The organism is Micromonospora sp. NPDC004704, assembly GCF_053601675.1.
Genome location: NZ_JBSGCD010000010.1, coordinates 1 through 56,597 on the forward strand (window position 1 = coordinate 1; position 56,597 = coordinate 56,597).

The following is a 56,597-nucleotide window of genomic DNA, read 5'->3' on the forward strand; positions in this document are numbered from 1 at the left end:
GTCAGAAGGGTGTTGATGTCTGTCGTCACAAACGGATCATCGACACCCTTCGTCATTCCCGCGACTCAGGGATAGTTAGGACTTACTCGTCTAGGCGAGGCGGCAACCGGCGCCGGCCATGCCGGTGGTGCCGGCGCTCGGAGGTCGTCTACGTCCTCGACCATGGCGTCGAACCCTACGAACGTGACCCGGCGGTGTCTGAAGCCCTGATCCGGTGGGCCGCGATCAACCAGATGATCCGCCGACTCACCCGAGGAGACCCAGCCCGGCGACAGCAACGACGCACCCTCCATCAGCCCGACTGACAGGCCTCTCATCAGGCACTACGCTCGGTAGCTTCCAACAGGTCCAAGGGGACATCTGGGTCGGGAGTCGACCCAACTACTTGGCCTGTTCGGCGAGCCGATCGGGACGAATGACGATCGTGCTGATGGTCCCGTCTCCCCACACCGTTGTGTTGAGCATTGCCCGGTGATCCAGAGAGAGCATGGAGAATTCAGGTACGAACCGGTCAGTGAAGAGTCCCGCGAAACCGCTTCTCAGCGTGGTCGAGCCACTCCCTGCCAGGTCCCATGCATCGGACAGGCGGACCCTGACCCAGGCGTACTCGGGTTCGACCCCGTCAGGGTCGCTGTAGTTGACGGCGAGGAGAAGTTCTTGCCGGTGGTCGATGAGGCCGTATTCCGTGGCCATCCGCCACCAACCGGTGTTGACCCTCGCTGGCATCTCGGGATCGTCAACGTCGACCACCTCGTCCGGATGGGAGTCGAACCTCCCGTGCTCCGGCCCGCAATTTGCCGGTGAGTAATGAGGCGGTGGCGGCGGCAGCGGCAGGGTGACGTCTTCGCGTACGCGGCCCAGGAGCACGAGTCCAGCCGGGGCGAGGTCCGCTGCGACGGCAGCATCAGTGAGAGACACTGCGGGATGCTAACCGAAGGGCAGCAGGATTATCGGAGCGGTGGCGCTGAAGGTCACCGACGTCAGTTGAGGCCCGCGCCCATGGTGCTGCACGCCACCGGCATCCAGCGTTGCGCCCGTCTATACCCGGATCACCGAAGGACCCGCACTCACCGACGCCCCGCCCGACAGCCCTCTCCCACACGCATTGAGGGCCCGCGAGAAATTTCGTTGCGGCTCGGTCCTGCAAGGCGCTTCGGTGGCATCCGCGCATCGGCATTTTCAGCGTCGTTTCAAGTGCAAATACCGATACCTTTCCGGATTCGCCAAGACGGCTTCAGCGGGGTGGCAGTGGTGCGACCGGGCGAACCGAGGTGAAATCGGCGTGCTCGTACCGGGTGGCTGCGAGGAGCAGCAGCCACTCGTCGCAGCCCTGCCACGGGTAGAGGTCGGCGGCTCCGCCACGTACGGTCCGGGGCCCGTCGCCCGTCCGTGGGCGCGCGTCTACCGGCGCGCCCGCGAACCCGGGGATCCAGACGTCGGTGCAGAGCTCGTTCGCCGACCCCATCGCCGCCAGCCCGAACGCGTTCTCCCCGGCTGCTGTCCGTATCTCGTCCCCGAAGTCGTCGAGCAGATGCTCCTCGCCGGGCTTCCCGTCGCCGCGGAAGGTCAGCGTGGTGGTGCCAGCTCGGGCGGCGTATTCCCACTGCGCCTCGCTGGGCAGCCGGAACGGCAGCAGCTTGAGCAGGTCGTCCAAGTCGTCTTCGAGTCGGGCGGTGGCAGTGTCCGACTCGGTGTAGGAGTCCTCGTACTCGGGCAGCCAATGCCGGACCTGCGCCACCGTCAGCGGGTGCCGGGCGATCAGGAAGGGCTCGACCCGGACCTCGCGCACCGGCTGTGCGTCCCCGGCGCCGGCGAAGAACGGCTCCAGGGTGTCCTCGACCCCGCCGCTGTGCTCGATGACGCGTACCGCGTCCAGCTCCGCGTCGGACAAGCCCATCCGGAACGTGCCGCCCGGCACCTTCCGGAACACCACGCCCGACGGGGCGTGCCGCCACGCCGGGCGCCCGGCCACGATCTCCTCGGTCCACATGGCGGCGAACGCTAGCAGTCCGGTCGCCGGTCGCTCTTTCCCGACGGCCCCCGCAGCTCTCGCGTAGATCAACTGCTGGCGATGTTCCTTGATCAGACGCTACCGGTATCCGGACTCCTCGAGGGCTGGGTGCCGGGCGCTATGAGATTCGAGTGAGGGCGACGGTGGCGCGGGCTCGTACGGCGTGGTCCGGGTCCTGGGTGAGGGTGGTGATCAGTGGTCGTGCACCGGTCCAGGTGCAGCCTCCCAGCGCGGTTGCCAGGTCGGCGCGTACGGCGGCGGAGGTGTCCGAGGCCAAAATCCACAGTGTTCAGGTCAGGCTCGGGTCGGCGTTCTTGGCGAGGGCCACGGCGATGGCGGCGCGCACGTGCTGGTCGGGGTCGCCGGCGCGGTCTTGCAGAGCATCGACTGGTCCACCCAGGCTCCCGAGCCCACTGGCCGCGCCAGCGCGTACCTCGGGCTCGGCGTCTCCGAGCAGTAACAGGAGGGCGGCCGTCGCAGCTGGCCGATGGTCTGGGGCGATGGGCAGGTGGCCGATGGTCTCGCCCAGCGCGGCGCGGACGTGCGCGGCGGGATCGCGAGTCAGGGGTAGGAGATGATCGACGGCGTCCGGGTCAGCGAACCAGCGCAGATGCAAGACTGCGGATCGCCGGGTCCGGTCGTCCGGGTCGTGTAAGGCGGACAGCATCAACTCGTACGCGCGCCTGTCGCCCTTGAGGCTTGTCAGAGAACCCAGCACGGTCCGCCGGATCTGAGGGTCAGCGTCAGTCAGCGCCTGTTGCAGCACGTCGACGTCGCTGGGCCGGATGAGGTAGCCAAGGGCCCACAACCCGGCGCCTCGTAGGTCACGATGCTCGGCGGCGATGAACGACAGTGCGGTAGGCCGGCAGCCCGCCGGATCGGCTTTCATGATGTTAGCCAGCCAGGCGCAGAGGTCATCGCGGTCATCGCCGGGCAGGGGACGAGCGAACGCGCGTAGCAGCAGCGGGAACGCCGCGGTGCCGCGCAGCTCGGCCAGGATATAAACCATCAAGTCCCGGCCGTACCAGTTGTGCTCGTCGAGATAGCGCTCCAACGCGGCCTGCACGGGCGGCACTAACGAATGGTCGCCGCTTCCGGCCAACTCCTCGACCGCTGGCCATGGATCGCCGTCGAGCGTATCGACATGGCGCAACACCTCATCGAGCGTCACCTGAACCGCCTCCAGCGCCTGCCGGTGCCGGCTGCGGCTAGTGCGAAGGCTACTCCACGCGAGCACGACTTACGCCCGCCCCTCGCCGTACCCTGATGGGGACTGCACCGGGGCCGACCGACGCAGCGCGACCGGCACGCCTTGCCCGAGCGCGCGGTCTGCGGCAGATCCGGACGCTTGCCACGATGCGCCCGTCGCACGCAGGCAGGAGCGGCTGCCGCACTGCCGAGATCCATCGAGGATCTGCGGCGGGCGCGAGTACGACCACCTCCGGAGCACCGCCCTCGGCGATCCGGTGGCCCTGATCCGGGTCGATGACGCAAACGCCGCCAACGCCCCGGCGCGGCATGCCCCAGGAGAGGGTCCAGCGGCCGGCGTGCAAGGGCACTTGGGTCCAGCCTATGACGAAAGGTTGTTACACGGACGGGTCCCACGCGATGAGCTGGTCGAAGATGCGGCGGTCGCCTTTTAGCCTCAGGGAATCCAGCGGTATGCGGTTGTAGAAGACCAGGACCAGGTCACTGGCCGTGCCCTGGGCGGAGGCGTCGGGGGTGTCCGGGCCCTCGCCGGCATCGGGCCTGGGCAGGCGGGCGGCCCATGCGCCGTCCTGGGAAAGCCGAAGGCGCCAGGAGGGGCCCTCGGTGGCGTGGTATTCGACGACGGCGGGTTCGTGCGGCCAGGCGACCGTTGTTGAGCAGAGGGTGAACTGGCAGTCGTCGAAACCGTCGAGGGCGACCTCCTCCGGTAGCGGCTGCGGGACACCCACGGTGAGCTGGGCGTCGTACGTGTACACCGCGATCTCGTGAATTTGGCGCCGGGCCCAGGCGCCAGAGGTTTGCGGGGACTGCGAGTCACCCCACCACGTCCAACAATCGCGCTCCGGGCCGGCCTCGCGGAGCACGCTCGCCAGTTGCTCGATGGACTCGGTCCACCAGGCCAGCAGAGCGTCGCGTTCCCGAGGCGCACCCGCGCCGCCCTCCCAGACAGACTTCTCCGGGGGACCGTCTGCAGGCCCAGCGGCGACGACGGCGGCTGCTTTGCGGCGGCCCATACCGACGTGTTGCACGAGATCGAACAGCGTCCGCTCGGGATGGGTTGGCACCTGCATGTCGAGGCTGGGTGCCGCGGCGACCGCGGCGCGGAAGGCGGTCGACCGTTCGTCAATGAGCCGCAGCTGCTCAGAGAACGTCAAAGTCTTTTGCACTCCGGCTTTCTACCAGTGTGCTCCGACGGCCGGACAGCGATTTTCGCAGCCGACGCCGCCTGACCTGAGGGATACAGGTCAGGCGGCTTGATTGATGGGCGGCCAAAGCAGCCCGGCGACCTCGCCTACGGGAGCCCACGGAGGCTCGCCGGCCCGCGGCAGGGCGTGCTCGGCGGGTCAGAGCGATGCCGGAGAGTCGCGGCTCCGACGGGCACTGAGTATCAGTCGATTTCGGGCAGGATCAGCGCGGTGAAGGCGATGAGGGTCAGGCCGAGCCAGCCGAGCGAGACCCTGGGGGCCCGGACACCGATCGCTTCGAGCGCGAGGGCGATGGTGCCGAGGATGTAGAGGAATAGCGAAAGGGTCACGGCGGGCCTCCGGGCTTGGTGATGGACAGTGGTGAATCAGCGGACCACTACCCAGTGCGGAGCCTCGGCAACCTTCAAGATCTCAGCCAGCCAGTCCTCGACCGACGAGTCGAAGCTGTGGCTTCGCCGGTGGTGGACCGGACCCGGGAAGGACTTGGTCGGGCCGACCCTGCCGCCGGAGGTAGGTCCGGCAGGTGGGCTTCAAGCCGACGAGGGCCGAGGACGGCTCTGGCAGCCTGTTCTCGACCCTCGTGAGCCGATCCGGCGTACCGAAAGGGGACGTTGACCCTTGTTTTTACGTCGCCAACGGCTGTAATCCCGCGTCCGGCGAGGTTCCCTACGACCGGGGAAGTGGTCGGACGCCGTTCGAGAATGTTGTTGACGGCCGGCCGAACAGAACCGTTTTGGAGAGTCGGCGGACGTCGCGGGCGGCTATCCCTGGTTGACGACTTGACCGGAAGAGGCCGGTGACCGGCTCGGTGGTGTGGATGGCCTGCGTGTCACCGGGACGTTCGTCGAGTGGACAAAGTCTGCCAGGGGCGGTTATGGGGTGCTTGCCACTGAGGATCTCCGGGACCTCGACCGGGAGGGGACGGAATGGATCTTTCCGGTGTTGGCGCCGGAGATGCGGGCCGGCGATGCGTACCCTGGCTTCCCTGGGGACCCCCAGTGTTACATCTCTTGTCGCAACGCGGCGGAATTGAAGGGTTAACCAAATGGGGTACACCGGGCGGATCGTGGTCGCGCGTTCGGATCGGCCGCTGTCGGAGTTGACAGCGGTGCGGGGCGTGGACGCCCTGGAGGAGAGCGTCTTCGCAAACGGCTGGCGGTCGGCCACCCTGGACGGCGATGCCCGGGGTGCACTTCGGGGATTGGTGACCGAGACCGGGGCGCCTGTGCTGTCAGCCTATGTCATGGACAGCGACCTGGCGGATGTAGAGGCGCTCACGCCGGCCGGAGTCTCGTGGCACGCCTACCTCCACGAGCGGACGGCGATCGAATATGGTGCACCGCCGATAGAACAGCCGCTCGACGAGGTGGTCCGGAGGGCGCTTGCCTGGTCCGCCGAAGCGCACCTCACATCGTCCGAGAGTGCCATCGGCGCGGCGCTCGACGCACAGAACGTGTTCGTGGAGGACACCCTGGAAGAACTGCTCAACGCCCTGGGTATCACGCGGGCTCCATCCGGCGGATCGCAGGGAGGTCAACCAGCCGCAGCTCCCGCCCGGGTCGTTGACCGCCGTCCGGAGGTCACGGCGTAGGAAGGTGCCAGCCGTTGTCTGCCCGAAACAACCTGGGTCAAGTCTCCTGTATTCCGGCTGGGAAGACCATTGAACCGGCGCTGATCGCCGCCACGACCTGCGAAAGGCCGGCGCATAAGGTCGGCTCGACCTGGCGACCTTCGCGAGACTAGGACGGGGCAGGACATGGACCAGGGCACCCGCGACGAGATGCTCGGCCGCCTGGCTGAGGCAGTCCGGTCCGTCACGGTCGCACACCCGACGCGGGTGGCCGTCGACGGACCGCCCGCTGCCGGCAAGACCACGCTCGCCGACGAGCTGGCCGTCGTCCTGCGCGAACAGGGCCGCGACGTCATTCGCGCGACGATCGACGATTTTCTCTTCCCCCGGGCGCAGCGCTATCCGCGCGGAGAGTACTCGGCCGAAGGCTGCTACTTCGATGCCCACGACTACGACGCGTTGAACCGGGTTCTGCTCGATCCGCTCGGCCCGGGCGGAGATCGACGTTTCCAACACGCGGTTTACGACCGCACCGCGGATACTGCGCTGTCCCCGCCGGTCACGACTGCCACCGCCGACGCCGTGCTGGTCTTCGACGGCGTCTTCCTCATGCGCCCGGAATTGATTGTTCGATGGGATCTGGCCATCTTCGTGTCGACCGCGCTCGAAAAGACCGTGGATCGTGCCGTGATCCGAGAGCGCGGGGTGTCATCTCGCGCCGAAGTCGAACGGCGCTGGCGTGAACGTTACATACCCTCGCAAGAGTTCTACTTCGCCACGGTCCGCCCGACCCATCACGCCAACATCGTCGTGCACAACGACGAGCCCCATCAGCCGGTCTGGGAGACCCAAACACGTTGACCGCACCTAATTCGGTACATCCGGTCATCTCGGTGGTGTGTCGGCCGCCGCCCCGTGAAGCCGTCGGGGAGGCGAGAGCTACGGCCGAGTTGGTCCGGCGTCGACACCCGTGGCTACCACGCCGGGAAGGAAGTCATCGTCGCATCGTGACCGGCACCCCTACCCGCGATCGTTTCCCGTTCATCCAGAGACCCCCCGGCAGGCCTGATCTCCGCATAGGCTCAGGTCCTTAGTGGATCAACACGCAGCGGAGTTTGACACGCATGCTCAAAAGACTCTTTTCCGCCGGCCTCGTCGCCGTCGGTCTGATCCTCGTCGTCCCGGCCACACCGGCGTCGGCCGCGCAGATCTCCGGGCCGCTCGAGCCGCAGACCGGCACGGTCCGGGGCGTCTTCACCGACCGATCCGGCAACCCGATCGTCCACGCGTCGATTTCCACCAGCAGCCTGACCTACAACCACTGGCAGCGTTCGGCCTACACGGACGCGCAGGGGCGCTACGAGATGGATGACGTGCCGGCCGGCCCGGTCACGGTCCGATTCTCGGACGGCACCATCTCGCAGTACGCCCCCGGCAAGCCGAACGCGGACGACGCCCAGCGCTACACCGTGGTGCCGGGCCTGGCCACGGTGGTCGACGAGCGGCAGGTACCGACCGGCACGGTCCAGGGCCGGCTCACCGACCAGGCCGGCAACCCGGTGGCGCAGGCGTCGGTCTATCTCGACGCCAAGCCGTACTCGTATTTCGCGCCGGGCGCCACGACCGACGCCGACGGCCGCTACTCCATCACGCACGTGCCGGCCGGCGAGGTCACCCTGCAGTTCGTGAAGTTTCCGTTCCGCGTGTGGGCACACCAGGAGCACGGCCAGGCCGCCGCCAAGAGGTTCACCCTGCGCGGCAACCAGACGCTGACCGTGGATGAAAGCCTCCTGCCGACCGGCACCCTGACCGGGCTGATCACCGACGCGGAGGGCAACCCGGCCCAGACCAGCGTCGTGGCATACGAGGTCGACGGCGACGGCAACTACAACACCAGCACCGGGGCGGACGGTCGGTTCTCGCTCACCGTGCCCGCCGGACGCTGGCGGGTCTCGCTCAACGCCCGCCAATGGGTGCCCGGAAAGATCGACGAGGCGGCGGGCAAGATCTTCCGGGTCGCCGTGGGGCAGTCCGTCGAGGTGAACGACTCGCTCCGGCCGACCGGTGCGCTCCGTGTCGAGTTGCGGGACGGCAGCACCAGGGTCGACCAGTATTCGTTTGCCCTCTGGCATGGCGGCACGAAGGTCGCGTTCGCGAACGGCACCAACGTTGGCTCCCGTACCTTCGAGGACCTCCTGCCGGGCGACTACCTGTTCAGCTACGACGATTACTTCGCCCCCGGCACGCTCCGGATCGAGGACGCCGTCCCGGTCAAGGTCCGGGCCGGACGGACCAGGACGCTGGAGGTGACGCACCCGGCGCGGTCCACGCTCTCGGGCCGGGTGACCCTGCCCACCGGGGAGCCGGCGCCCGCGCTCTCCGTGCAGGCCGACGTGATCGCTGACGGCGTGCACCAGCGCCACACCGTCCAGACGGGTACGGACGGCGAGTGGCAGATGACCGGTGTGTTCCCGGAGTCGTACCGGATCACGCTCGCCAACTCGTCCCGTGAGCTCTCCCAGGACGGCGGCGAGGTAACCGTGGCAGCGGGGGGTTCTGCGTCGGTGAACTCGACGTGGCACACCGGTGGCTCGCTCGTCGTCAGCGCGGTGGACGCCACCACGGGCGCCCCGGTCGGCAACTACTGCGTCGCGGTGGTCGCGAAGTTCGACGACTTCTGCACCCAGGGCTCGACGGTGACCGTAGCGGGACTCGCCGCGGGCCCCACCCTGGTCACGCTGAACATGCTGGACGGCAGTGACTACCTCGGCAAGAAGGACGTGCCGGTCACCATCCCGGCCGACGGGCGGGCCACGCTGACCATCCCGGTCGAGATCGGCGGCCGGTTCAACGCGCGAGTGGTCGACCGTGCGACGGGGACGACGGCGGGTGAGAGCGTGTGCTTCTACGCCGTACTGCCGGGTGCGGGTGGCACCAGCGAGCGCGCATCCGCCTGCACCAACAAGCAGGGCATGGGCACCAGCGGCACTCTGGCGCCGGGCACCTACCAACTGTTCGTCAAGCCGCCGGACGGCAGCGCGTACGGGGCGCAGTGGTTCACCCCGGAGGGCGGCACCGGCGACCAGAGGCAGGCTGCCAAAATCAATATCAAGGCGGGCAAGACCACTCGGCTCGGCACGATCCAGTTGGACCCCGCAGGGTCGGTCACCGGCGTGGTGCGCGACCCGGACGGCCAGCCGGTGGAGCACGTCGAGGTCGGGGTCACGGCCTTCGAGATCCCCCGGTCGGAACTCTTCCCTGAGGGCACGGACAACGAGGGCAGATACACGGTCAGGAACCTCGGGCCGTACGCGTGGCCCCTGCTCTTCACACCGATCGCCGATCTGCCGCGGCAGTGGTCCGGTGCGACCGGCAACCGGTTCCAGGCCGAGGCGGTGCCGGTCACCAGTGGCGCGACCAGCACCTATGACGCCACGCTGTCGGCGGGTGCCAAGGTCACTGGCACGGTTACCATCGCACCCGGCGACACCGCCTGGAGCGGCGGCCGGCTGAAGGCACGCGGCGTGAACACCGGCGACCTACTCGCCGTCGGTGATGTGGCAGGTCAGGGCGGCACCTACGAATTCCGAGTGATCGGCGGTGGCCCGGTCAACCTGGAGTGGTACTTGGCCGACCCGGTGACCAAGTCGACCGGCTGGCACGACGGCAACCCGGTGCGGGTGCCCGCGAACGGCCGCGAGCAGCTCGACCTGACCATCGGCTGAGCCGTGGGGACGGGCCGGCGACCGCCGTCGCCGGCCCGCCTCCGCTCCGGACCAACGCCCGTCGGGGCGAACTCCGGGGGATTCGGCTACTTCTCGCCACGACCTGCTTCAGGGGTCGGTTCGACCGCAAACTGTTGTCCGGAGGCGGCCAGGGCTGCCATCAGGTCGGGAAACTCGTGTGGCGACTTGGAGAACAGCGCTTGGAAGACCGGGCGGCGGGAGACCGCGACGGCGATTCGCTGCCACCCTTGATCGTGATGCGGGTCCGGAAACCGCTTGGCCACCCGGTTTGCATGGTCAATCGCCCCGGCCATGATGTCGGCCACCAGCAGCGCTCGATCACGGTTAGGGTCGTCGTCGGCGAGGGGACGGCCTTCCAGCACGTACGACCGGAGTTAAGGATGCTCGAAGATCATCATCAGGGCCTGGTCGTACCGCTCGCTCGCGGAGTTCAGCGCCTCATACCGTCCCATCAGGTTGGTGATTTGCGTCTGCTCCCGCAACTTGCTGGTCTGCCGCGCGAGCAGGAGCAGGGAGACCACTACCGCAATCGCGCTTACCGACTCCGCAATGTCCCCGAGCATGGCTCTCCCCGCAGTCGTCGTCTCCCTTCAGGATAGGAATCGGCCTCAAGAACGTGGCGGTCGCCGGGCTCAGGCGAGGCCCCGGGTGGGCTGTGCCGGCAGCATCGGCGCCGGCACAGCCCACCGTGATTCGCGCCCAACGCGAACGGTTTCACGAACGAGATTTATGGCCGTGGGACGGATCTAGCGCTGCCGTGTGAGCAGTCCTGGCCGGTAGGGCAGGAGTCCGTAGTCGCCGCCGGAGCTGGGGGATCGGCCCTGGTAGAGCAACTGCAAGTTGCAGGGATTGATGGTCATGGTCTGATCGGCGTTGGTGCGGATCAGTTCGCCGTGGCTGATGTCGTTGGTCCAGGTGGCGCCGCTGTTGGCCTTGCCGGCGAAGGGATTGCTCTCGGTCGCGGCCTGCGGGGTCCACGAACCACCGAGACTGGTGGCGGTGAACGAGCGGAAGTAGTGACCCTGCGAGCCGATCGCCCCGACGATCATGAGGTATTGGTTCTGGCCCTGGATCTTGTAGACCTGAACGGCTTCGAACAGGTTGTTCGTCGTGTCGCTCATGATCACCGTCGAGGTGGAGCCGAAGCTGCCCGGGAAGTTCCCGATGGGCATGCTGGCGCGGTAGATCTTGCCGTTGTCCCCGGCGAAGAACAGGTACATGTTCGTGCTGTCACCGATGAGTGCCTGGTCGATGGGTCCCGTGCCGGAGCCGGAGATGCCGAACTGTGGCGACGCGCGGACGCCCGCGATCAACGTGCGACGAGCACGACTCGAGCCCGGTGTCCGACCGACGGAGCGGAATCTTCGACGTGTCCTACTCGTTTCGTCCCGGGTGTCGGTCGGGTAGGTGAGGGCATGGATCGCAACGTGGTCAAGGTGGTGCTCGCCGCTTGGGAACGACCCGACTTCCGGGCTGGCCTGCGGCACCTGATCGACCTTGACGAGGTGACGTCTCTGCTTGCCGCGCTGGCCGTCGACGATCACGACGACGAGGTGCGGCATCGGGCGATGGAGCTGCTGCGGTCGGCGCTGGAGACAGCGGAGATCCGTGGTGCGGTCCTGCTGCTGATAGAGACCGACGACATCCGGCGCAGCCTCGCGGACGCGATCTCGGACAACCTTACCGACCGCCCGGGTCTCGCGTCGTCGATCCGAGCGGCTCTGGACGATCCCGCTGTCCGCGCCGAGATCCGCGACGCCCTCGAGTCGCAGGGGTTGCGGACACTGGTGTGGAAGGTGGCGGAGGATGAGTTCCGCGGCCGTCGACTGACGCTGGTCGGGGAGGCGACGTTGCTGCTCCTCCGGCACCGGCCCGCCCGCCGGCTGGTTTGGGCGCTGAAGCGGCACGGCGTCATCCGAGAGTTGCGCCGCAGGCCCGCATCTGCCTGATCGGGCACGGCAACCGTCATCCGTGCACGCGGTGCTCTGGCTGCTGGTCGATGACGACCGTCGGCGTGTCGGCGGAGGGCATCACCATGATCGGTTCCTTGACCGCCGCAACGTAGCGGCAGGGCGGCCCCCTGATGGGTCGCTCCGACACGAACCAGTGCTGCGAAGCCGGTGCGGGTTCATGTTCGGCTGTGGTCAATTGTTCGGGTGACGGGGAGCGGAGGCGACGAGGCTCCGGCCGCGGAGCTGCTGCCGGCGTCCACCGCGTCGTGGGGGCCCGGCGTGGACAAACGGCCGAACAGCCTCATGCGCCTGGCCGACGGCGGATACGTCGGGTACGACGGCCTGATCGTCGCCACCGGGGTTCGTCCTCGTCGGCTGCCCGGTCGAGGCGGCCACGTGCTGCGGACCCTGCACGACGCCGTCGAGCTGCGCAAACGTCTCGGGCCGGGCCGGGCCGGGCCGGGCCGGCGCCTGGCCGTGGTCGGTGCGGGATTTCTGGCCGGGCACTACGCGACGCTGAGCCCCGAGCAGGAACGGGCACTGGCGCTCTGTGCGCGACGCCAGAGGACAATGGGCAGGACAGCGAAGAGAATGCTCGCGAGCCCGAGAAGGCTGATGGCCGCGGCGACGCCGGTCACATCGGCGATCAGCCCGGCGAGGGCGGCGCCGAGTCCGTGCGCGGTGAGGTTCGTGGACGCCGCGATGCCCATTCCACGGGCCCTTTGGTCGGCGGTGAGCAGTTCCGCGAACGTGGACACCGAGATGACGATGAGCACCGCCCACGCGGCGCCGCTGAGACCGAAGACCAGCATGATCAGGTACGGGTTGTCGAGCGTCACGACGGCCAGCAGCGGCAGACCGGGTGCGATGCACGCCACCGGGAACGCCTTCGGGTACTGGGCCGCGGTGACGTATGTGGCGAAGAGCCACAGGACCACCACGGCGAACAGCCCGGCCGAGGCCATGAACAGTCCGACCCACCGGGGGCTGAGGCCCACCTCGGCGGCGAGCGCCACGGCGAGCGCCTCCGGGGCGATGAGGAACAGGGCGGAGAAGGTCATCAGGAAGATCGCGCGCAGGGCCGGCGAGTGCCAGACCAGGCGGAACGTCGATGAGACGGCCGTCCGCTCGCCGGCCGCTGCGGCGGCCGGGCGGCGACGGACGAACAGTAGGACAATGATCGCCGACAAGGCGAAGGTGATGCCGTCGATGATCAGACAGGTGGTGGGGGCGAAGGCGGTGGCGAGGAAACCACCGGAGGCGAATCCGGCCAGCGTCGCGCCCTGGTTCAACGACTGCCGCAGTGCCATCCCGGCGCCGTACTGCTCCTGCGGCAGGATGTCGCGCAGCAGCGCGAGGCGAGCGGCCTGGTAGGGGCCGCTCAGCAACGCCGACGTCGCCACCAGCCCGCACAGCAGCGGCAGCGGGGCGCCGGGAACCGCCATGGCAAGTACGACCACCGCCCGGATCGCGTCGATCACCACCAGAACCTCACGGCGGGGCCGACGGTCGGCCACCGACGAGAGCAGGATCCCGCCCACGACGGTGGGCAGGTACGTCAGCGCGTAGGTCAGCCCGCTGAGCCCGGCGGATCCGGTACGTCCGAAGACCAGCAGGGCCAACGCCACCCGGGCGAGTTGGTCTCCGAGCACCGACAGCAGCTCGGTCACGGCGATGGCGCGGAACTCTCGATTGCGCAGCAGCGTTCTCATGGCGCGGCGTCCCTTCCGGTCCGGGTCCCGGTTCGACACGATGTCGCCCAGACACTGCCACCGCGCACTGAATCGCCTCTTCCTTCACGGAGGGCTCCGGGTTCAGTGCCTGTCAACTCGTCGATGGTTGGCTATGCCTCAGCACTGATGACCCTGAGGAGGTGGCCATGAAGAAGCTCACGCCGTACTGGTGATCCGAAGGTGCCAGCAGGCTGCCCGAGATGGCACGCCTACGTACTGGCAGCCCTGGTGACGGCCGGCGGAAGTCTCTTCGGGGGACACCGCCGGCCGCTCCCCCGGGGCGGACACCGATGGCCCTTCGGCCTTCCGTGTCGCCCGAAGGGGACGTCTCGGCGATGCCGTTATCAGGGCCAGGGGTTGAACGGTGGCGGTGGATCCTCACCGCTGCAGTCGACGGCCGGTAACCACAGCACGAAGGTGCTGCCTACCCCGAGACGCGAGAACGCCGCCACCTGACCGCCGTGCGACTCGACGATCTGCCGGACGATCGCCAGGCCAAGGCCGGTACGCCGTTCCCGCAGGACCGAGCCGTTGTTGCCGGGTACGCCCCGCCAGAAGCGGTCGAACACGCGGGACAGGTCCTCCGGGGCGATACCCGGCCCCTCATCGGCGACCGCGAGCCACAACCACGACCCGCGGCGACCGGTCGCAACGGTCACCGTCGAGGACGCAGGTGCCAGCCGTACGGCGTTGGACAGGAGGTTCCCCGCCGCCCTGCGTAGGGCGTCAGGATCACCGATGAGATGCAGTCCCTCGTCACCGACCTGACGCAGATGCAGATGCAGCAGACGATCGGTGACGAAGGACTCCTCGGCGGCCTCGCGAGCGAGGATCGCCAGGTCGATGTCTGTGTCGGCCAGCGCATCGGTGTCACGTCGCGCGGTGGCCAGGAGATCCTCGACGAGCAGCGACATCCGCGTCGTTGCCCGGTCGACGACCGCGATGGCCCGTTCGCGTTCCTCGGCCGAGGCACCGGGCAGGGTCAGGGAGGCATCGATATGGGTACGGATGATGGCCAGCGGGCTGCGCAGCTCGTGCGAGGTGTCGTCGATCAACTGCCGCTGCGCCTGAAACGCGTTGTCGACCCGATCCAGCATCGAGTCGATGGTGTCCGCGAGGTCGCGCAGTTCGTCACGCGGCCCGGCCAGCTGGATTCGCCGGGACAGGTCGGTCGCCTGGATCTCGCGCGCGGTCCTCGCGATCGCCCCGACCGGCCTCAGTGCCCGCCCGGACAGCACCCAGCCGATTCCGAGGCTGGCGACGAAGAGCCCGCCGACGGCGATCAGCGAATATTTCCGCAGCGTCTGCAGGGTGTTGAAGTTGACCGCAGCCTCGATCTCACTGACCTCGGCGACGGTCGTGGTACGGACGTACTGGCGGCTGTCGCTGTAGACCTTCGCCGTGCGCTGGGTGATCGGCTGCGGCGAGGTGGTCTGGGCCACCGCCACGTAGGTGATGGCCAGGGCACCACCGGCGAGAGCGAAGAGCAGTGTCGAATACGCCACGGTCAACCGGAACCGGATCGACCGGAACACCTCGGGGCCCTTCACCGCACCGCCTCGCGCAGCCGGTAACCACGGCCGACGACCGTCTCGATCGCGCCCTGCCCGAGCTTGCGGCGCAACGTGCCGACGGTGACCCGTACAGTCTGGGTGAACGGATCAGCGTTGGCGTCCCACACGTGCTCGAGCAACTCCTCGCTCGACACCACGTGGCCGGGACGGATCATCAGGTACTCCAGGACACCGAACTCCTTGCGGGTCAATCCCAACCGCTCGTCGCCCCGCGCCACCAGATGCCGGGCCGAGTCGAGGACGAGGTCCCCGACGACCAGTCGCGCCGACGTGCCGGCCGTGTCCCGGCGCAGCAGCGCCCGTACCCGGGCGAGCAGCTCTGCCAGGGCGAAGGGCTTCACCAGATAGTCGTCGGCGCCCTCGTCGAGACCGCGTACCCGATCGTCGAGACCACCCCGTGCCGTCAGCATCAGTACCCGCAGATCGCCCCTACCCGGAGTGCTGACCTCGCCCCGGCGTACCGAACGGCACAGGGTGAACCCGTCACCGTCGGGCAGGTTGACGTCGAGCAGCATCAGGTCGTACTCGTTGACGGTCAGCCGGTCGTACGCCTGGGCGGCGTCGCCGGCGACGTCGACCGCGTACCCGGTCCTGGTCAGTCCCAGCCGTAGACCCTCGGCCAGGTCTTCCTCGTCCTCCACCACCAGTAACCGCATGTGTAAACCGCATTTCTCCCGATTCAAGGGTTTTACGCGGAGAGACGTGCGGAACTCCTGATCCCACTCCGGCCGTCCACCATTCAAAGGTAGGCATGCCTTCCGGCGGCTGAGAGGTTCTGGCAGTACCCCGTTCGGCGAGGACTACCTTTTTGCGAGCTGCCCCGCGCGAGAGGTCCGGCGCCGGGCCGGGACCAGGACGATTGCCGTCACCGCGGCGGATGCCCCAGAGCCTGCGCGGTCGCGGCTTGCCCATCTCCTGGTCGGGACGCCTCATCCGGTCATCGGATCCTCGCCGGGCGCCCGCGGTTCCACCACAGGGACAGACCGGCGCCGGCGAACGCCAGCAGCGTTCCGGCGAGCACGAACCAGACCGTGGTCTCGGTCTCCTGCCGGTGCAGGCCGATCGCGCTGGGCAGGCCGGAGAGCACCTCGGCGAGCTGGTCGGCGTCCTCGGCCCGGAAGTACCTGCCGCCGGTGGTATCCGCGACCTCGGTCAGCGCCTCCTCGTCCATCTGCAGGAACTGGCGGAAACCGGAGGGGTCGCGGAAACCGCCGCGCCCGGAGAATCCCGGCTCCGGACCGCCGCGGTACAGGTCGCCGGTGATCTGGTCGGGTCGGCAGACCATGCGTGTCGGCTCGGTCGTGCCGAAGCCGATGGTGAAGACCCGCAGGTGGCGGGCGGCGGCCTGCTGGGCGGCGGTGACCGGGTCGACGCCGGTGGTGTTCGAACCGTCGGTGAGCACGACGATGGTGTCCGGTTGGAAGTCGGCCGGGGCGGCGGGGCCCAGGTCCACGCCGGTCTTCGCGACGTCCGGATTGTCCTCGGCGATCGCGTCGATCGAGGTGAGTATCGCCTGACCGATGGCCGTGCCACGAGAGGTACGGAAGCCGTCGATCGCGTTGGTCAGCCGCTGCTTCTCCGTGGTGGGCGCGACGATCAGGGCGGCGATGCCGGAGAACGCGACCAGCCCGATCCGGGTGTCGTCGTCGCTGTCCTCGATGAACGCGCGGGCGGCGTCGCTGGCGGCCGACAGCCGGTTGGGTGCGACGTCGGTGGCACACATCGACCCGGACACGTCGATTGCCAGCAGGATGGAGGAGTCGGCGCGGGGTACGGCAATCTCCGCGTGCGGGCGAGCCAGGCCCACGGCGAGGACGAGCAGGCCGGCGAGGAAGAGCGCGACGGGAATCCTGCGTCGCCATGCACTGCGGCCCGGAACGGCGGCGCGGATCAACGCGATGCTGGAGACGGTGACCGCGGTGCGCTTACGACGTCGGTTGAGCCACCAACGCGCCGCGAGGATCAACGGCACGGTCAGTAGCGCGAGCAGCGCCCACGGCCAGCTGAGGGACATCAGACGATCCTTCCGTGCCAGCGGGTGTTCAGGAGGCTGCCGATCGCCAGTAGCAGCAGCGCGGCCGCGGCGAACGGCGCGGTCAGCTCGATCGGTTCCGTCCTGGTGGTCAGCCGCAGGTCGATCGACCTGGTGGTGTCGACCAGCGCCTGCGTGTTGCCGGCCTTCTGGTACGTGCCGCCGGTGGTCTGCGCGACCATGGTCAGCAGCGATTCGTCCAGGGCGGTGCCGAGCTGATAGCCGTCCACCTCCACGGTCGCACCCTTGGCGGTGCCGACGCCGACCGTCTGCACGCGTACGCCGGCACCCGCCGCGAGTTCCGCGGCCTGCGTCACGTCGGGGCCGCCGGTCTCCTGCCCGTCGGAGAAGATCACGATGGTGGCGGACGGCCAGTAGCCGAGTTCGTTGGCCGGTGCGGCGGTGTCCGGGTCGGCGTCGCCGCCGGTGGGCAGGCTGACCGGCTTGCCGGTGACGGCACCCAGTCCGACCAGGATGGCCTGGCCGAGGGAGGTGCCCCCGCTCGTGGTGGCCCGGTCGATCGCGGCCTGTGTGGCGGGTCGGTCGTCGGTGGGAGCCTGGGTGAGCAGCGCCTGATCGCCGAAGAGGAGTACGCCGATGTCGACCGAATCGGGTTGCCCCTCCACGAACTGCTTTGCGGCGGTCTGCGCGGCGCCGAGCCGGCTGGGGGTGACGTCGGTGGCTTTCATGCTGTTGGACACGTCGAAGGCGAGAATGACGGTGCCGGAGACGTGCGGCACGGAGAGTTCGGCCGAGGGTCGGGCCAGGCCGGTGAGCAGGATCGGCAGCGCGGCGAGCAGCAGAACGTACGGGAGGTGGCGTCGGATGCCGCCGCCGGCGAGCCGGCCGAAACCCGCCGCGGCGAGGGCGGCCGTGCGCCGCCGCTGGAGCAGGACGTAGCCGGCGACCGCCGCCGCGGTGAACAGTACGGCCGGGATCAGCACGAGGGGATGGCCGAAGCTCACCGGGACCTCCTTCCGGATCGACGGACCAGGTCGAGCAGCGTCGCGGGCAGGTCCTGGTCGGTGGTGATCCGGTGGGCGTCGACGCCGGCCTGGCGCATCCGCTCGGCCAGCTCGGTTTCGCGCGCACCGACCTGCTCGTTGAGGCGGCCGCGCAGCAGTGGGTCGCTGGTGTCGACCAGGAGCTGCTCGCCGGTCTCGGCGTCCTCGACCAGTATCAGGCCCAGGTCGGGCAGGTCCAGCTCGGCGAGGTCGGCGATGCGGAGCACCACGACCTCATGCCGATGGGAGAGCATGCCCAGGGGGCGTTCCCACCCTGGATTGCCGAAAAAGTCGGAAATCACGAAAATCAGGCTGCGCCGCTTGGCGGTGGTGGCCGCGGCCAGCCGCAGCATCGCCGACAGGTCGGTGGTGGACCCGCCGCCGGCCTGCGGCGGCGGCTCCAACAGGTCGCGCGCGATGCGCAGCACCTGGTTTCTCCCGGTACGCGCGGGCACGACCCGGTGCACGTGGTTGTCGAACAGAATCGCGCCGATCCGGTTGCCACCCGTGGTGATCAGCCGGGCGAGACTGACCGCGAGTTCGGTGGCAGTGCCGGCCTTTCCGGTGTCGCGTCCGGTACGCATCGAGGCGGATCGGTCGACGACCAGCCAGGCGGTCATCTCCCGGTCCTCGGTGTACTGCCGGACGAAGGGCTCGTCGAGGCGCGCGGTGACGTTCCAGTCGATGTGCCGGACGTCGTCCTGCGGGGTGTACAGACGCAGGTCGGTGAAGTCGATCCCCGCACCGTGCCAAACCGTACGGTAATTACCCTGTAGCCGCCCGTCGAGACGACGGCTGAGCCGCCATTCCAGACGCCGCAGCAGGCGTTCGGGTGCCCCGGCCATGGGTCAGCGACCTCGACCGACCGGCTCGGGTACCGGCGTGTTCGCCAGGATCTTCGCCAGGATGTCGTCCGGAGTGAGGTCGTCGGACAGCGCCTCGTAGGACAGCACCAGCCGGTGCCGTAACACGTCCAGGGCGAGGTCGGTCAGGTCCTGCGGGACGGCGTACTCCCGGCCGCGGACGTACGCGAGCGCTCGTGCGGCGAGCACCAGGCTGATCGACGCGCGCGGGCTGGCACCGAACGTGATGTAGCGCGTCAGGTCGCTCAGGCCGACCCGGGCGGGATCACGGGTGGCGTGGGCCAGGCTCACCGCGAACTCGATCAGTGACGGATCCACGTACACCCGGTCCGCGGCCTGCTGAAGGCCGGACAGCGTCTCCGGGTCGATGATCCGCTGGAGCGCCGCGCCCGGGGCGAGTGCCCGCTCGACGACCACGAACTCCTCACTCGGCGTCGGGTAGCCGACCAGCACCTTCATCATGAACCGGTCGACCTGCGCCTCGGGCAGTGGGTAGACGCCTTCGTTCTCGATCGGGTTCTGGGTCGCCATGACCAGGAAGGGGTCGGGCACCCGGTGGGTCTCACGGCCGATGGTGACCTGGCGTTCCTGCATCACCTCCAGCAGGGCGCTCTGTACCTTGGCGGGTGCCCGGTTGATCTCGTCCGCGAGCAGCAGGTTGGTGAAGACCGGTCCGATCTGGACCTGGAACTCACCGGTCGGCTGGTGGTAGATCCGGGTGCCGACGATGTCCGCGGGCACGAGGTCGGGGGTGAACTGCACCCGATGGAACTGCCCGCCGATCGCCTCGGCGAGGGATTTCACCGCGAGCGTCTTGGCGAGGCCGGGTACGCCCTCGACCAGGATGTGCCCGCGCGCCAGCAGAGCCACGATCATCCGCTCGAGCAGCGGGTCCTGGCCCACGACGGTCTTCTTGACCTCGTACAGCACCTTCTCGATCGGGCCGGCCGAAGCAGGTAGGGCGTCATTGCCGTTCATACGAGCATCCTTCTCTACAACGGTGGGACGGCAGGGCCGTTGCCCTCTCGGCCGGCAGCGATTGCGGTGCCGATCGGAACGGCGAAGCCGATGCCGATGAACGTGCCGGCGTCGGTCGGGTTCGCCAGGGAGACGACGATGCCGACGACCTGACCCTGGTTGTTGATCAGCGGCCCGCCGGAACTGCCCGGGTTGACCGCCGCGTCGAACTGGATGAGGCCCGGTGTGCCGGCCACCTGCCGGTTCAGGCCGGAGACGACACCGGCGCTGGTGCTCATGGACAGCCCGAGCGGGTTGCCGATCGCGACCACCTCGTCACCGACAGCCGTTGCGCCACCGAGCACGGCGGGCACCAACGTCTCGGGAAGCTCCCGTGGCGTGAGCGTGGCAATGTCGGTCGCCTCGTCCGCGTCCGCCACCGTCGCGGTCGTCCGGCTGCCGTCGGCGTAGCTGATCTGGATGGTGGTGGCGGAGGCGACGACGTGCGCCGCAGTCAATATGGTCCCGTCCGAGTTGGCGATCACGCCGGTGCCGACGGCCGATTCCGTCATGCGTGACCCGCTGGACGCGCTCGGTCGGCGGGTGGTTTCTATCCGTACGACCGACGGCAGCAGCGTCTGGTAGATGTCGGCGTTGCTCAGCGGTGCGTCCGACATGGACGGGGAGGCCGAGGGCGCCGCGACGGGCGGCGGTGACACACCGACACCGCCACGCCACAGCACCGCGACGGTGATCGCCACCGCCCAGAGCACTCCGGCCGCGACGAACACGTGTCGCCGCGTACGTTCCCGTCGTTTGCGTGGCTGGTCGGTCGTGCTCCCTTCGCGGACCGGCTCTGCCGCCGCAGAGCCGCTCACCTCGAGGTCGATCATGCTTCCGACCCTACCGAAAGTACCGAGAAAGAAAACCGAAAGCGACGGCCGGAAACTCCGTCCTGGCGGGATCGGGGCCGGATTCGGCCCGCTGCCCATCCTGTGGGCGTACGTCCGCGGGATGCTGGCCGGTGGCGGATTCGATTCCCCGGATTGACGTGCCGCCATAGCACCTCATGCGACCGTTCCGGCATGACGTGGGAGCCGACTCCGGGTGAGTCGCTGCCGGACGTGGCGCACGGGTCGACCTTCATCATGGCCGTCGAGCTCACCGCGACCGGGCCGCGTACCCGTACGCTGCTCACGTACGGCCAGTCCAGCAACGTGGGCTCGCCGTACCGCACGGACCAGGCCCGCCGGTATGCGGCAAAGCGGTGGATCACCGAACGGTTCACCCTGGCCGAGATCACCAGCGACCCGGCGCTGAGGGTCCGTACGCTCCGCCGTTGACCGACCGCGCGGTCCACATCGGTGTCTGTCCGTTGCACGGGCAGACACCGCACCCAACGATGGCCCGGGCTGTTCGACGACCTAATGGTTCAGCGCCTTGGACTGACCGGTGCGGGCGACCAGCCGTTCCAGCACCACGACTCGGGCGCCGCCGAGGGCCAGTTCGCCGGCCAGCATCAGGCCGGTCAAGCGCGGGTCAGTCGGTGACCCAGTTCATGTGCTCGATCCAGTGGTCGAGTAGCGCCCGATCGCCCTGCAGCTCCAGGGTGGGAGCCGCATCCAGCGGGCGACGCCTGCTGAGCACGAGCAGTAGCTCGGCGGCTGAGCCGCGTACCGCGATGTCCGCCCTGGTGTGCGTGCGCTCCAGGACGACCATGTCCGGTTCCCGGCGCGCCAGCCACTCCCCGGGTGCATCGGTTGCGTGAAAGTGCAGGGTCTGTCCCTCGCCGCGCATCGCATCGGCGAAGTCCGGCCTGTTCTCCCAGTAGCCGCGGGACGTCATCGTGTCCAGCCAGTCCTCGATTGCCGCGACGGCGGGCTCCGGCGCCAGTTCGTACCGCATGCCGAGCGCCGCCGCCGCGTCGGCGCGATGCACGCAAGCCTCGCCGAGCAGTCGACGTGACCAGAACGGCACGCCCGCGCCGCCGCCTGACGGATCCCACACCGGTGTGTCGTCGGCGACCGATTCGAACGCCTGCTTCGCTTCGGCCGCGGCGTCGGTCAGCCAGACGCGCCACTGGGCCGAATCGGTCGGGGCTGGAACGTAGCCGGCGAAGGCCCTGCTCGGCTCGGTCAATCGCTCACCCACGAGCATTGTCACCATGTGCTGTGTCGCGCCGACATGGTCGACCAGATCGGCCAGGGTCCACTTCGGGCATGTCGGTACCGGGGTCGCCGCGTCCCTGCCGTGTACCCAGTCGGCGAACGTGCTCGTCTGTTCGACAACAGCATTCAAATAGGTGGACGTGTCGATCACCGCACCTCCAAGTGCTCCGTGGATACTTGCTGAAAATACGTCATGCGGCCGGACCGCGGGCGGTCGTCCGATACGAAAAGAGTTTCGGTACGAGCGAAGGTGAATAGCCCGCAGCTTCGCCGAAGGCCTACCCTGCCTGTATTTCTCGTCGCCGGGACCGCCACGTCATCGACTCCGGTCACCCCCGCCGATCATCTACCCGCGCCGGGACATCTCCGGTCCCGTGGCGCTCGACGTGAAACCGCGCCACCGCGTCCGGAGGGTGAGGACGCCCGTCAGAGGTCGCTGCCCGGACGGCATGTTCGCGCAGGTGATAAGGCGCTACGGGTACGCCGGAAAGGCTCTTCAGCTCGCCGTGGACGTTCTACGGCTTGCGCGCCACACCGCAGTACTGGTTCACGTCGATGTCGGGGGTGTCTGGTCCGGGACGCCATCGTGAGCAGGGCACAACGCCGGGTGGGAGCAGCTCGAGGCCGTCGAAGAAGCGTGCGATCCGGGTGGAGCTGCGGTAGCCGATCTTCGGTGTGCCGTGCTCGTTCCAGAACCCCACGATGTCGTCGGCCTCGGCCCGGTTGATGTCGTGACACCCGTGTGCGATGGCCAGGTAGCTGCCCGACGGCACCGCGTCGACGAGCCGCTGCACAACCTTCCGTGCCTCGTCGTCGTCGAGGATGAAGTGCAGGATCCCCAACAGGGTGATCGCTACCGGCTGGTCGAAGTCCAGGGTGCGACGGGCTTCGCGCAGGATCGTGTCCGGGTCGCGCAGGTCGGCCTCGACGTAGTCGGTGGCGCCCTCGTCAGAGCCGGTCAGCAGGGCACGAGCGTGCACGAGTACGAGTGGGTCGTTGTCGACGTAGACGATGCGGGATTCCGGGGCGATGGACTGAGCGACCTGGTGGGTGTTGTCCGCCGTGGGCAGGCCGGTGCCGATGTCCAGGATCTGGCGGACTCCCTGCTCCGCGACGAGGTGATGAACCATCCGGCGTAGGAAGGCGCGGTCTTCGACGGCCAGGTCGATGATCTGCGGTAGGCGCCTGGCGATCTCGTCACCGGCTGCTCGATCAGAGGCGAAATTGTCCTTGCCGCCGAGCCAGTAGTTCCACAACCGTGCCGAGTGCGGCACGGAAGTGTCCAGTTCCTGCTCTGCCCGACGATCTTCCACGGCTTGTTCCCCCGACCCGTTGAACGTCTATGGCGAGACATCCTCCCATAAGCAAGGTGATCCTCGATCGCCCTGAACCAGCTCACCGGCCATGAGGACGGCTTGAGCTGATGGGCTGCTCGGTCGGCGGCCCGAGGCTCTGTCGCGGCGGTCAGGTTGGCTGTCGCGAGCCGTGAATCTGGACGAGTCCGTCGACACCGCGGAGGAAGGTCTCGCAGATCAGGACCGAGTCGAACAGGCAGCCGGCCGCCATGGCGCCGTCCCGAAGCATGACGAAGTGCTGCGCGGCCCGCTCAGCCTCGGTCTCCTCGATGCTCGCCATCAGGGTGCTGATCGTCTCGAGGAACCATCGCCGATGGCCGAGTACGGCTTGATGCACGGGATGGGCGGGGTCGGGGTACTCGGCGACGGCGTTCAGGAAGGCGCATCCGCGGAAGCCGGGGGACTGGATGCCTGCGGCGATCGACGCCGCAACGGCCCGGACCGTGTCGCTCGCCGATGTGCCTGCGTCGATGGCCGTTTCCACCTGGCTACGGATGCCATGGTCGGCGGCCTGGAGGTAGGCGAGGACAAGGTCTTCCTTGCCGGGGAAGTGCCGATAGAAGGTGGCCCGGGTCACCTTCGCCTCGGCGATGACCCGGTCGACGCCGACCGAGTGGATCCCCTCCGCGTAGAAAATCCTGCTCGCCGTGGTCAGGAGCCGGAGCCGCGCCTCGGACGGCCGGGCTTCGGTCTCGGTACGCGCCATGGTGACGAGTGTAGCGACAGAACGTTCGGTCTTGCCGTTTGTTGCGTCACGTTCCTGATCCACAGGGTCAACGAGCATCGCCGTACAGGCCACGTGGGCTCGGACTGAATCCGACAACTCGACAGGAACGGCGATCTCTCGGGCACGCGGCCACGGAGTTGGCGCACATGGTCACCGTTCGGAGGGTTGCGGGCGCCGAACCGTCCGGAGTTTCGCGCTCCGTGTGAGGTGCGCCGTAGATAGAACGTTCCGTCTTGACATCTCGAAGCGGGGTTGTCATAGTCGGGATCAGGCAGAACGTTCGTTCTTCCTGAGTGATGTTCCGATCGCGGCACCCGCTGGACCCAGTCCCTCAGCAACCACCGAAAGGTTGACCATGACCACCCTTGCCGCTTCCGGCATCTCGACGACGGCGTCCGCCCTGCGGCGGCTGTACTTCGGTCGCTTCGCGTTCGCCATCGTCTGGGCCCTCGTGACGCTCCCGCTCGCCAAACACCTCAATCCGCTCACCGTCACGCTGCTCGTGATCTACCCGCTGTTCGACGTGGCTGCCGCCATCGTCGACGTCCGCGTGTCGCGAGCCACCGGATCACCCACCCTGCTGTACGTGAACGTTGCGGTCAGCCTGCTCGCCGCGGTCGGCCTGGCCATCGCAGGTGCCTCCGGCATCCCGGCGGTCCTGCGCGTGTGGGGCGCCTGGGCGGTCGTGGCCGGTTTGGTCCAGCTGATCGTGGGCGTCACCCGCCGCAAGATGGGCGGCCAGTGGCCGATGATCATCAGTGGTGGCATCTCCGTGCTTGCCGGTGGGTCGTTCTTGGCCGCTGCCTCCGCGGACAACCCGGTGTTGACCAACGCGATCGGCTACGCCATCCCCGGAGCCATCTTCTTCCTCATCGCGGCCATCCGACTCGGCCGCGCAGCGAGGGGGAACTGACATGGAAAACACCACGTACGACGCCATCGTCATCGGCGCGGGACGGTCGGGGAGAACGTCGCCGATCGAGTCGTGCACGGTGCTCCGACCGCCGCCGTAGTCGAGCGGGAACTGGTCGGTGGTGAGTGCTCCTACTGGTCATGCCGACCGAGGCGTTGATGCGCAGCGCGACCGTGCTCCGTGCGGCTCGTCAGCCGCCCGGTGCTCGCGAGGCGGTGATCGATGACCTGGACGCGGCGGCCGTGCTACGCCCCCAGGACATCTTCGCCGCGCACTGGAAGGATGACGACCGGGGTGCGTCCGTCCCGAACGTCGCTGGTCGCGCGAGGCGGCAGCGTTCGCCTGTGGTCGCGCTGCGCTCGCTCATCGTTCGCTTCCCGCGAGCGCCAACGGCAGGAGCCGCTCCCAGTAGAGGTCGGCGAGCCGTTTCCGGCTCGAAGGATCGGCGGCGTCCCCGCTCGGCGACACGACACGGTCGTCCTCCAGGTAGGAACCGGAGGGGACGTCGGCGACTGCGGCGTGGAGCACCCGGGCCGCGCCCCGGGTGGGGGGACCGCCGATCCGGCCCATCATCGCGGCGCTGAGCGGCGTGTCGTTGAGCCCGGGGCAGAGGGCGACGACACTGACCGGCATCGACCGGAGTTCTTCCGCGAGCAGAGACGACCACGTCACCATCGCGAGCTTCGCTCGTGCGTACGCGGCCACCGGCGAGTAACCGTGCGCCAGGTCGATGTCGTCGAAGTGGAACCGCTCGACGCGGTGCGCTGACGACCCCACGTTCACGATTCGTGCGCCCTCGGCCAGCGAAGGAACGAGCAGCCGCGTCAGCAGCGCGGGCGCGAGTGCGTTGACCTGCAGCGTCCGCTCGTATCCAGCCGTCGTGACGATGCGCTGCGGGGCGCCTGGGACCCCGGCATCGTTGATCAACAGGTTGATCGTCGACACGAGCGACCTGATCGAGCGGGCAGCCTCGACGACCTGGGAGAGGTCGGCGAAGTCGGCCTCGACGTAGTGGACCTCGGCAGGGCCGGACCTGCGGATCTGCGTGAGAACCTGTCGCACCCGTTCTTCCGGCTCGGGCCCGAGCACGATGAGCGTCTCGGAGCTTGCCGCGAGCCGGTGGGCTGCCGCTTCGCCGATGCCGCTCGTGGCGCCGGTGAGCACGACCGTGCCGAACCGCTCCCGGGGAGTCTTCACAGCGCGTATCCCCCTGAGACCTGGATGTCCTGCCCGGTGATCCACGCGGAGTCGTCCGAGGCGAGGAACGCGATGACCCTGCCGATGTCCTCGGGCTCGCCCACGCGGCCGAGTGCGGTCCTGGCGGCCATGCCCTCGATGATCTCGGGGTACTTCTCGAACGCGTCGTCGCCGATGCGGGTGCGAGTCGGTCCGGGGGCGATCGAGTTGACGCGGATGCCCCGGGGGCTCAGCTCTTTCGCGAGGAATCGGGTGGCGATCACCAGACCGCCCTTCATCGCCGCGTACCCCGAGTAGCCGGCCTCGGTGTCACCGGGACGTACCGAGCTGCTTGAGGTGTTGATGATCGAGCCCCCGTTGTGGATCAGCGGCAGGAGCGTCTGCGTGAGGAAGTACGGCCCGCGTAGGAGCACGCGGTAATACTGGTCGAACGCCTCCTCGCTCATGTCCTCGAATGCGCGACCGCCACCGAAACCGGCGTTGTTGACGAGCGCGTGGATCTTGTCGGTGCCCCATTCGTCACGGAGGACACGCGCGAGCTCGCTCCGGAACGCGGGAAAGGTTTCGCTCTGTCCGATGTCGAGAGGCAACGCGACTCCCCGGCCGCCGTTGTCTCGAATCCTGGAGACCGTTTCTGCTGCGCCATCGGGACGGGAGTTGTAGGTAACGACCACTCCCATACCGCGTGCCGCGATCTCGATCGCGGCACTGCGCCCGATGCCGGCGCTCGCCCCGGTCACCACGGTTACTGCTTGACTGGCTGTCGTTGTGTTCATGCTTATAGCAAAACGCGACAGCCCACCGATGTGTTAGGGGAATCCTCGCGACTCCTTGCCCAATCCTCGCTTCGTCGCCAGAATCCTGCTCCGACGCAGGGGCCGGAGAACGTCGTCGGGCCCCACCCGGGCCGGTCGCAACGCCCGCCCAACCGCGAGACGCCTCCGGCGCCGATGGCCGATCCAACCACGAGCCGGGTACGCCGAGGAGAGCTCCGCCGGGGCATGATCAGCGAATATGCGCGGGCAGCGTGTCCAGAACCGGGTTTGCGAACGGCACAGCGCGCAGTACGCCGCCGAGATCTGCTGATCCAGCGGGGCGCGGTCACGCCCCGCTGGCGCCGGTCAGCTCTGCGACGGCTTCGGGGTCGGGGTCTTACCCGAGGCGGTGGGTGTGGGGGTGGGCGTACGCGACGGCGAGGCGGAGGGCGACGAGGACCTGGACGGGCTGGTCGACGGGAACGGGTTGTCGGTCGGGTAGAAGGTCGGGTTCCCGCTCGGCGTGGGTTGGCCGGACGAGCAACTACCGGCGGGCGCCCACTTCTCGGGCGCGTAGGCCGGAGCGAGCCCGCCGGACGAAAGGTGCGAGACCTTCGCCCGGTAGATGTTTCCGCCGAATTGGACAAAGTTGTCAATGTAGTACCAGACGCTGCCGGTCCACTGTGGCAGGCTGCTGCAGTAGCTCGCCGGGCCGGCCTGCGCCTGGATTGTCGGCGTGAGGATCGGCACGGCCATCGCGGCCACCGTTGCGCCGATGACCAGGGTGATTGTCTGACGTCGAGACTTCATGAGATCCCCTGTACATCTAGTTGATCATGGTCAGGGGCGATGCTACCAACCGTCCATGATGGACGGAATACCTTTGACTGGACGACCCGTCAATGATGGGCCAGGCACCCGCCGTCCGCCAGTCGATCGCGGTTATGAGCTGGAGTCCTGTCGCGGCGAGGTCGAGGAGGGGATCCGGAAGAGGTGGCGCTCCACGGGGGTGGTGTTCGTGTCGACGCGGTGACTCGCACGCCTCGGGCTGACTGCGTGGTACGCGCGTCGAGCTGCCTCGGGGTCATCTCGGACCAGCGGTCGCCGTCCGGACGCGGCACTGCTGGACGTCCGTTGACACACGCGTTCGACACGCCGGTAACTGCGTGACTCGATCTGACTGCTGAACGTAGGCTTCCTGGCATGGCTCCCCTCGCTGAGGCCGGAGCCCCGCCCCTCCGCCAATGCCGGTTTTTTCCGGCGATGTGCCGGGTGATTCACGCTGCCCGAGGTTGTTGCCGCCCGTGCTGCCCCCGAGTCCCGCTGCTGCTCAAGGAGGTCGTGTGGAGACTGTGATCCGCCCTCATCAGTCCTCGGACCAGGACGGGAGGACCAGCGATACCGACGAGTTGGTGTTGCCCGAACTGGAGGATCCCGACTGGATGCATCACGCCCGTGAGGTCGCCCATACGAGCTTCTGGGCGGTGGCCCGCCGCCTGCCCCACCTGGTCCGGGAGGCGATCGGGGTGGCGTGGGCGACCAGCCGTCGGGACACGATCGCCTCGATCGGGCTGAATATCGCCGCCGGGGTGATGACCACCTTCGGGCTGCTGGCCACGACGAGCGTGCTGACCCAACTGTTCGCCGCCGGCCCCACCCCCGACCGGGTACGCGCCGCCCTTCCGGCGCTCCTGGTCGCCGCGGCGGCGGTGATGGCGAAGGGTGGTCTGACGATCGCCGCAGGGTGGGCTCAGGCCCGGCTGATGCCGCAGATCAACTACCGGGTGGAGCTGCGGATGTTCGAGGCGACCACGGCGGTTGACCTGGCCGCGTTCGACGATGCCGGTTTCGCCGAGGAGATGGACCGGGCACGGGACCGGGGTATGCGTGAGGCCGCTTCGATCGTCGACAACACCGTCAACCTCATCACCGGTGTGGTCGGTGTGCTCGCGACCGCCGTCGCGGTCGCCGTCATCCAACCGATTCTGCTGCCCTGCCTCCTGCTCGCGGCCGTGCCAGAGGCGGTCACCGCGGTGCGGATCGCCCGCCGCCAGTACCTGAACCTGCTGGCCCGGATCACCCGACGCCGGCGGATGTGGATGCTCGCCACCCTGATGGCCAACCGGCACACCGCCGCCGAGATTCGCTCGTACCAGATGCGGGAGTTCCTTCTCGGCGAGTACCGACGGATGATGAACGCCGAAACCCGCGCCGATCTCGACCTGGTCCGTTCCCAGACCACCACCCGCCTTTTCGGAGCCTCCGTCGCGGGACTGGCCAGCTTCGCGGTGTACGGCGTCCTCGGTGGGCTGCTTCTCGTCGGCTGGGTCGCCCTCGCCGCCGCCGCGACCGCGCTGCTGGCGTTGCAGACCGCCCACTCCAGTCTGGGCATCGCGGTGTTCGCGACGAACTCGCTGTACGAGGACGCCCTCTACTACCAGGACTACCGCGATTTTCTCGCCCGCGCCCACGGCCGCACCCGGCCATCAGACGGCCAGCCCGTCGACGGGTTCGACACCATCGAACTCGACCGGGTCAGCCTGAGCTATCCGGACACCGACACCCCGGCCGTGGACGAGGTCAGCCTGACTGTCCGGCGCGGCCAGGTGGTCGCCCTGGTCGGCGAGAACGGCTCCGGCAAGACCACCCTGGCCAAGCTCATCGCCGGTCTGTACCACCCCAGTTCCGGCGTGATCCGCTGGGACGGCACCGACACCACAGATCTCGACCACCACAGCCTCGCCTCACACGTCGCGGTGATGACCCAGGACTGGTGGAAGTTTCCCTTCACAGCGAGGCAGAACATCCTCATCGGGCGGCATGACGGGCCGGTGAACAGGCCGGGCCCGAGTATGGAGGACGCCGCTCGAGCCGCGGCTGCGCACGACATGATCCTCGACCTGCCCTACGGCTACGACACCCTGCTCGACCGCGAGTTCAAGAACGGCCATGACCTGTCCGGTGGCCAGTGGCAACGCCTCGTCGCGGCCCGCAGCCTCTACCGCGACGCCCGACTGCTGGTCTGCGACGAACCCTCCGCCGCCCTCGACGCCCGCGCCGAACACGCGATGTTCCAGCACCTGCGCCGCCACCCCGACCGTCTGATCGTCCTGATCACCCACCGGCTCGCCAACGTCCGCCACGCCGACCAGATCTACGTCATGCGCGAGGGCAGACTCGTCCAACAGGGCAACCACGACGACCTGATGGCCCAGGACGGGCTCTACCGTGAACTGTTCGACCTGCAGGCCGCTGGCTACCTACCGGAGTCCGCGCCATGACCCGAAACCAAAGCTGCCGTGAGCGCGTGTGCGGGACTGGAAACATTCCCGGGCCGAGGCGACCACAGGGGGAGCCCTGAAGGCCGAGGGTGAGCGGCGACATCCTCATCTACGGTAGCGTCGCACTGGTCGGGATGGCTGCTGTACAACGAACTCGTCGACGAACTGCGCCTGGCCACCTATTCCGTTGTGATGGCGGTGGCGTGCGCCTCTTCGAGGAGTCGGACGAGCCGGCGGTCCTCCGGCTGATCGGCGCGCAGCCGTTCGACTCGGGCGTGGTCGTGCTGACCTACGCCCCCACCGGAGGACAAGCTCGTCGGGTGGGGGGCAGGAGCCCGGCGCCCTGGGTGGTGAAGGGTAGGAGCGGGGCGGCACTCGACCCTTCGCTACGACACGTTTCATAGACCCGTGCTTTCCCATGAACAGTGACGGAGGAAAAGACCGTGAACGACGACGTCACCCAGTACATCAACAAGACCCAGCCGTGGCAGATCGACGTATGTGAGAAATTACGCGCGATGATCGACCAAACCGTGCCAGGCGTCGAGGAGCGGCTTCAGTACGGCAAGCCGCACTACACCAAGAACGGCCACTACGCGGCCGTCATCGCGGTAGCGAAGTCCAAGGTCTCGTTCATGGTCTTCAACGCAACGGACATCCCCGAGGTCAAGGGATTCCTCCGGGCAATGGGCAACGGTGAACGGAAAACCGTCGATATCACGGAGGGGCAGGACGTCGACTACGGCGCGCTCGCCAGCATCCTGGGAAAGACCACGGCTGCCTTGTAGTTGCCGGCGTTTCTGCCGTGACACGGTCTGGAATCTGACCTGCTGCGCGCATTCGACGGCGTGGTTGACCGGGCCGATGAGAAGACGGTGGCCCGCTGTGTGGCGGTCCGTTACGGTGATGGTGACCCATGCGCCAGGCTGCGGCGGGCGCATGGGATCGCCTGCGGTGCCAGCGAATTGGACAACCGCAGGCCGGCCAGTATCTCGTCGGTCAGGTCGGCGTCGCCGATCTGCTTGACCTGCACGTAGACACCGAAGCCGCGCGCCGGCAGGTCGAGCACCACCTCCCTGAACGAGACCGAGGCACCGCACGACGTCCACCGTCGTGTCCGCGCCGGGTTGCCCCCCACGTTCACGGCTCGGTCGGTTTGCTGGAGGCACGAGGGGTGGCTGGGCAACGCCGGCGCCGGACCACCGGCAAGCAGGGCCCTGCTCGCGCCGACGAACACACCGGGAATCCCGCTCGCCACATCCGGCCAGACGGCACCTGGTCAGACAACGGCTGCGAGCCCGCCAGCAACGGACCGACCTCCTCGCCGACACCGGCATGACCCTCGACCCCGAACGACCGTGACGACCCGAACTTCAACCTTTCGACTCGGTAGCATCGCCGGCATGGCAACGCGGCTTGTTCAGGTCAACATGAAGGCTCGGGACGACTCCGCGTTGGGCGCTTTCTGGGCGGCGGCGCTCGGTTGGGAAGTCTCCAGCGAGGGACCCGGCGTGACCAACCTCGAACCCGAGGGCTTCGTCTACCCCGACCCCGTTGCCGTCTGCCTCGACCTGGTCGTCTCCCCGGAACCCAAGACGGTGAAGAACCGCGTGCACGTCGACCTCGCCACCACCTCGGCAGCCCAGCAGGCGGAGGTGGTCACGCGGCTGAAGGATCTCGGCGCGACACCCGCCGACGTAGGCCAGGGCGACGTCCCATGGACGGTCATGGCCGACCCGGAGGGCAACGAGTTCTGTGTGCTGGACCCCCGACCGCTCTACCGGGACACCGGGCCGATAGCCGCGGTGGTGGTCGACTGCGCGGATCCGCGGGCGATGGCCCGCTTCTGGGGCAGTGCCATGGACTGGACCCTGCACGAGGTGACCGATCACGACGCGGTACTGCGCTCCGCCAAGGGCGTCGGCCCATATCTGCAGTTCCTTCGCACACCCGACGCGAAGACCGGGTGGAACCGCGTCCATCTCGACGTCCGTCCATACCCGAGTGACGACCCGGAGGCCGAGGCGGCCAGGCTGCGGAATCTCGGCGCCACCTCCATCGACCTAGGTCAAGACGACGTCCCGTGGACGGTCCTCGCCGACCCGGAAGGTAACGAGTTCTGCCTTCTTGCCCCAGGCTGACCCGAGCCTCTTCTTCCGTTGACTACGGCCACGAGCGAGGTACCGCTCGGCCAGGTGTTCCCCGGCGATCGACCACTCGGCGACGCGGGCTCGGCCGAGTCTGGGGGTCGGCCAGCCGAACGCCGCACCGGCGAAGTCGAGCCCGACCGACAGGGTCCACAGCACGCCGCGTACGCCGTGGCTCGCGGTCACGCCGCCGAGCAGCCAGAGCATTCCGCTCGTACCGAGCCAGAAGATCACCCGCAGGGAGACGATCCGCTCCGGCCGGTGGACCATCGCAAGGAACACCGACCGGCCGAGTTGGACCGCCACGTATGCCCCGGCTAACACGACCGCGTGCTCGTTGAAGCCCCGGGGAACGGCGACGGACATCACCATGGCGCCCAACATGCTTGCGATGACGAGGAACTGGATCTCGGCCGGTCCGGGTCCAGTCGGCTGGTGATCAGCGCGGTGAACGACCACACCAGCCAGAGCGCCAGGAACAGCAGGAGGGTCTGCCCCGCCTCGGAGAACAGCTGTGACGTGCGGCTTTTGTCAGCGCCATCCGAAGGCCGGCGGAACGGCCCGGCCGACGGTCTCCATGCGTGCTGTGCCGCAGAATTCGCGCACCTGGGCCCGCACCGGTTCCGTCTCCCGGCCGAGCACCTTGTAGATCAGGCCGACGCCGTTCGGTAGCCGGCTGACTCCCGCGATTAGCGGGGTGCCGTGGTCCCACATCGGAGGAGTCCGTTCGTACACCCTGGTGGCGCGCTCGGGCGAGGTCAGCAGGACGACGTTGCCGAAGACGTGGAAGTCGTCGAGTACGCCGGACCGGGCCACTCCGAACGAGGCGGGCTCGACGACGAACTTCTCGACGAACAGGTCCGGGCCGCCGGGTCGGGCGGCCCGGACGGTCGAGGAGAAGAGGTCGTACTGGAAAATCTCCCCGTCTCGGTGGTACTTCCGGCCGGGCAACAGAATTTCGGTGTAGAGCAGGGTGGCGGATTCCGGCAGCGTGACGCCCGTACGGGTGATGAACCGGCTGTTCCGGTAGGGGATGACGGGCTCGGGGAGGTATTCCAGGTAGGCGTTGTCGGCGAGGGTGATCTGCTGGATCTGGGCGGCGTGGTTCGCGTCCATCTGTTGGATCTTGTTTGCCGCCTGAGTGGTGAGGTGGGCGCGGGCGTTGACGCCGAGCGACACGTCGATCCGCTGCCGATCGCCCTGGAGCATCCCGCCGGAGGTGGTGATGATGAAGACGCACGCCATCTCGGGCATCGCGGTGTCCCAGTACAACGCCTGTTGAGCGAGCAGGGGGGCCTGCCTGAACAGGTCGGCCAGCACCGTCCGCCGGTCCCGGTGTTCGAACGCCAGGCGCAGCAGGCCGACCTTGCCCGGTGCGCCGCTGGGTAGCTGGGCCGGCTCGTCGAGGTAGGGCGCGAGTTCGGGCGCGTCGTCAACCGAGATCATGCGGGTACGTCCAGCGCGGCGGCTGGTTGACGGGCCTGCGGTGCGTCGGGGTCGATCGGCTGCGCAAGATCGAAAAGGGCGTTGTGTCGGATGAGTGAGATCAGCTCGTCGATACCCGCGCCGGTCCTGCAGTTGGTGAAGACGACCGGCTTCCCGTTGCGCATGTCGGCCGCGTCGCGGGCCATCAGGTCGAGGTCGGCGTCGACGTACGGTGCGAGGTCAATCTTGTTGACCACGAGGATGTCGGACTGGGAGATGCCCGGACCGTTCTTGCGCGGGATCTTGTCGCCCGCGGCGACGTCGATGACGTAGATGAAGTAGTCCACCAGGGCGGGGCTGAAGGTGAGGGTCAGGTTGTCGCCCCCGCTCTCGATGAGCAGCAGGTCGCTGTCCGGGAACCGTTCCTCCATGTCTTCCACGGCGGCCAGGTTCATGCTCGGGTCTTCCCGGACCGCGGTGTGCGGGCACGCCCCTGTTTCCACACCGATGATCCGCTCCGCCACCAGCACTCCGGTGAGTGCCCGCCGTACGTGCTTGGCGTCCTCGGTGGTGACGACGTCGTTGGTCACCACGAGCACCCGTAGCCCGTCGGCGACGAACCTGGGGACGACCGCCTCGATGATCGCCGTCTTGCCGCTGCCGACCGGGCCTCCGACACCAATCCGGCTGACCGTTTTCATACCCACTCCCGAAACTCTGCTGTCAGTTCATGAACATGCGGACGTGCGCGTGGACGTGGGCCGCCGCCAGCACGTCGATCACGGGCCCGAAGGTGGACATGTCGTCGAGACCCGCCGCCCTCACCCGCTGGTACTCGTCGGCGGCGGTCGCGTTGACCCGGTAGAGGATCGCCTGGGTGTCGAGGTGGTCGACCCGCATCAGCCGTACGGCGGCGCTGAGCACCATCACCGCGACCCCGTACTGGTGCGTGGCGAAGGCGTCCTCCTCGGTGAGTTCGAGGGCGGCGAAGAGCGCCCCGAGCGCGACGGGGTAGGTCACGGGGACCGGATCGGTGGCCGCGTCCCGGAGCCGCTTGTCCAGCATCGAGTCCCCGACGACGTGTGCCGCCGCCTGCGCCAGCTTGCGACCCATCCGTACGGTCATGGTCCTGGTCTCTTCGGAGAGCTTGCGGACGTGCACCGCCTCGTCCGCCTGGCGGATCCGGTCCAGGTCGCCCAGGGCGGCGGCGCGGTGCCCGGCGAGAACCGCCACGCCGTCGCCGGTGGCGGCGAGGTGGACCAGGGTACGGGTGAACTCCTCCAGCCCCGCGCGGTCCCGGACCACGCCCTGTTGCACCGCCATCTCCAGCCCGCCGGAGAAGGAGAAGGCGCCGACGGGGAACATTGAGTCCCCGAACTGGAGGATCTTCAGGGTCGCCGGGATCGTCGACGCGGGCGGCTCCATCAGTCGACGGGTTGGGGAGCGTGTGAGTGCGGGGTCGAGCCGGCGCCGCCGAAGAGCCGGCGGGACTCGTGTGGGGCGAGGTAGGCGATGACCTCGGTGCCGGGAACGAAATCGTGGGAGATGCCGGTGAGGTCGTGGGTCCGCATCACCGAGTCCATCACCTTCCGGTCGACGGTGAGCGGGACGTACATCCTGTTGTCCTTCACCACCGCCGGCCAGTGCTGGTTGCCGATGGCATGGCCGAGCTCGATCGCGGCGCGCAGTCCCAGCTCTGCCGGTTCCTTGCCCAGCCCGCTCAGGTCGATGACCATCACCTCGCCGAGCTGGATCCGGGCCACGACCGCGGTCCGCGTCGTCTCGTCCCAGCGGAGGATGTCGCCGTCGCGGAGCCGGTGCCCCCGCCCCAGGGAAAGCGCCACCTCGTCGCCGTCCACGGTGCGCTTGCGCAGCCGGTTCTTCTGCGCCTCCCACTGGTCGAGCAGGAGGTCGTCCACCCGGGCCGCGTCGAGCCGGATCTTCCATCCGGGGTCGCTCGCATTGCCCAGCACCGATTCCACGAGCACGTCGAACTCCTCTGTTGCCTGCGCCGGCCGTCAGCTGAAGAAGTACAGCTGGCTGAGCGGGAGGTTCCTGGCCGGTGGGACGGTGGCATGTACGCCGTCGACCTTCACCGCGAAGGTCTCCGGGTCCACCTCGATCCGCGGCAGGACGTCATTGCGTACCATGTCGAGCTTGGTCAGACCCCGCGTTCCGCGTACGGGCAGGACCTGACGGCGTAGGCCGAGTTTCTCTCCGACGCCGGCCTCGTAACCCGCCTTCGACAGGAAGGTCACGCAGTTCTCACTCAGCGCCGTGCCGTACGCGCCGAACATCGGTCGGTAGAGGACGGGCTGCGGGGTGGGTATGGAGGCGTTGGGATCGCCCATGATCGACCAGAGGATCTGGCCGTTCTTGATGATCATTTTCGGCTTGGCGCCGAAGAAGGCCGGCTCCCACAGCACCAGGTCGGCGATCTTGCCGGGCGCGATGGACCCGAGTACGTCGGCGATACCCTGGGTGATCGCGGGATTGATGGTTATCTTCGCCACGTACCGGAGCACCCGGAAGTTGTCGTTGTCCGGTGAGTCCTCCGCGAGCTTGCCGCGGGCCACCTTCATGACGCTGGCCAGTTGCATGATCCGCAGCCAGTTCTCCCCGATCCGGCCCATCGCCTGGGAGTCGCTGGACATCATCGAGATGACGCCCAGATCGTGCAGGACGTCCTCGGCGGCGATCGTCTCCGGGCGGACCCGGCTCTCCACGAGCGCCACGTCGGACGGGACCTTCGGGTTGAAGTTGTGGGTCACCATCGTCATGTCGAACAGCTCTGCCTGGCTGTTCACCCCGTAGGGGTTGGTGGGCGTGGTGGAACTCGGCAGGCAGTTCATCTCGCCGGCCACCTTGATGATGTCCGGCGCATGGCCGCCACCGGCACCCTCGGTGTGGTACGTGTGGATGGTTCGACCCTCGAACGCGGCGATGCTGTCCTCGATGTAGCCGCTCTCGTTGAACGTGTCCGTGTGGATGGCGACCTGGACGTCGAACCGCTCGGCCGCCGCCAGCACCGTACGGATCGCCTCCGGCGTCGCACCCCAGTCCTCGTGGATCTTGTAACCGGCGGCACCCGCGAGCGCCTGCTCCTCCAGCGGACCCGCGCCGGAACTGCTGCCCTTGGCCAGGAGCCCGATGTTGATCGGAATGCCCTCGAACGCGCGCATCATGGCGTGCAGGTTCCAGGGGCCCGGGGTGCAGTTCACGCCGTTCGAGCTGTCGGTCGGGCCGGTGCCTCCACCCCAGATGGTGGTGATGCCGTTACTGAGCGCGGCGTACGCCTGCTGCGGCGCGATCAGGTGGGCGTGCGAGTCGATGCCGCCGGCGGTCAGGATGAGGTGCTCGCCGGCTATGGCGTCGGTGCCCGTTCCGATCACCAGGCTGGGACTGACACCGTTCATGATGTCGGGGTTGCCGGCCTTGCCGATCCCGACGATCCTTCCGTCCTTGATCCCCACGTCGGCCTTCACCACGCCGACCTGCGCGTCGAGGATGGTCACGTTCGTTATGACCAGGTCCAATGCCCCGTTGGCGTTGGTCAGCTCGGCGTTCGCGCCCATGCCGTCCCGCAGGGTCTTCCCCCCGCCGTACACGGCCTCGTCGCCGAGGCTGCGCAGGTCCTTCTCGATCTCGATGTAGAGTTCCGTGTCGCCCAACCGGATCTTGTCTCCGGTCGTCGGCCCGTACAGTCCGGCGTACTCCTGCCTGGATATCTGACTCATCGCCTGCTCCCGGGCCCGCTGTCGGCGTCCCGTCGATCCGGCCTACCGCTCATCGTGGGTGCCGTCCGACCCGAAGCCCCGGATCCGGGCGCGAACCATCGCCTCTGCCCGCGCGGGCTGATACCCGGCCGGACCGCCGCCGGTCCAACCGTTCACCAGGCCGTTGAAGCCGTACACCCGCTGTCGTCCCCCGTACGGGACGAGCTGGACCGTCTTCTTGTCACCTGGCTCGAAACGGACCGAGGTGGCGGCTGGTATGTCCAGACGCCAGCCGAAGGTTGCCTCGCGGTCGAAGGTGAGGCAACGATTCGTCTCGTAGAAGTGGAAGTGCGAGCCCACCTGGATCGGGCGGTCCCCGGTGTTGCACACCTCGATTCGGAGGGTCGGGCGCCCGGCGTTCAGCTCCACCGGCGCGCTCGAGAGGACGTAACCGCCCACCGGTCCCGGTCCTTCGGGATCGGGGCCGGGTTGGCCCTGGGGGTCCGGCACTTCTGCCTCGCATTCGGGTCGGGCGGCTCGTCCTGCTACCGGATGGGCGAATGTACGCTGACGAGGCGGCTGCCGTCGGTGAACACCGCTTCGACCTGGATCATCGGCACCAGGTCGGCCACCCCCTCCATGACGTCGCTCTTGGTGAGGACGTTGCTCGCGTCATGCAGCACCTCCTCGAGGGTCTTGCCCTCCCGGGCGCCTTCCAGGGCTGCGGCGGCGACGATGGCGACCGCCTCCGGGTGATTGAGCTTGAGGCCCCTGTTCTTGCGTGCCGTGGCGATCTGGGCCATGGAAAGAATGGTCAGCTTGTCCAACTCCCGCGGAGTCAGGTACATGTCGCCCGTCCTTTCGGGGCCGATTGCCACGTGGCGATGACGGGGCACGGTGGGGGAGTGGGTTCGTCCCACGATAAGCCGCCAAACCGGCCATGAGGGGCTAATAGCGGTAAATCCCCCTCGAGATTCGCCGAGCGGGTGGCGCGAAGAGTCGAGTGGACCGGATCAGATGCCGGCCAGACCCTGCGGGCTGTTGTACGGGATGCTCGCGCTGGAGACCGGATGGAGGGCGCCGTCGGGTTGGACGGCATAGCCGACCAGCTTGGCGGCGTTCCCGTAGATCTGGTAGAGGTACGCGCCGTCCGGCGTGATCCAGTTGTCACTCGGACCGCTGCTCACGGTGCCGTTGAGCGCCCTGAAGGTGCCGTCGCCGGGAACCCTCGGGCAGGCGGGGTCCCGCGCGATGGAGAGTTCGGTGCCGTCGATGTGGAAGCTGCTGATGTTGCTGTAGCCGAAGTTCGTGGCGAACACCATTCGGTCGTCCGGCGAGATCGCCAGCCAGCAGAGCTCGGAGGGCTTCCCCGCGCTCGTGTCGATCTCCACGACCGGACCGATGTCGACCCGCCCGGCCGAGTCGATGCTGCCCATGGCGACCCCGTCGCCGACCGCCTCTCCGACGATGAAGGTGTCCGGCCTGCTCTGCAAGAAGGCGATATAGAAAGGGGAGCCGCCGTTCGCGTCGTGGAACGACGGCGCGCCGAGCGTGCCGTCCCCGGTCACGGGAAAGGTGACCAGTCCGTCCGGGTCCGGTTCGTTCGAGGCGATCGACTTCGGAGCACCGTCCGGTCCTCGTACCCAGAGGATCGCCGAGCCGTCCGGATTCGCGGTGGGTGGCTGGTCGAACGTGGTGCCGACGAAGAGGAACCGGCCCTCCGGCGCAAGCTTGACCATGGTGGCCACGCGATCGGCTTTGTCCGACGTATTCACCGAGTAGCGTTCCAGGCGCACCGCCAGCTTACCGTTGTCGTCGACCGACATCAGCCGCAGATGATCCGGCCCGAACGCGTGCAGAACGAACAAGGTGCCGCTCGACGGGGAATAGGCCAGGGACTTGGCGGTACCACTCCGTCCGGTCACCGCGTTGCCGGTCGGCTTGACATCCAGCAGCGTGAGACTGCCATCCGCGCCGACACCGAAACTGGAGACGGAATTGTCGCCGCCGTTGGTGGCGAACAGGAACCGTAGATCCGGGGTCAGGATGACGCTGGCCGCGCCCTCGAACGCGTTCGGTGCGCTGGGCTGGCCGCTGATCGGTTTGAAGGGCCCGGAGCCGGCACCGCCCGTGAGAGTCCTGTCCACCTCGCTGATCTCGCCATTGGGAGATCGGACATAGTGGATGACAGCGTTGGCGGTCTCGTTGGTCTGCAGGTACAGATGTCCGCCCCGCCGCTTTCCACCGCCCGCGGCCTCACCCGGCACGGATCGCTCATCCGACATCCGCGTCTCCCCCGCATCCACGGTTCCGTTGGACAGATCGGTCTCGCTACGGTCCTCCGGCCGAGAACCCCGGCTTGGAAATGAATCGAGACTGCCGGGGCTGTGGCCCGACGCCCCGGCGAAGCAGCTCAAGTCCGGGTTCGAGCCTAATGCGCGGAGCAGGTCCAGATCGCCTTTCCGGTGATTCTCTCGGGCGGAACCAACGGGCAGACGCCGACCGGGACAGCAGACCTTGTGCACCAGGTCCTGTCTCGCGGAATCTGGTGGTCGGGGGTATGGCCCGCGAGGTCCGGTCGGTCGGTCCCGGTCGCTCCGGCCGTGGGCCGGCGGGGCCTGAACCCCGCCGGCCCACCGCGCTACGAGGCGACTACGTCGAAGCGATCCACGAGCATGTACGTTCCCGATCGTTTGACGCCGCGCAGGGTGTGCGAACCCTGGGGTAGTCCGCGGACGCTGTAGATGACCTGTTGCGCCAAACGGGTGCTGCTGCTCGTGTCGACCGTGGCTCGCAGGACACCGTCGAGGTAGATGTCCACCAGGCCCTGGTCGGAGTAGCGCTCCGACAGGTAGTCGATGCCGGTGCCGTTGAACGTGTAGGTGAAGGACCCGCCGTTGCTGGTCGTGTAGTGCACGTCGTCGTTGTAGTCGCCGAGGCCGCGGCTGCTGCTGACCGCCCAGCCGGTGCTGTAGGTCGCCACGTTGTCGTTGAGCCGCTGGACCGTGCCGGTGCTCGGATAGAGCTGCGACCGGGGCACGATCTGGGCGGGTGTGTTGGGGCTGCTCCAGATGAGCTTCATGTATGCCGAGCCGCCCTGGTCGGTCTGTTCCAGGCGGATGTCGTGACGGCCGGCGGTGAGTGTGACGCTGCCCTGGTCGACGGCTGGTGCGTGGGGCGTGGCGTTGTCGATGACGAGTTGCCCGTCGATCCAGAGCCGGACCGTGTCGTCCGACACGGCGGTGAAGGTGTACCGCTCGGAGTACCGCGCCTCGATCGAGCCGGTCCAGCGGCTGGCGAAGTTGTCGGTGCCGATCGAGGGGGCGGGGGAGCCGCTGAAACGCCATGCGTAGTTGACGGTCGGATCCGTACGGGTGACCGCTGGCGTACCGGTGAATGTGGTGTTGTTCCAGAACTCCGCCTTGAGCCCGGAGCCGGTGCCGACCGCCGCGGGCGTGGGGGTACTGATGTCGGCCTCGATGACGGTGGCGATGGCGTTGGTGGCGCCGCCGCTCGGCAGGAAGTCGTAGCCGTCACCGGCGGCGCGCACACTCACCGGTGAGGCGCTGCCGAGCACCCGTGCACCCGTGACCGTGAACGGCGACCGTTGGCTGAGGTGCAGAGTCGTGGCCCAGTTGTTGACGATGAGATACAGCTTGTTGCCCTTGCGGGTGACCTTGCCCCAGGACGGCTGGGCGACCAGACCCGTGTAGCCGGCGCCGGTGATGGCCGCGCCGTTGGTGGTCATCCAGTTTCCGACGCCGTTCAGGGCACCGGACTGCCCAGCCGTGACCGCCCCGGTGGGGGTAGGACCGATGTTGAGCAGTAGGTTGGCGCCGTTGCTCGTCACGCTGGACAGGTCGCGTACGAGTTGGGTCGGTGACTTGAAGTTGGTGTCCCAGGCCGCGTATCCCCAGGTGTTGTTGATGGTCATGCAGGTTTCCTGCAGTTGTGCCGATGGCGGGGAGCCGGCGAGAGCCTGCTCAGGGGTGCCGTAGTCGCCGTCGACGGGGCGGCGCTTGCCGATCCGGTTGTTGGTGATGATCTGGGGTGAGATGCCGCGTACGAACCGCTCCAGGTCCTCGCCGTTCTGCTCGGACCACGGGTTGGTGGGGTTGGTCTCGGTCCACTCGCCGTCGAACCACAGCAGCGCGGGGTCGTAGTTGGTCACGAGTTCCTGCAGTTGTGCCTTCATCTTGGTGACGTACGCCGGGAAGTTCGCGACAAAATCCGGCTCGTGCCAGTCCCAGATCGAGTAGTAGAAACCGAGTTTGATGCCGTTGGCGGTCGCCGCGTCCTTGAGTTCGCGCAGGAGGTCGCGGGAGAAGCCGGAGTGGTCGCGCAGGTTCCATCGGTTGACGCCGGTGGGCCACATGGCGAACCCGTCGTGGTGCTTGGAGGTGATCACGATGTACTTCTGGCCTGCCTGTTTGGCCATCTGCACGATCGCGTTCGCGTCGAAGGACGCAGGGTTGAAGGTGGCGGCCTTGGCCTCGTAGTCGCTCCACGGGATGTTGCACTGCCGCTTGATCCATTCGACCTCGCGACACGTTCCGTACTGGCCCTGGTAGACGGCGTACGGGCCGAAGTGGATGAACATGCCGAAGCGTGCCTCGTCGAACCAGCGGGTACGTGATCCGCTCAAGGCGTCATCGACGACGTAGTTGTCGCCCGGAGCGGCGGCGGCCGGTGCCGATGGGACGACGACCGTCGCGGCAATCGCCATGAGCAACGACAGTCCTGCTCGGAATGCTGATCGCATGGTGTCCTCTCCTGCGCGCGCGCCATCCACGGTGCCGGGGGCTGCTGGCGGTGGATATTCGAGAGATAGAAATGACTCGATAATGTTCCCGAAACATCGGACGTATGTCAATGACTCGGTCTCGTCGCTCGGGATGGACACCGCCAAACCGTGGGTACCTTGGTGGATTCATCGGACGAGTTTCGAGATTGGGGGCCACCTCGAGCAAAATCCGCCATGCGTGAAGCAACCTGATCGGCTCACGCCCGGTCGTTGATCACCTGGCCGGTCGTCCACTGTGCACGATCAGGTCGACCGGCTAGCGTGCTTGCACGAGGGACCCCGAGGTCGAGCGGATTCCCTGACCGGACCCCTCTCCAACGACCGCAGGGGAGCAAGGATGAAGAAATTCCTCCCGCGCCGGCTCGGGCTTGTGCTCACTCCGGTACTCATCGTCGCGATGGCCGTCGGTACCCCGGCATACGCCGCGCAGGCCGGCGACGCGACCAGCGCAACCATCACGACGAAGCTCGTCCAACACGGCACCGATCTTCCGGCGCGGAACATCTGTGTCTTCGCCACCCCGGTGCTGACCTTCAGTTGGCCGGATCTCTGTCCGGCCCGCAGCGACGCTGACGGCCGTGTTCGGGTTGAGGTGCCGGCGGCCGGTGCGTACAACCTGTTCGTGTTGCCGGACTCGGGCAGCCGGTACGGCGCCCAGTGGGTCGGCCCGGACGGTGGCACAGGATCGCAGAAGACCGCCCGGCGGATCACGCTGGACACCGGCGAGACGAAGCCGGTGCCGAAGATCGAGCTGGATGACCGGGCCACCATCGTCGGGCAACGGCGCCCCGGCCCGGGGCGGCAGATCGTGAACGGCACCGTCGGCATAGTCAGCCCGACCCCGGACAATCAACGGGACCTGCGCTATTCGCCGATCGCCGACGACGGCTCGTTCCGCATCGACTGGCTCGGCCCGTACGAGTGGCCGTTGCTGTTCAAGTCCGACCAGCACCCGTACCAGTGGAGCGGGCAGGTGGGCAACCGGTTGCTTGCCGACCTGGTGCCGGCGACGATCGGCGCAACGGAGCCGTACCTCTTCAGTCTGTCCAGCGGAACATATGTCGGGGTGCGCATCCCGGACGAGCCACCGGGCCCGCTCCGCCTGGTGATGCGTAACGTGGCGACCGGAGAGGCGGTGGCCTTCGGGGAGGACGACGACGCCAACCACCATGTTCGCCCGATGGTCCTCGGCGGTCAGCAGGTCAAGTGGGAGTGTCTCTGCCCGAGCGGCGTCCGGTGGCACGGCGGCACCGACTTCGCCAGTGCGACCCCGGTGGTGATCCACACCATGACACTGCCGTACCTGACCTTCGAAGGACCGTAGGCCCTGGGGGCGCCGCCCCACACCCAGCTCACCACGGACACACGCGGTAGCCGCCAATCGGAATTGGCCAACGTGGCGCGGTGCCTGTCCCTGGCAGGATGTGGTTGGGTCCGGGAACGGTCGCAATACTTCGAGGCGTGGACGCGAAACGACAGCTCGGCGAATTCCTGCAGGCTCGACGCTCTCAGTTGCGGCCGGAGGACATTGGCGTGGCTACCTACGGTGACCGGCGTCGGGTCCGGGGGCTGCGCCGGGAGGAACTGGCTCTGCTGGCCGGAGTCAGCGCTTCGTACTATTCGCGGCTGGAGCAGGGCCAGGCCGTCAACGCCTCGCCCGAAGTGCTGGACGCCCTCGCCCGGGCACTACGGCTCGACGACGCAGAACGCCGCCACCTGCACGAGCTTGCGGTCGGGACCCGCCGCCGGCACCCGACACGTCGCCCGGCAGCGGAGCGGGTCAGCCCGGCCGTACACCAACTGGTCGCGGCGCTGGGTGACGTACCCGTGGTGGTGCTCGGCCGGCGTAGCGACGTGCTGGCCTGGAACACCTCAGGGCATGCCCTGTTCGCCGGCCACCTGGACCCGGACCTCCCGCAACGGCCGGACCAACGTCCCAACATGGCGCGGCTGCTGTTCCTGGACCCGCACACCCGCGAGTTGTACGCGGACTGGTCTGCGAAGGCCCGGGCGGTGGTGGGGACGCTGCGGATGGCCGCCGGGCAGTATCCGGACGACTCGCTGATGTCCGCGCTGGTAGGGGAGCTGGCGGTGAAGAACCCGCAGTTCGCCGCGATGTGGGCCGACCATCGGGTCAAGGCCGGTGGGGACGCCGTCTACGAGATGCGCCACCCGCTGGTCGGTGTCATCTCGGTGACCCAGCAGACCCTGCGGACCGAGGACGGCCAGGCGATCGTTGTCGCCACCACCGAGCCCGGCTCGGCGTCGCACGCGGCGATGACCCTGCTCGTGCACAGCGCCGTCACCACCCGTACCGTCGCGCCACACCCCCTTTCCGTGCGCGAATAGCGCCTTTCCCGCCGGCCGAAACGAGGTGCTCCGAAAGGAGCGCCGGACCCTTCGCGCCCGCAGCGCCGTCCACACCACCGCCGTCGACCCAATATGGCGCTGGCCGTCCTTGCCGCGTCACCGACCCCGTTTCCCCTGGAGAATCCCATGCAAGAGATCAAGCTCGGCGACGTCACCGTTATCCGTGTCGAGGAGACGCACGGCCCGATCATGCCGACCGGTGCCTTCTTTCCCGCCATGCCGGACGAGGCGTGGCGGGCGCACCGTGACCTTCTGGTCCCGGACCATCTCGGCGCCGACGACGGCATGGTGCACGTTGCCATGCAGAGCTGGCTGCTGCGCAGTGAGGGCCGCAACATCCTGATCGACACCGGCGTCGGCAACGACAAGAACCGGCCGGCGGTGCCGCCGTGGCACCAGCAGCAGGTGGCCTACCTGGGACGGCTCGCCGCGGCCGGGGTCAAGCCCGAGGACATCGACCTGGTGGTCAACACGCATCTGCACGTGGACCACGTCGGGTGGAACACCCGGCTCGTCGACGGCCAGTGGCTGCCGACGTTCCCGAACGCCACCTACCTGATGCCCGCCGCCGACTTCCACCACTGGAATCCCGCGAACAACCCCGGCATTCCGGGAAGCGTCAACGAGAACGCGTACGACGACAGCATCGCCCCGGTGCACGCTGCCGGACAGGTGCGACTGTGGGAGGACAGCTACCCGATCGATGGCAATCTGCGGCTGGAAGCCGCGCCGGGGCACACGCCCGGCCACGCTGTGATCAAGCTGAGGTCGGGTGGCGACCGGGCGCTGTTCGCCGGTGACATCGTCCACACCCCGTTGCAGCTGCACCACCACGCCCACAGCAGTTGCTTCTGTGAGGACCCCGCCCAGGCCGCGGTCACCCGACGCCGCCTGCTCGACTGGGCAGCCGAGACCCGGTCGTTGGTACTGCCGGCACACTTCAGCGGCCATTCCGCACTCGAAATCAGCCGGCACGGCGAGTCGTACGCCGTCAAGCGGTGGGGTGCGTTCCCCAGATACTGACCCTTCGTTTCGAGCCCGTCGCCGTCACCCGACGGCGGCGGGCTCCTCGCCGTCGTGCGGTAGCACGGGTGACTCGATGGTCTTCGGATCAGCGCCCTCGGCGAGAGAGGCGAACCGGCGGAACAGCCTCATCATGATCATCTACAGCAGTCCGGACGTCACGTGCAGATCGTGTGAAAGCCGACTAACGCCCAGCTCGCACCGTGTGTGGCGGTCCCGGAGAGGCCCATGATCGCGAACTGAACGTTGGATCTTGCGCGATGGAGCGGGACGGGGCAGGATGCGGGAAAGCGCTTGCCCAACGGAGGGCGATGCGAGATGGAGAACAAAAGTGCGAAAAACACTGCGTAGACTCGTACCCTTGCCCCTGGTGCTGGCCGTGAGCCTGCCCATGTTCGGTATCACCCCTCCGGCGGCGAGCGCTGCCCCCGCGTCCGGTGCGCGGCAGATGGAGTATCTGACCCGTGGCCTGGTTGCCGCCCAGACTGCCGACGGCATCTTCCTGAGCTGGCGCTTCCTGGGCAACGAACCTGACGGCATCTCCTGGAACCTCTACCGCAAAGACGGCAATGCGGACTTCGTGAAGATCACCACGATCGCGCCCCGGGATGTTCAGCCCGAGAGCGACTACGACACGAACCCCGGCATCGTGAAAGAGGACGTCACCCCCTCGAACTACACCGACCCCGACGGCGTTCTCACCTCCATCTACGAGGTCGCCCCGGTCATAAGCGGCGTCGAGGGCGCGAGGCAGGGCATGAGCGTGCCCATGCTGTCAGCCCTGGCCGGCCAGGCAGGCCAGGCCAACCGGGGTGCGGCGAGCTACATCCCGCTCAAGCCCGCCCCGGCACCCGTCCCGCTCGCCCACTTCACCTACCGCAACCAGCGGTTCGGCCCGGGCACCAACATGAACGCGGCCAACATGGTCATCCCGGGCACGGCAAACCAGAACTGGTACGTCGTCGACATGGATCTCCTGCGCGGGTTCCGGGTGGCGTACGGTGACCAGACGACCGTGACCCAGGAGCAGCTCGACGGTTGGGTCGCGAAGCTCAACGAGCACAACACGACCCCCAACGCGCTCGGGGTCGCCACCTACACCACCGCTCGGCCGCTGACGAACTCCCTCGTCAACGGCAAGATCACGGAAGCGCTGTACAAAGAGCTGGAAGCCGAGTTCGTCAAGTACGTGGAGAACCTCGACGCCGGCACCTCGCTTCCCTACGCGAAGACCAGCACCGGCGCGGTCTACACGTCGCAGAGCAGCACCTACTCCACGCACGACATGACCGTGGGTGACTTCGACGGCGACGGCGAGTACGAAATCGTCGTCAAGTGGCGCAGCACCCAGCAGGACCCCATGTACTCCGAGCCGATCTTCGGCGGCAGCAACACCACCACCGCCCCGGAGTACATCGACGTCTACAAGCTGGACGGGACCCTGCTGTTCCGCGTCGACATGGGCTACAACGTGCGGGCGGGCAACGACCACGAGACCACCCTGTTCGCCGAGGACTTCGACGGTGACGGCAAGTCCGAGCTGATGCTCAAGACCGCCCTGGGCACCCGCGTCGGCAACTGGGACGAGGCGTCGCAGTCCGTCGTGTATCCGGACTCGGGCGTCGTGGGCGGCCAGGACGGACTGAACGCCACCACGGACAAGTTCAAGGAGTACTTCACCACCGGCAACACCGGTGCACTCGACACCTACTGGTCGCTCCTGAACAGCTTCGCCATCAGCTACCGCGTCCCGGTGGCCGGAGGCGGCAACGACGGACCCAACGATCCGGCTCTCAAGCGGTGGATCAAGACCTACCACGTTGGCCCGATCGGTCCGGCAAAGGATGACCAGGAGTTCTTCTCGGCATTCAAGTGGGACGCCGGCGCCGCCAAGGGCGTGCTCGTGGACAGCGCCGCGTACCCGTTCCGCTACGAGGGCAGCGTCGACGGTGACAACTGGGCCATGACGCCCGCCACCCAGCGCGGCAACTTCTCGTACCTGGCCTTCCCCGGCCCCGGCGCGGGCAGCGGCCCTGCCGACTACAAGTCGCAGATGATGGCCCCCTCGGAGGCCTACTGGCTGGAACACCCCTGGAAGGCAGCCGTGTGGGGTGACGCGCAGGGCAACCGCGCCAACCGCTACGTCGGTGTCGTGGCAGCTCTGGACGGCAAGCACAACTACGCGGTCTCCCAGCGTGGCTACTACGCCAGGACGACCATGGCCGCCTTCACCATCGTGGACGGCAAGGTCAAACTCCAGGCCAGCTTCGACTCGGCCGACCCGCAGTACTGGTCCCTGGGCGGCAGCGCCTACGACTACCAGAACCGTGGCAACCACCAGACCCAGTCCGGCGACCTCGACGGCGACGGTCGGGACGAGATCGTCATGAAGGCCATGGTTCTCGACCTGAACGCCGACGGCACCAAGATCCTGCCCGAGGTGATCAACGGCGACACCATGCCGACGATCGAGGGGCAGAACAGCGTTCCTCCGGTTGCCAACACCTTCGAGTTCGCCACCGACGCCGTACGGAACAACCCGCTGAACGTCTGGGCCCCGCTCCGCCACGGCGACCGTAGCGCGCTGCTTCCGGTCGACAAGGACAACGAGTTCCGCATGTGGTCCGGCAGCGAGGAAAACCTGCTGGACGACATCCGTACCGGCCACCAGCTCGGGTGGATGCCCGGCCCGGAGGCCCACGACCCGTTGAAGGGTCAGCGGCGCAACGACCAGGGCCAGATCGTCCACGAGAACTCGATGGTCTTCGGCGTGTACGCCGGAACCGACGCCGAGGGCGCCGTGGCCGGCAACTTCTCCAACCGCTGGCCGGGCGCGCAGGGATTCTCGCAGAACGGTGCCCGGAGCATGGTCACCGGCGAGCTCCTGAACGGCAGCAGCAACGTGAGCAGCGGCCAGTACGCCATCTGGTTCGGCGGCGGCCTGACCGCCATGGCCGCGAGCAACGCGACCATCAGCACGGTCAACGACCTGACCTTCGCGACCTCCTCGTATCTCGCGACCGGCCTGACGTCGACCGGCAACAAGAGCACCCCCACCCTCAAGGCCGACCTGATGGGCGACTGGCGCGAGGAGCTCGTGCTCCGCGCCTCGGACAACCGTCTGGCCATCGTCACGACCCTCTCGCCGACGGCGTACGGCATCCGCACGCTGATGCACGACCCGATGTACCGCATGGGGGTTGCGAACAAGAACACCGGTTACGACCAGTTCGGGTTCGCCAGCTTCTACCTGGGCGACGAGGCAAAGCTGCCGGCGATGCGGACCGACATCTCCGTCCCGGCGGGGCCCGACACGACCGCTCCGGCGATCGCGGTGAAGCCGGAGTCGAAGGGTAGGGACGGGGTCTACAGCAACGTCTCCTTCAAGCTGTCCGACGCCGGCAAGGTCGACAAGCTCACCCTGAACGGGGTCGAGAAGAACCTCGCCGACAACACCTACTCCGACCTCAACGGGGTCAAGCCGGGCACGTTCGGCGGCAAGGCGGGCAGCAACGAGCTGAAGGTGTACGACGTGGCAGGCAACGTCACGACGCTGACCTTCGTACTGGATGTCACCAGCCCGACGGTGACGGTGAAGGACGGCGCGACCGAGACGGTCGGCACGCCCGCGGCCGGGTACGAGGTGGCGTCGTTCAAGTTGTCCGACGAGTACAAGGTTGACAAGCTCACCCTGAACGGGGTCGAGAAGGACCTTGCCGACAACACGTACTCCGATCTCAACGGGGTGAAGCCCGGTGTGTTCGGGGCGGTGCTCGGGGCGAACGAGCTGAAGGTGTACGACGTGGCGGGCAACGTCACGACCGTGACCTTCACGCTGGTCGCGCCGAAGCCGGCGGTTCCGGCCTGGGACGCGAAGAAGGCGTACAACAACGGCGACCAGGTGTCCTACAACGGGGCGATCTACATCGCCCAGTGGTGGACGCAGAACGAGAAGCCCGGTAGCACCGCGACTGGCTCGTGGAGCGAGCAGGGCGCCCTCGTCCCCTCGGCCGGCGCCGGCGTCCGGTCCTGGACCGCATCCTGGGTCTACACCGGCGGCGAGACGGTCGCGTACAACGGCCACACCTGGAAGGCCAAGTGGTGGTCCCGGAACCAGCAGCCGGGCGATCCCAACGGTCCGTGGCAGGACCTCGGTACGTACTGACAGGTGACGCCAGGGGAGGGTCGGTCCGCAAGGGCCGGCCCTCCCCGCACGTGATCCGAGATCAGACGATCCGACACCGGCAGGGCCGGAGATGTCATGCCGAGCAGCCGGCGAGCGACGCTCGATCCTTCACCCTGCGTCGCGTTCGGCGAGTTGCTTGAAGGTGAGTAGCTGCCGTCGAGCCATGACCAGGTCCCCGACGGACAACCCGAGCGCGACCACACGGTTCGTCCGCATCACGACCTTGAGCAGCAGACGCGTGGTGTTGTGCCCGTCGGGCACCAGGACGTACGACATGCAGGCGTTCATGATCCTTCCCGTCAGCTGTGTTCCGGGCGCGACCGAGAGGATCCTGCCCCGCTTGCGCCCACCGACACTGGAGAACGCTTCTCCCACCCGAGGCTCGGGGAGGCCGACCAGATGCCGAGGTGAGCGGCGGCCGAGATTGTCGATCCAGTCATAGGAGTACGGCGCCAGCCTTACCTGGGCGACCCACGGCCACACCGCCGGGGCAGGCGCATTCACCCGTACCCCTCGCCATGCCTGCAGTACGGGTGAGACGACGAAGTCGTCGCACGGATAGGCGCGCAAAATCTCGCTCTCGGTGACGCCCCACCGGTCACCGAGCATGTGTCCGCCGTCCAGCCCGACCCAGCACCAGCGTGGTGCGCAGGTCGAGTACGACGATGCCGCCGAAGTCGTCGACCAGCTTGCCGAGGGCTGTCATTCCCCGCTGCTGCTGCTCCGGCGACCGGGACAGGTACGGCCCGAAAGTACGCAGGAGCCCGAGATAGCGTTCCTTGTCAAGTGGCAGATCGCGCCGGTAGACCTCCTTGCGGACGTTGACGAACTGCCCGTGGTCGACGACGTCCTGGTGGACCCAGTCCGCGGGCCGCTCCCCTACGGTGGGGTCGATCCGGTGCAGCGCGGATTGGATCGCCGCCCCTTGGCCGGGATCGGCGTAGTCGTAGCGATTCCCGAAGATTGCCAGTGTGCCGCCCGGCGCGAGTGCTCTGCGCGCGTGCGCGTTGCGGGTGGCCGGGGCCAGCCAGTGCCAAGCCATGGCGCAGGCCAGCAAGCCAACCCCACCGGCGGGTGGCATCCACCGTTCGAAGGTGCTGGCGTGGATGCGAACTTCGGGAAATCGCGCCGCCAGCAACGCCGCCATTCGGGGATCGGGCTCGATGCAGGTCATGGGTGCGCCGATACGATCGAGCACTTCGGTTCCCTTGCCGGTTCCGGCGCCGATCTCGACCACGGACGCTGGCCTGCCGCCGTGGTAGGCGACGATCTCGTCGGCGATCTCGCGCGGATAGCCCGGCCGGACGGTCTGGTACAGATCGGCTACCGGTCCGAAGACGTCCATTGCCCTACTCCTCTCGATACACCACGGGCGGCAGGAGCGGGTTCACGACGTCGCCCTCGCTCCCCGCAGGGAGTCGATCGCGGCCTGGCTGCCCGCGCTCAGATCCATGCCCAACGCCTGCAGCATCACCACCAACGCGCCGAGCGCGAGCGTGCCCCGCAACTCCTGCGGTCCCGCCGTGGACAAGTGCTCGGCCTCGTAGAGAACCCCGGCGATCACCGCCCGGCAGCGCGCGGCAACCGCCTCGTCTGAGCGGGCCGCCGCGCAGGCCTGCAACCACAGGCCGGTGACGACGCCGTCGGCGATCAGCGCCCGGAAGTCGGCGCGCATCGCCGGCAGCGGGTCCTCCGGATTCTCGGCCGCCGCCTGCCGGAACACCTGCCGGACACGGGTCTCCAACTCATCAAGGCAGGCCAGGAACAGGTCGCGTTTGCTGCCGAACAGCCGGAAAACGTACGGCTGTGACACACCCATCCGGTCGGCCACCTTCTGCACCGACGCCGTCGTCAGGCCGTGGTCCGCGAACACCCGCATGCCGATGTCGACCGCGTCCGCGCGTCGCCGGGGTGCCGTACTGCGCTGCGTTTCCATGCTCGCAGCGTTACATTAGTAATCACTTACAAACAAGACCCGGCACTGCGGCATCCCCTGTCGGCCGGAGCGACGACCGGTTCACGATCCGGCGGGCAGCCCGACCGCGTCCAAATTTTCGCCAGTCAATGACCGGCCGGTAACATGCCCCGGGCAGAGACCTGAGCGAGAATGGCCCAGCCCGGACTCTGCTCAACCCTGGAAGGACCATCCCTTGGCCGGTGGACTCGTAGCCCTGCTGGATGACGTGGCGGCGCTGGCTCGCGCCGCTGCCGCGTCGGTCGATGACATCGGGGTGGCCGCCGCCAAGGCCGGCGCCAAGGCCACAGGCGTCGTCGTGGACGACGCCGCCGTCACCCCGCAGTACGTGCGCAACCTGGCTGCCGAGCGCGAGTTGCCGATCATCAAGCGCATTGCCGTGGGGTCGCTGCGCAACAAGTTCCTCATCATCCTGCCGGCGGTGCTGCTGCTCAGCCAGTTCGTGCCCTGGCTGCTCACCCCGATCCTGATGCTCGGCGGCGCCTACCTTTGTTACGAAGGCGCGGAGAAGGTGTGGGCCAAAATCGCCCATCACGATGCCCACGGCGCGGGCGAGGAGACGGCGCAGGACGAGACGACGCTGGTGTCCGGGGCGGTACGCACCGACCTGATCCTCTCGGCCGAGATCATGGTCATCTCCCTCAACGAGGTGATCGAAGAGCCGTTCTGGTCCCGCCTGGCGATCCTCGCTGTCGTCGCCCTCCTCATCACCGTCCTGGTGTACGGCGTTGTGGCCCTGATCGTGAAGATGGACGATGTCGGGCTGCGCCTGTCGCAGCTTTCCGGCGTCGTCGCCAGCTTCGGCCGCGGTCTGGTGAAGGCGATGCCGCTGGTTCTCACCGTGCTGACGGTGGTCGGCACCGCCGCGATGCTCTGGGTGGGCGGACACATCCTGCTGGTCGGCGCGGACGAGCTGGGCCTGCACTTCCTGTACGACGCCGTACACCACGCGGAGGAAGCCGCCGGCGACGCCACGGGCGTTCTCGGCGGGCTCGTCGGCTGGCTCGTCAACACGGTGGCCAGCGCCATCCTCGGGCTGATCGTCGGCGCGCTGGTCGTGGTGGTCATGACCTTCACGTTCCACCGTCGCAAGTCCAAGGCTGTCGCGGCGGTGGACACCACTTCCACTGACGGCACCAGCCCCGCGACGCCGCCCGATGCAGCTCAGCGTCGCGACGCTTCCGCGGACGGGGCGCCTCGCACCTGACCTCAGGACATCCCCCCGACCCGCGACCCGGGTCGGGGGACAGCCGCACGCGGCGTAGCCGGATCAGAATCTGAGCCGGCCGGGCGTGGGACCTCCGGGACGATGCGGGATGTTCCGTATCCCACCCGGAGGTCCTCACCCGGCGGTCAGCACCCGTGAGCGGGTCCGGCGCGCTCGCGGCGTGCGGTCCACCCGTGGTGCCGTCCGAGCAGCGTGTCGCCCCGCCCGAAGACTCAGGCGATCGTGGCCGCCGCGGCCACGATCGCGTCGAGGGTCACCTTCGGATGAGAGATCATCGAGACGTGGGAGCCGGCGACATCGGTGATCGTGGCCCCCGCGCGTTCGGCCATCCGGCGTTGCGTGTCCGGCGGGATGACCCGGTCCTCGGTGCCGACGACGACCCAGCTCGGCAGCGTCCGCCAGGCGGGCGCGCCGGACGAGGCCGCGTTCGCGGACAGCGTGATCGGCCGCTGGCCTTCGGCGATCAGCCAGCGGTCGGCTTCCGGCAGGTCCTGTGCGAAGGAGTGGTGCACCGTTTCGGGCTTCAGGAAGGCCTCGGCGTCGCCCTGCGGCGCGCCCGGATATCCGGCCACGTCGAACACGGTGGACGGGTCGGGAACGGCGAGAGCCGACCCGGATCCGCCGAGGATCTGGAAGACGCTCTCCCCCTCGTCGGGAATGAACGCGTCGACGTAGACCAGGGCCCGGACGTCGCCGCCGCCGGTCGCGGCGTTGGTGATGACGAATCCACCGTACGAGTGGCCGACGAGCACAACCGGCCCGCTCGTACGCTGAGCGAGGAACGACGAGATGTACGCGGCGTCATAGGGGAGCCCGCGTAGCGGGTTCGGCGGAGTGAGAACGGCGAAGTCCAGTCCCCGCAGGGCCGACGCGACGGCGTTCCAGCTCGACGCGTCCGCCCAGGCACCGTGGACGAGGACAATGGTCGGTTGGGGCATGTCTTTTCCTATCTGTTGCTTCGGTTCGGTGATTTGTCGAGGTAGTCGTTGGTCAGCGTATGGCCGCTTGCTTGACGAGTACTGAACAAAGCGGCACGCGGCAGGTCGCTCAGGCGTGGACCGGCACGGGCGCCGTTCTCAACCGCGCGACGGTCGCCGCGTACAGGAGCAGACCGGCGGTGGTCAGGACGAAACCGGCCCAGACGGTGGACAGGGTTCCCCAGCCCGCGTCGAGAGTGATCGCGCCCCCGATCGCACCGAGAGAGTTCGCCAGGTTGAGAGCGGCCAGGTTGAGCGCACCCATCAGGGTCGGGGCGTCCGGCGCGAGGCCGGTCAGCCGGACCTGGATGGTCGGGATGGCGAACATCATGGTCGCGCCGACGCCGAACAGGCAGGGCAGGAGGATCGCCAGGTTGCCGCCGGCCACGCCGATCAGCACCAGGAGCGCGAGAACACCGCCGTAACCCCAGATCAGGCCCCGGTGCTCGTACCGGTCGGCGACACGTCCACCGACGTAGTTGCCCGCTGCCATGCCGAGGCCGAAGACCGCGAGCGCGATCGGGATGAGAGAGGCGTCGCGGCGGGCGGCGTCGGTGACGAACGGGCCGATGAACGTGTAGACCGCGAAGATGCTCGAGATGCCCAGCGCCGCGACGGTGACCATCAGCCAGACGTTGAGCCGCTGCAGGGCACCCAGCTCGCTCGCGATCGAGGTGCCGCGCAGGTCGTCCGTGCGCGGGAGCCACGCCACCAGGGCGGCGCCGGCGAGCAGACCCACCACGACAACAGCCCAGTACATGGCGCGCCAGCCGGCGTTCTGGCCGATGAAGGTGCCCAGCGGTGACCCGAAGATGGTGGCGACGGTCAGGCCACCCATCACGGTGGCGAACGCCTTGCCGCCACGCCCCGGGCCGTACACGTAAGCGGCGACGACGGCCCCGGCACCGAAGAACGCACCCTGCACACTGCCGGCGATGAACCGGAAGACGACGAGGAGGGTGATGTTCGGCGCCACCGCGGACAGCCCGTTGCCGACCAGGAACAACACGACCAGGCCGAGCAGCAGGGCGCGCCGGTTGACCCGGGCCGCGAGGAGGGTGATCGCCGGCGAGCCGATCACCACTCCGAAGGCGTACGCGGTGACCGCGTGCGTCGCGACCGGAATCGACACGTCCAGATCGGCGGAGAAGAGCTGGATGATGCCGTTGCTGCCGAACTCGCCGGTGCCGATCGCGAAGGTGCCCAGCGCCAGCGCGAAAAGTGTCAGCCGCGGATTGCGGATCGGCGACATGGCGACGGTGTGCCGGCCGGATTCGGCGGCGCATTGACCTTCGTAGGCGTGGCGATGCATCGTTCCATCCTTGGCAGGAGACAGGTCGCAGGGGGCGTGTCGTGCCAACCCCGGGGGCGACGGCAGTGGTGGACGAGGGCGGGCGGGAGGGAGGTGCACGGCGGTACTGCCGATCAGTCCCGCAACCGTCGGTAGACCGCCCAGATGTGGAACGCCAGCCCGACACCCCAGGCGAGGATGGACCACAGCGGCCAGAAGAAATGTTCCGGATCGAAAATCCACCACACCACGACCTGGGCCGCGTTCGCCACGACGTAGGAGACAACGTGGGACCACAGTCCCCACATCAGAGCGGTGTCGCTCTTCGTCGAATTCATTTCCGCAGGCTAGGTCGACGTACTTGACGATCATTGAACTGCTCCTTCAGTGTTCGTCAAGTGCGCGTCCCTACGCTGCCGAAGACTGATACCGGTGTTGAAGGGACCATTTCGATGAAGACGACCCGCCGTACGCTGCTGGCCGGATCCGCTGCGGCCGCGACCGGCGCACTGTTCGCGGCGCCCGCGGCGCACGCACATACCCGGCCGGGAGGTACGCCCAAGCCGACCGTCGTACTCGTGCACGGTGCGTTCGCCGACGCCTCCGGCTGGAACGGCGTGGCCACCCGGCTCGTCCGCGACGGCTACCCGGTCATCGCCCCGGCGAATCCGCTGCGCGGCGTGAGCAGCGACTCCGCCTACCTGGCCAGCATTCTCGCCACCCTCGACGGCCCGCTGGTGGTCGTCGCGCACTCCTACGGCGGGCTGGTCACCACGAACGCCACGGCCGGCAACACGAACGTCAAGGCCCTGGTGTACGTGGCCGCGTTCGTACCCGATCAGGGTGAGTCGCTGGTGGGTCTGCAGACGGCGCACCCGGGCAGCAGGCTGGACGAGGCGGCGCTGGACTTCCGTCCCTACGGTGAGGGCCACGTCGACGCATACATCAAGAAGGCGGTCTTCCACGACGTGTTCGCCGGCGACGTGCCGAGGGCGACGACCGACCTGATGTGGGCGACGCAGCGGCCGGCCGACGTGAACGCACTGGGGGAGCCGTCCGGTGCCCCGGCCTGGAAGACGATCCCTTCCTGGTATCTCGTCGCCCGCAAGGACAACGTGATTCCCGCCGCGGCGCAGCGGTTCATGGCACAGCGGGCCGGCGCCCGCTCCGTCGAGGTCAACGCCTCGCACGTCGCGATGATCG

54 protein-coding genes and 2 pseudogenes (1 of these 56 running past the window's edge) are annotated in these 56,597 nt (G+C 67.9%); 16 read left to right on the top strand and 40 right to left on the bottom strand.

Going from position 1 to position 56,597, the window contains the following annotated elements:
* Window positions 1-381: 381 nt before the first annotated feature.
* The 6 genes from ACWEFB_RS16075 to ACWEFB_RS16100 all read right to left on the bottom strand — a co-directional run bounded on the left by ACWEFB_RS16075 (window position 382) and on the right by ACWEFB_RS16100 (window position 4,754).
* Window positions 382-918, bottom strand: coding sequence for a hypothetical protein (locus ACWEFB_RS16075; protein WP_452286069.1), 537 nt, complete (start codon window positions 916-918; stop codon window positions 382-384).
* Between the two features lie 316 nt (window positions 919-1,234).
* A complete protein-coding gene (locus ACWEFB_RS16080; RefSeq protein ID WP_452286071.1) occupies window positions 1,235-1,990 on the bottom strand; it encodes a formylglycine-generating enzyme family protein in 756 nt (251 codons plus the stop codon).
* A 139-nt stretch (window positions 1,991-2,129) separates the two neighbouring features.
* Entirely contained in the window at window positions 2,130-2,288 is a 159-nt protein-coding gene (locus ACWEFB_RS16085) for a HEAT repeat domain-containing protein (RefSeq protein WP_452286073.1), read from the bottom strand.
* A 12-nt stretch (window positions 2,289-2,300) separates the two neighbouring features.
* Complete coding sequence (locus ACWEFB_RS16090) at window positions 2,301-3,182, bottom strand: HEAT repeat domain-containing protein (RefSeq protein WP_452286075.1); 882 nt, start codon at window positions 3,180-3,182, stop codon at window positions 2,301-2,303.
* Between the two features lie 415 nt (window positions 3,183-3,597).
* Window positions 3,598-4,386, bottom strand: coding sequence for a maleylpyruvate isomerase N-terminal domain-containing protein (locus ACWEFB_RS16095; RefSeq protein WP_452286077.1), 789 nt, complete (start codon window positions 4,384-4,386; stop codon window positions 3,598-3,600).
* A 221-nt stretch (window positions 4,387-4,607) separates the two neighbouring features.
* Window positions 4,608-4,754, bottom strand: a complete 147-nt coding sequence (locus ACWEFB_RS16100) for a hypothetical protein (RefSeq protein WP_326557325.1) — start codon at window positions 4,752-4,754, stop codon at window positions 4,608-4,610.
* 716 nt (window positions 4,755-5,470) lie between these two features.
* Between ACWEFB_RS16100 and ACWEFB_RS16105 the strand changes: the two genes are divergently transcribed.
* From ACWEFB_RS16105 to ACWEFB_RS16115, 3 genes are all read left to right on the top strand, one after another.
* Entirely contained in the window at window positions 5,471-6,016 is a 546-nt protein-coding gene (locus ACWEFB_RS16105) for a hypothetical protein (protein WP_452286079.1), read from the top strand.
* A 165-nt stretch (window positions 6,017-6,181) separates the two neighbouring features.
* Window positions 6,182-6,856, top strand: a complete 675-nt coding sequence (locus ACWEFB_RS16110) for a uridylate kinase (protein WP_452286081.1) — start codon at window positions 6,182-6,184, stop codon at window positions 6,854-6,856.
* Window positions 6,857-7,119: 263 nt separating this feature from the next.
* On the top strand, window positions 7,120-9,720 hold the full coding sequence (locus ACWEFB_RS16115) for a carboxypeptidase regulatory-like domain-containing protein (protein WP_452286083.1): 2,601 nt from the start codon (window positions 7,120-7,122) through the stop codon (window positions 9,718-9,720).
* An 86-nt stretch (window positions 9,721-9,806) separates the two neighbouring features.
* On the opposite strand, the gene ACWEFB_RS16120 is transcribed toward ACWEFB_RS16115, so the two are convergent.
* The 3 genes and pseudogenes from ACWEFB_RS16120 to ACWEFB_RS16130 all read right to left on the bottom strand — a co-directional run.
* Window positions 9,807-10,103: a hypothetical protein gene (locus tag ACWEFB_RS16120; protein ID WP_452286085.1), complete on the bottom strand. Its 297-nt coding sequence runs from the start codon at window positions 10,101-10,103 to the stop codon at window positions 9,807-9,809.
* Window positions 10,104-10,115: 12 nt separating this feature from the next.
* The gene (locus ACWEFB_RS16125; RefSeq protein WP_452286086.1) at window positions 10,116-10,262 is read right to left on the bottom strand and encodes a hypothetical protein; all 147 of its coding nucleotides are present in this window, start codon (window positions 10,260-10,262) and stop codon (window positions 10,116-10,118) included.
* A 225-nt stretch (window positions 10,263-10,487) separates the two neighbouring features.
* Window positions 10,488-11,024 (bottom strand): annotated as a pseudogene (locus ACWEFB_RS16130) (non-reducing end alpha-L-arabinofuranosidase family hydrolase); the annotation flags it as partial.
* Window positions 11,025-11,156: 132 nt separating this feature from the next.
* Here ACWEFB_RS16130 and ACWEFB_RS16135 point away from each other — a divergent pair.
* Together ACWEFB_RS16135 and ACWEFB_RS16140 are read left to right on the top strand one after the other, a co-directional pair.
* Window positions 11,157-11,690: a hypothetical protein gene (locus ACWEFB_RS16135; protein WP_452286088.1), complete on the top strand. Its 534-nt coding sequence runs from the start codon at window positions 11,157-11,159 to the stop codon at window positions 11,688-11,690.
* Between the two features lie 306 nt (window positions 11,691-11,996).
* A pseudogene (locus ACWEFB_RS16140) lies at window positions 11,997-12,227 on the top strand (FAD-dependent oxidoreductase); the annotation flags it as partial.
* Here the strand turns inward: ACWEFB_RS16140 and ACWEFB_RS16145 are convergent.
* The 8 genes from ACWEFB_RS16145 to ACWEFB_RS16180 all read right to left on the bottom strand — a co-directional run bounded on the left by ACWEFB_RS16145 (window position 12,200) and on the right by ACWEFB_RS16180 (window position 20,749).
* Window positions 12,200-13,405 carry an MFS transporter gene (locus ACWEFB_RS16145; protein WP_452286090.1) on the bottom strand — a complete coding sequence of 402 codons (1,206 nt, stop codon included), beginning with the start codon at window positions 13,403-13,405 and terminating at the stop codon, window positions 12,200-12,202. The pseudogene ACWEFB_RS16140 and the gene ACWEFB_RS16145 overlap by 28 nt on opposite strands.
* Before the next feature lie 365 nt (window positions 13,406-13,770).
* Window positions 13,771-14,976: a sensor histidine kinase gene (locus ACWEFB_RS16150; RefSeq protein WP_452286092.1), complete on the bottom strand. Its 1,206-nt coding sequence runs from the start codon at window positions 14,974-14,976 to the stop codon at window positions 13,771-13,773.
* The gene (locus tag ACWEFB_RS16155) at window positions 14,973-15,656 is read right to left on the bottom strand and encodes a response regulator (protein WP_452286094.1); all 684 of its coding nucleotides are present in this window, start codon (window positions 15,654-15,656) and stop codon (window positions 14,973-14,975) included. The genes ACWEFB_RS16150 and ACWEFB_RS16155 overlap by 4 nt, the downstream gene beginning before the upstream one ends.
* Before the next feature lie 281 nt (window positions 15,657-15,937).
* Window positions 15,938-17,014 (bottom strand): VWA domain-containing protein, encoded by a 1,077-nt coding sequence (locus ACWEFB_RS16160; RefSeq protein ID WP_452286096.1) that lies wholly within the window; start codon window positions 17,012-17,014, stop codon window positions 15,938-15,940.
* Complete coding sequence (locus ACWEFB_RS16165; protein WP_452286098.1) at window positions 17,014-17,997, bottom strand: VWA domain-containing protein; 984 nt, start codon at window positions 17,995-17,997, stop codon at window positions 17,014-17,016. Before ACWEFB_RS16165 ends, ACWEFB_RS16160 begins: the two co-directional genes overlap by 1 nt.
* Window positions 17,994-18,881: a DUF58 domain-containing protein gene (locus tag ACWEFB_RS16170; RefSeq protein ID WP_452286100.1), complete on the bottom strand. Its 888-nt coding sequence runs from the start codon at window positions 18,879-18,881 to the stop codon at window positions 17,994-17,996. Before ACWEFB_RS16170 ends, ACWEFB_RS16165 begins: the two co-directional genes overlap by 4 nt.
* 3 nt (window positions 18,882-18,884) lie before the next feature.
* Window positions 18,885-19,877, bottom strand: coding sequence for an AAA family ATPase (locus ACWEFB_RS16175; RefSeq protein WP_452286102.1), 993 nt, complete (start codon window positions 19,875-19,877; stop codon window positions 18,885-18,887).
* Window positions 19,878-19,891: 14 nt separating this feature from the next.
* On the bottom strand, window positions 19,892-20,749 hold the full coding sequence (locus tag ACWEFB_RS16180) for a S1C family serine protease (protein ID WP_452286104.1): 858 nt from the start codon (window positions 20,747-20,749) through the stop codon (window positions 19,892-19,894).
* A 192-nt stretch (window positions 20,750-20,941) separates the two neighbouring features.
* On the opposite strand from ACWEFB_RS16180, the gene ACWEFB_RS16185 reads away from it, so the two are divergent.
* The gene (locus tag ACWEFB_RS16185; protein WP_452286105.1) at window positions 20,942-21,199 is read left to right on the top strand and encodes a penicillin acylase family protein; all 258 of its coding nucleotides are present in this window, start codon (window positions 20,942-20,944) and stop codon (window positions 21,197-21,199) included.
* 196 nt (window positions 21,200-21,395) lie between these two features.
* Here the strand turns inward: ACWEFB_RS16185 and ACWEFB_RS16190 are convergent, their stop codons facing one another.
* The 3 genes from ACWEFB_RS16190 to ACWEFB_RS16200 form a co-directional block, all read right to left on the bottom strand.
* Entirely contained in the window at window positions 21,396-22,175 is a 780-nt protein-coding gene (locus tag ACWEFB_RS16190) for a maleylpyruvate isomerase N-terminal domain-containing protein (protein WP_452286107.1), read from the bottom strand.
* Between the two features lie 364 nt (window positions 22,176-22,539).
* A complete protein-coding gene (locus tag ACWEFB_RS16195; protein WP_452286109.1) occupies window positions 22,540-23,337 on the bottom strand; it encodes an SAM-dependent methyltransferase in 798 nt (265 codons plus the stop codon).
* A gap of 151 nt (window positions 23,338-23,488) precedes the next feature.
* The gene (locus ACWEFB_RS16200; RefSeq protein ID WP_452286111.1) at window positions 23,489-24,085 is read right to left on the bottom strand and encodes a TetR/AcrR family transcriptional regulator; all 597 of its coding nucleotides are present in this window, start codon (window positions 24,083-24,085) and stop codon (window positions 23,489-23,491) included.
* 376 nt (window positions 24,086-24,461) lie between these two features.
* Here ACWEFB_RS16200 and ACWEFB_RS16205 point away from each other — a divergent pair, with 376 nt between their 5' ends.
* A complete protein-coding gene (locus ACWEFB_RS16205) occupies window positions 24,462-25,019 on the top strand; it encodes a hypothetical protein (protein ID WP_326557359.1) in 558 nt (185 codons plus the stop codon).
* Between the two features lie 363 nt (window positions 25,020-25,382).
* On the opposite strand, the gene ACWEFB_RS16210 is transcribed toward ACWEFB_RS16205, so the two are convergent.
* The 3 genes from ACWEFB_RS16210 to ACWEFB_RS16220 form a co-directional block, all read right to left on the bottom strand.
* A complete protein-coding gene (locus ACWEFB_RS16210) occupies window positions 25,383-26,216 on the bottom strand; it encodes an SDR family NAD(P)-dependent oxidoreductase (protein ID WP_452286113.1) in 834 nt (277 codons plus the stop codon).
* Window positions 26,213-26,959: an SDR family NAD(P)-dependent oxidoreductase gene (locus tag ACWEFB_RS16215; RefSeq protein WP_452286115.1), complete on the bottom strand. Its 747-nt coding sequence runs from the start codon at window positions 26,957-26,959 to the stop codon at window positions 26,213-26,215. Before ACWEFB_RS16215 ends, ACWEFB_RS16210 begins: the two co-directional genes overlap by 4 nt.
* A 378-nt stretch (window positions 26,960-27,337) precedes the next feature.
* Window positions 27,338-27,781, bottom strand: a complete 444-nt coding sequence (locus ACWEFB_RS16220) for a hypothetical protein (protein WP_452286117.1) — start codon at window positions 27,779-27,781, stop codon at window positions 27,338-27,340.
* Window positions 27,782-28,314: 533 nt separating this feature from the next.
* Between ACWEFB_RS16220 and ACWEFB_RS16225 the strand changes: the two genes are divergently transcribed.
* Both ACWEFB_RS16225 and ACWEFB_RS16230 read left to right on the top strand, forming a co-directional pair.
* The gene (locus ACWEFB_RS16225) at window positions 28,315-30,252 is read left to right on the top strand and encodes an ABC transporter ATP-binding protein (RefSeq protein WP_452286119.1); all 1,938 of its coding nucleotides are present in this window, start codon (window positions 28,315-28,317) and stop codon (window positions 30,250-30,252) included.
* A 443-nt stretch (window positions 30,253-30,695) separates the two neighbouring features.
* Entirely contained in the window at window positions 30,696-31,040 is a 345-nt protein-coding gene (locus ACWEFB_RS16230; protein WP_326557363.1) for a DUF1801 domain-containing protein, read from the top strand.
* Between the two features lie 110 nt (window positions 31,041-31,150).
* Here the strand turns inward: ACWEFB_RS16230 and ACWEFB_RS16235 are convergent, their stop codons facing one another.
* Window positions 31,151-31,324 (bottom strand): hypothetical protein, encoded by a 174-nt coding sequence (locus ACWEFB_RS16235; protein ID WP_452286121.1) that lies wholly within the window; start codon window positions 31,322-31,324, stop codon window positions 31,151-31,153.
* 331 nt (window positions 31,325-31,655) lie between these two features.
* On the opposite strand from ACWEFB_RS16235, the gene ACWEFB_RS16240 reads away from it, so the two are divergent.
* Window positions 31,656-32,393, top strand: coding sequence for a VOC family protein (locus tag ACWEFB_RS16240; RefSeq protein ID WP_452286123.1), 738 nt, complete (start codon window positions 31,656-31,658; stop codon window positions 32,391-32,393).
* Here ACWEFB_RS16240 and ACWEFB_RS16245 read toward each other — a convergent pair.
* The 10 genes from ACWEFB_RS16245 to ACWEFB_RS16290 form a co-directional block, all read right to left on the bottom strand.
* Window positions 32,316-32,858 (bottom strand): low temperature requirement protein A, encoded by a 543-nt coding sequence (locus tag ACWEFB_RS16245; RefSeq protein ID WP_452286124.1) that lies wholly within the window; start codon window positions 32,856-32,858, stop codon window positions 32,316-32,318. The genes ACWEFB_RS16240 and ACWEFB_RS16245 overlap by 78 nt on opposite strands.
* Before the next feature lie 72 nt (window positions 32,859-32,930).
* Window positions 32,931-33,845, bottom strand: coding sequence for an urease accessory protein UreD (locus ACWEFB_RS16250; protein ID WP_452286126.1), 915 nt, complete (start codon window positions 33,843-33,845; stop codon window positions 32,931-32,933).
* Window positions 33,842-34,525: an urease accessory protein UreG gene (gene ureG / locus ACWEFB_RS16255; protein WP_452286128.1), complete on the bottom strand. Its 684-nt coding sequence runs from the start codon at window positions 34,523-34,525 to the stop codon at window positions 33,842-33,844. Before ureG ends, ACWEFB_RS16250 begins: the two co-directional genes overlap by 4 nt.
* 22 nt (window positions 34,526-34,547) lie before the next feature.
* Entirely contained in the window at window positions 34,548-35,249 is a 702-nt protein-coding gene (locus ACWEFB_RS16260) for an urease accessory protein UreF (protein ID WP_452286130.1), read from the bottom strand.
* On the bottom strand, window positions 35,249-35,812 hold the full coding sequence (gene ureE, locus ACWEFB_RS16265) for an urease accessory protein UreE (protein WP_452286132.1): 564 nt from the start codon (window positions 35,810-35,812) through the stop codon (window positions 35,249-35,251). Before ureE ends, ACWEFB_RS16260 begins: the two co-directional genes overlap by 1 nt.
* 30 nt (window positions 35,813-35,842) lie before the next feature.
* Complete coding sequence (locus ACWEFB_RS16270; protein WP_452286134.1) at window positions 35,843-37,561, bottom strand: urease subunit alpha; 1,719 nt, start codon at window positions 37,559-37,561, stop codon at window positions 35,843-35,845.
* Window positions 37,562-37,603: 42 nt separating this feature from the next.
* A complete protein-coding gene (ureB, locus tag ACWEFB_RS16275; protein ID WP_452286136.1) occupies window positions 37,604-37,999 on the bottom strand; it encodes an urease subunit beta in 396 nt (131 codons plus the stop codon).
* 86 nt (window positions 38,000-38,085) lie between these two features.
* Complete coding sequence (locus tag ACWEFB_RS16280) at window positions 38,086-38,388, bottom strand: urease subunit gamma (protein WP_452286138.1); 303 nt, start codon at window positions 38,386-38,388, stop codon at window positions 38,086-38,088.
* A gap of 165 nt (window positions 38,389-38,553) precedes the next feature.
* Window positions 38,554-39,846 (bottom strand): beta-propeller fold lactonase family protein, encoded by a 1,293-nt coding sequence (locus ACWEFB_RS16285; RefSeq protein WP_452286140.1) that lies wholly within the window; start codon window positions 39,844-39,846, stop codon window positions 38,554-38,556.
* Window positions 39,847-40,181: 335 nt separating this feature from the next.
* Window positions 40,182-42,266 carry an alpha-L-fucosidase gene (locus tag ACWEFB_RS16290; RefSeq protein ID WP_452286142.1) on the bottom strand — a complete coding sequence of 695 codons (2,085 nt, stop codon included), beginning with the start codon at window positions 42,264-42,266 and terminating at the stop codon, window positions 40,182-40,184.
* A 415-nt stretch (window positions 42,267-42,681) separates the two neighbouring features.
* On the opposite strand from ACWEFB_RS16290, the gene ACWEFB_RS16295 reads away from it, so the two are divergent.
* From ACWEFB_RS16295 to ACWEFB_RS16310, 4 genes are all read left to right on the top strand, one after another.
* Window positions 42,682-43,668: a hypothetical protein gene (locus tag ACWEFB_RS16295; protein WP_452286144.1), complete on the top strand. Its 987-nt coding sequence runs from the start codon at window positions 42,682-42,684 to the stop codon at window positions 43,666-43,668.
* 98 nt (window positions 43,669-43,766) lie between these two features.
* On the top strand, window positions 43,767-44,693 hold the full coding sequence (locus ACWEFB_RS16300; protein WP_452286425.1) for a helix-turn-helix transcriptional regulator: 927 nt from the start codon (window positions 43,767-43,769) through the stop codon (window positions 44,691-44,693).
* A gap of 147 nt (window positions 44,694-44,840) precedes the next feature.
* Complete coding sequence (locus ACWEFB_RS16305) at window positions 44,841-45,737, top strand: MBL fold metallo-hydrolase (protein WP_452286146.1); 897 nt, start codon at window positions 44,841-44,843, stop codon at window positions 45,735-45,737.
* Between the two features lie 370 nt (window positions 45,738-46,107).
* Window positions 46,108-49,902, top strand: a complete 3,795-nt coding sequence (locus ACWEFB_RS16310) for a rhamnogalacturonan lyase family protein (RefSeq protein ID WP_452286427.1) — start codon at window positions 46,108-46,110, stop codon at window positions 49,900-49,902.
* Window positions 49,903-50,031: 129 nt separating this feature from the next.
* On the opposite strand, the gene ACWEFB_RS16315 is transcribed toward ACWEFB_RS16310, so the two are convergent.
* The 3 genes from ACWEFB_RS16315 to ACWEFB_RS16325 are packed head-to-tail and all read right to left on the bottom strand — an operon-like array spanning window position 50,032 to window position 51,859.
* Window positions 50,032-50,532: a polyketide cyclase gene (locus ACWEFB_RS16315; RefSeq protein ID WP_452286148.1), complete on the bottom strand. Its 501-nt coding sequence runs from the start codon at window positions 50,530-50,532 to the stop codon at window positions 50,032-50,034.
* Complete coding sequence (locus ACWEFB_RS16320) at window positions 50,522-51,268, bottom strand: class I SAM-dependent methyltransferase (RefSeq protein WP_452286150.1); 747 nt, start codon at window positions 51,266-51,268, stop codon at window positions 50,522-50,524. The genes ACWEFB_RS16315 and ACWEFB_RS16320 overlap by 11 nt, the downstream gene beginning before the upstream one ends.
* Window positions 51,269-51,310: 42 nt before the next feature.
* Window positions 51,311-51,859, bottom strand: coding sequence for a TetR/AcrR family transcriptional regulator (locus ACWEFB_RS16325; RefSeq protein WP_452286152.1), 549 nt, complete (start codon window positions 51,857-51,859; stop codon window positions 51,311-51,313).
* 214 nt (window positions 51,860-52,073) lie between these two features.
* On the opposite strand from ACWEFB_RS16325, the gene ACWEFB_RS16330 reads away from it, so the two are divergent.
* Window positions 52,074-53,105: a DUF808 domain-containing protein gene (locus ACWEFB_RS16330; protein ID WP_452286154.1), complete on the top strand. Its 1,032-nt coding sequence runs from the start codon at window positions 52,074-52,076 to the stop codon at window positions 53,103-53,105.
* Between the two features lie 233 nt (window positions 53,106-53,338).
* Here ACWEFB_RS16330 and ACWEFB_RS16335 read toward each other — a convergent pair whose 3' ends face one another.
* The 3 genes from ACWEFB_RS16335 to ACWEFB_RS16345 all read right to left on the bottom strand — a co-directional run bounded on the left by ACWEFB_RS16335 (window position 53,339) and on the right by ACWEFB_RS16345 (window position 55,732).
* The gene (locus ACWEFB_RS16335) at window positions 53,339-54,064 is read right to left on the bottom strand and encodes an alpha/beta fold hydrolase (RefSeq protein WP_452286156.1); all 726 of its coding nucleotides are present in this window, start codon (window positions 54,062-54,064) and stop codon (window positions 53,339-53,341) included.
* A 109-nt stretch (window positions 54,065-54,173) separates the two neighbouring features.
* Window positions 54,174-55,415, bottom strand: a complete 1,242-nt coding sequence (locus ACWEFB_RS16340; RefSeq protein ID WP_452286158.1) for an MFS transporter — start codon at window positions 55,413-55,415, stop codon at window positions 54,174-54,176.
* 113 nt (window positions 55,416-55,528) lie between these two features.
* Entirely contained in the window at window positions 55,529-55,732 is a 204-nt protein-coding gene (locus tag ACWEFB_RS16345) for a 2TM domain-containing protein (protein WP_326557383.1), read from the bottom strand.
* Between the two features lie 114 nt (window positions 55,733-55,846).
* On the opposite strand from ACWEFB_RS16345, the gene ACWEFB_RS16350 reads away from it, so the two are divergent.
* Window positions 55,847-56,597, top strand: the 5' portion of a protein-coding gene (locus ACWEFB_RS16350) for an alpha/beta fold hydrolase (RefSeq protein WP_452286160.1). It continues 47 nt past the right edge of the window; 751 of the gene's 798 nt are visible here — the first part of the coding sequence; it begins with the start codon at window positions 55,847-55,849; the stop codon falls past the right edge of the window.

Bases quoted from the DNA above. Each gene is read 5' to 3' on its own strand.
- ACWEFB_RS16080 (WP_452286071.1), bottom strand. From the start codon at position 1,990: ATGTGGACCGAGGAGATCGTGGCCGGGCGCCCGGCGTGGCGGCACGCC.
- ACWEFB_RS16105 (WP_452286079.1), top strand. From the start codon at position 5,471: ATGGGGTACACCGGGCGGATCGTGGTCGCGCGTTCGGATCGGCCGCTG.
- ACWEFB_RS16110 (WP_452286081.1), top strand. From the start codon at position 6,182: ATGGACCAGGGCACCCGCGACGAGATGCTCGGCCGCCTGGCTGAGGCA.
- ACWEFB_RS16115 (WP_452286083.1), top strand. From the start codon at position 7,120: ATGCTCAAAAGACTCTTTTCCGCCGGCCTCGTCGCCGTCGGTCTGATC.
- ACWEFB_RS16135 (WP_452286088.1), top strand. From the start codon at position 11,157: ATGGATCGCAACGTGGTCAAGGTGGTGCTCGCCGCTTGGGAACGACCC.
- ACWEFB_RS16145 (WP_452286090.1), bottom strand. From the start codon at position 13,405: ATGAGAACGCTGCTGCGCAATCGAGAGTTCCGCGCCATCGCCGTGACC.
- ACWEFB_RS16155 (WP_452286094.1), bottom strand. From the start codon at position 15,656: ATGCGGTTACTGGTGGTGGAGGACGAGGAAGACCTGGCCGAGGGTCTA.
- ACWEFB_RS16160 (WP_452286096.1), bottom strand. From the start codon at position 17,014: ATGTCCCTCAGCTGGCCGTGGGCGCTGCTCGCGCTACTGACCGTGCCG.
- ACWEFB_RS16170 (WP_452286100.1), bottom strand. From the start codon at position 18,881: ATGGCCGGGGCACCCGAACGCCTGCTGCGGCGTCTGGAATGGCGGCTC.
- ACWEFB_RS16175 (WP_452286102.1), bottom strand. From the start codon at position 19,877: ATGAACGGCAATGACGCCCTACCTGCTTCGGCCGGCCCGATCGAGAAG.
- ACWEFB_RS16180 (WP_452286104.1), bottom strand. From the start codon at position 20,749: ATGATCGACCTCGAGGTGAGCGGCTCTGCGGCGGCAGAGCCGGTCCGC.
- ACWEFB_RS16185 (WP_452286105.1), top strand. From the start codon at position 20,942: ATGACGTGGGAGCCGACTCCGGGTGAGTCGCTGCCGGACGTGGCGCAC.
- ACWEFB_RS16200 (WP_452286111.1), bottom strand. From the start codon at position 24,085: ATGGCGCGTACCGAGACCGAAGCCCGGCCGTCCGAGGCGCGGCTCCGG.
- ACWEFB_RS16205 (WP_326557359.1), top strand. From the start codon at position 24,462: ATGACCACCCTTGCCGCTTCCGGCATCTCGACGACGGCGTCCGCCCTG.
- ACWEFB_RS16220 (WP_452286117.1), bottom strand. From the start codon at position 27,781: ATGAAGTCTCGACGTCAGACAATCACCCTGGTCATCGGCGCAACGGTG.
- ACWEFB_RS16240 (WP_452286123.1), top strand. From the start codon at position 31,656: ATGGCAACGCGGCTTGTTCAGGTCAACATGAAGGCTCGGGACGACTCC.
- ACWEFB_RS16250 (WP_452286126.1), bottom strand. From the start codon at position 33,845: ATGATCTCGGTTGACGACGCGCCCGAACTCGCGCCCTACCTCGACGAG.
- ureG (WP_452286128.1), bottom strand. From the start codon at position 34,525: ATGAAAACGGTCAGCCGGATTGGTGTCGGAGGCCCGGTCGGCAGCGGC.
- ACWEFB_RS16260 (WP_452286130.1), bottom strand. From the start codon at position 35,249: ATGGAGCCGCCCGCGTCGACGATCCCGGCGACCCTGAAGATCCTCCAG.
- ACWEFB_RS16270 (WP_452286134.1), bottom strand. From the start codon at position 37,561: ATGAGTCAGATATCCAGGCAGGAGTACGCCGGACTGTACGGGCCGACG.
- ACWEFB_RS16280 (WP_452286138.1), bottom strand. From the start codon at position 38,388: ATGTACCTGACTCCGCGGGAGTTGGACAAGCTGACCATTCTTTCCATG.
- ACWEFB_RS16290 (WP_452286142.1), bottom strand. From the start codon at position 42,266: ATGGCGATTGCCGCGACGGTCGTCGTCCCATCGGCACCGGCCGCCGCC.
- ACWEFB_RS16295 (WP_452286144.1), top strand. From the start codon at position 42,682: ATGAAGAAATTCCTCCCGCGCCGGCTCGGGCTTGTGCTCACTCCGGTA.
- ACWEFB_RS16300 (WP_452286425.1), top strand. From the start codon at position 43,767: ATGTGGTTGGGTCCGGGAACGGTCGCAATACTTCGAGGCGTGGACGCG.
- ACWEFB_RS16305 (WP_452286146.1), top strand. From the start codon at position 44,841: ATGCAAGAGATCAAGCTCGGCGACGTCACCGTTATCCGTGTCGAGGAG.
- ACWEFB_RS16315 (WP_452286148.1), bottom strand. From the start codon at position 50,532: ATGCTCGGTGACCGGTGGGGCGTCACCGAGAGCGAGATTTTGCGCGCC.
- ACWEFB_RS16320 (WP_452286150.1), bottom strand. From the start codon at position 51,268: ATGGACGTCTTCGGACCGGTAGCCGATCTGTACCAGACCGTCCGGCCG.
- ACWEFB_RS16325 (WP_452286152.1), bottom strand. From the start codon at position 51,859: ATGGAAACGCAGCGCAGTACGGCACCCCGGCGACGCGCGGACGCGGTC.
- ACWEFB_RS16335 (WP_452286156.1), bottom strand. From the start codon at position 54,064: ATGCCCCAACCGACCATTGTCCTCGTCCACGGTGCCTGGGCGGACGCG.
- ACWEFB_RS16340 (WP_452286158.1), bottom strand. From the start codon at position 55,415: ATGCATCGCCACGCCTACGAAGGTCAATGCGCCGCCGAATCCGGCCGG.
- ACWEFB_RS16345 (WP_326557383.1), bottom strand. From the start codon at position 55,732: ATGAATTCGACGAAGAGCGACACCGCTCTGATGTGGGGACTGTGGTCC.